This is a genomic window from Methylobacterium sp. Leaf100, from assembly GCF_001422845.1.
GTDB lineage: Bacteria > Pseudomonadota > Alphaproteobacteria > Rhizobiales > Beijerinckiaceae > Methylobacterium.
Genome location: NZ_LMMW01000007.1, coordinates 1 through 56,440, shown reverse-complemented (window position 1 = coordinate 56,440; position 56,440 = coordinate 1). Strand labels below are relative to the sequence as shown.

At 70.3% G+C, this 56,440-nt stretch carries 50 protein-coding genes, 1 tRNA gene and 3 pseudogenes (1 of these 54 cut by a window edge); 32 read left to right on the top strand and 22 right to left on the bottom strand.

Features of this window, described 5'->3' with window-relative positions; all coding sequences use genetic code 11:
• Together ada and ASF25_RS06430 are read left to right on the top strand one after the other, a co-directional pair.
• On the top strand, positions 1–396 hold the 3' portion of the coding sequence (ada, locus tag ASF25_RS06435; protein ID WP_082502517.1) for a bifunctional DNA-binding transcriptional regulator/O6-methylguanine-DNA methyltransferase Ada. 774 nt of this gene lie to the left of the window's left edge; the window shows 396 of its 1,170 coding nt (coding positions 775–1,170); its start codon lies beyond the left edge, outside the window; its stop codon occupies positions 394–396.
• 86 nt (positions 397–482) lie between these two features.
• The gene (locus ASF25_RS06430) at positions 483–1,409 is read left to right on the top strand and encodes a DMT family transporter (protein WP_244472924.1); all 927 of its coding nucleotides are present in this window, start codon (positions 483–485) and stop codon (positions 1,407–1,409) included.
• 13 nt (positions 1,410–1,422) lie between these two features.
• Here ASF25_RS06430 and ASF25_RS06425 read toward each other — a convergent pair whose 3' ends face one another.
• Complete coding sequence (locus tag ASF25_RS06425; RefSeq protein WP_244472923.1) at positions 1,423–2,364, bottom strand: trypsin-like peptidase domain-containing protein; 942 nt, start codon at positions 2,362–2,364, stop codon at positions 1,423–1,425.
• A gap of 354 nt (positions 2,365–2,718) precedes the next feature.
• Here ASF25_RS06425 and ASF25_RS06420 point away from each other — a divergent pair, with 354 nt between their 5' ends.
• From ASF25_RS06420 to ASF25_RS06355, 14 genes are all read left to right on the top strand, one after another.
• The gene (locus ASF25_RS06420) at positions 2,719–4,602 is read left to right on the top strand and encodes a methanol/ethanol family PQQ-dependent dehydrogenase (protein WP_056168914.1); all 1,884 of its coding nucleotides are present in this window, start codon (positions 2,719–2,721) and stop codon (positions 4,600–4,602) included.
• Positions 4,603–4,764: 162 nt separating this feature from the next.
• On the top strand, positions 4,765–5,649 hold the full coding sequence (gene moxJ, locus ASF25_RS06415; protein WP_056169055.1) for a methanol oxidation system protein MoxJ: 885 nt from the start codon (positions 4,765–4,767) through the stop codon (positions 5,647–5,649).
• 83 nt (positions 5,650–5,732) lie between these two features.
• Positions 5,733–6,326, top strand: coding sequence for a cytochrome c(L), periplasmic (gene moxG, locus ASF25_RS06410; RefSeq protein ID WP_056262480.1), 594 nt, complete (start codon positions 5,733–5,735; stop codon positions 6,324–6,326).
• Between the two features lie 89 nt (positions 6,327–6,415).
• A complete protein-coding gene (locus ASF25_RS06405) occupies positions 6,416–6,721 on the top strand; it encodes a methanol dehydrogenase [cytochrome c] subunit (RefSeq protein WP_056303966.1) in 306 nt (101 codons plus the stop codon).
• A 205-nt stretch (positions 6,722–6,926) separates the two neighbouring features.
• Positions 6,927–7,958 (top strand): MoxR family ATPase, encoded by a 1,032-nt coding sequence (locus tag ASF25_RS06400; RefSeq protein WP_056303964.1) that lies wholly within the window; start codon positions 6,927–6,929, stop codon positions 7,956–7,958.
• Positions 7,955–8,848 carry a DUF58 domain-containing protein gene (locus ASF25_RS06395; RefSeq protein ID WP_056303962.1) on the top strand — a complete coding sequence of 298 codons (894 nt, stop codon included), beginning with the start codon at positions 7,955–7,957 and terminating at the stop codon, positions 8,846–8,848. The genes ASF25_RS06400 and ASF25_RS06395 overlap by 4 nt, the downstream gene beginning before the upstream one ends.
• Positions 8,848–9,771: a hypothetical protein gene (locus ASF25_RS06390; protein ID WP_056303960.1), complete on the top strand. Its 924-nt coding sequence runs from the start codon at positions 8,848–8,850 to the stop codon at positions 9,769–9,771. The genes ASF25_RS06395 and ASF25_RS06390 overlap by 1 nt, the downstream gene beginning before the upstream one ends.
• On the top strand, positions 9,771–10,835 hold the full coding sequence (locus ASF25_RS06385; RefSeq protein WP_244472922.1) for a vWA domain-containing protein: 1,065 nt from the start codon (positions 9,771–9,773) through the stop codon (positions 10,833–10,835). Before ASF25_RS06390 ends, ASF25_RS06385 begins: the two co-directional genes overlap by 1 nt.
• Before the next feature lie 265 nt (positions 10,836–11,100).
• Entirely contained in the window at positions 11,101–11,721 is a 621-nt protein-coding gene (locus ASF25_RS06380) for a hypothetical protein (protein ID WP_056303957.1), read from the top strand.
• On the top strand, positions 11,718–12,716 hold the full coding sequence (locus tag ASF25_RS06375; protein ID WP_056303956.1) for a vWA domain-containing protein: 999 nt from the start codon (positions 11,718–11,720) through the stop codon (positions 12,714–12,716). Before ASF25_RS06380 ends, ASF25_RS06375 begins: the two co-directional genes overlap by 4 nt.
• Before the next feature lie 5 nt (positions 12,717–12,721).
• Entirely contained in the window at positions 12,722–13,285 is a 564-nt protein-coding gene (locus ASF25_RS06370) for an SRPBCC family protein (protein ID WP_056262470.1), read from the top strand.
• Positions 13,282–14,250, top strand: a complete 969-nt coding sequence (locus ASF25_RS06365) for a YncE family protein (protein ID WP_348271324.1) — start codon at positions 13,282–13,284, stop codon at positions 14,248–14,250. Before ASF25_RS06370 ends, ASF25_RS06365 begins: the two co-directional genes overlap by 4 nt.
• Positions 14,247–14,855 (top strand): hypothetical protein, encoded by a 609-nt coding sequence (locus ASF25_RS06360; RefSeq protein WP_244472921.1) that lies wholly within the window; start codon positions 14,247–14,249, stop codon positions 14,853–14,855. The genes ASF25_RS06365 and ASF25_RS06360 overlap by 4 nt, the downstream gene beginning before the upstream one ends.
• On the top strand, positions 14,852–15,493 hold the full coding sequence (locus tag ASF25_RS06355; RefSeq protein ID WP_056168945.1) for a response regulator transcription factor: 642 nt from the start codon (positions 14,852–14,854) through the stop codon (positions 15,491–15,493). The genes ASF25_RS06360 and ASF25_RS06355 overlap by 4 nt, the downstream gene beginning before the upstream one ends.
• A 24-nt stretch (positions 15,494–15,517) precedes the next feature.
• Here the strand turns inward: ASF25_RS06355 and ASF25_RS06350 are convergent, their stop codons facing one another.
• Together ASF25_RS06350 and ASF25_RS06345 are read right to left on the bottom strand one after the other, a co-directional pair.
• Positions 15,518–16,132 carry a flavin reductase family protein gene (locus ASF25_RS06350; protein ID WP_056262467.1) on the bottom strand — a complete coding sequence of 205 codons (615 nt, stop codon included), beginning with the start codon at positions 16,130–16,132 and terminating at the stop codon, positions 15,518–15,520.
• Between the two features lie 5 nt (positions 16,133–16,137).
• Positions 16,138–16,701: a nitroreductase gene (locus tag ASF25_RS06345; RefSeq protein ID WP_056262464.1), complete on the bottom strand. Its 564-nt coding sequence runs from the start codon at positions 16,699–16,701 to the stop codon at positions 16,138–16,140.
• A 176-nt stretch (positions 16,702–16,877) separates the two neighbouring features.
• On the opposite strand from ASF25_RS06345, the gene ASF25_RS06340 reads away from it, so the two are divergent.
• The 3 genes from ASF25_RS06340 to cysC are packed head-to-tail and all read left to right on the top strand — an operon-like array spanning position 16,878 to position 18,788.
• On the top strand, positions 16,878–17,798 hold the full coding sequence (locus tag ASF25_RS06340; protein ID WP_056303954.1) for a hypothetical protein: 921 nt from the start codon (positions 16,878–16,880) through the stop codon (positions 17,796–17,798).
• Between the two features lie 38 nt (positions 17,799–17,836).
• Positions 17,837–18,226, top strand: coding sequence for a hypothetical protein (locus ASF25_RS06335; RefSeq protein ID WP_056303952.1), 390 nt, complete (start codon positions 17,837–17,839; stop codon positions 18,224–18,226).
• A 28-nt stretch (positions 18,227–18,254) separates the two neighbouring features.
• Positions 18,255–18,788: an adenylyl-sulfate kinase gene (gene cysC, locus ASF25_RS06330; protein WP_244472920.1), complete on the top strand. Its 534-nt coding sequence runs from the start codon at positions 18,255–18,257 to the stop codon at positions 18,786–18,788.
• Positions 18,789–18,800: 12 nt separating this feature from the next.
• On the opposite strand, the gene ASF25_RS23530 is transcribed toward cysC, so the two are convergent.
• The 3 genes from ASF25_RS23530 to thrS form a co-directional block, all read right to left on the bottom strand.
• Positions 18,801–19,406 (bottom strand): hypothetical protein, encoded by a 606-nt coding sequence (locus ASF25_RS23530; RefSeq protein ID WP_056303950.1) that lies wholly within the window; start codon positions 19,404–19,406, stop codon positions 18,801–18,803.
• A complete protein-coding gene (locus ASF25_RS06320) occupies positions 19,403–19,582 on the bottom strand; it encodes a hypothetical protein (protein ID WP_156368878.1) in 180 nt (59 codons plus the stop codon). Before ASF25_RS06320 ends, ASF25_RS23530 begins: the two co-directional genes overlap by 4 nt.
• Before the next feature lie 134 nt (positions 19,583–19,716).
• Positions 19,717–21,729, bottom strand: coding sequence for a threonine--tRNA ligase (thrS, locus tag ASF25_RS06315; RefSeq protein ID WP_056303949.1), 2,013 nt, complete (start codon positions 21,727–21,729; stop codon positions 19,717–19,719).
• 343 nt (positions 21,730–22,072) lie between these two features.
• Here thrS and ASF25_RS06310 point away from each other — a divergent pair, with 343 nt between their 5' ends.
• Complete coding sequence (locus tag ASF25_RS06310) at positions 22,073–23,434, top strand: 2-hydroxycarboxylate transporter family protein (protein ID WP_056303947.1); 1,362 nt, start codon at positions 22,073–22,075, stop codon at positions 23,432–23,434.
• On the opposite strand, the gene yidD is transcribed toward ASF25_RS06310, so the two are convergent.
• Positions 23,385–23,762, bottom strand: coding sequence for a membrane protein insertion efficiency factor YidD (gene yidD, locus ASF25_RS06305; RefSeq protein ID WP_056303945.1), 378 nt, complete (start codon positions 23,760–23,762; stop codon positions 23,385–23,387). The two genes, ASF25_RS06310 and yidD, sit on opposite strands and share 50 nt — an antisense overlap.
• Positions 23,763–23,764: 2 nt before the next feature.
• Complete coding sequence (locus ASF25_RS06300) at positions 23,765–24,241, bottom strand: iron-sulfur cluster assembly scaffold protein (RefSeq protein WP_056303943.1); 477 nt, start codon at positions 24,239–24,241, stop codon at positions 23,765–23,767.
• Between the two features lie 238 nt (positions 24,242–24,479).
• On the opposite strand from ASF25_RS06300, the gene folE reads away from it, so the two are divergent.
• The 3 genes from folE to ASF25_RS06285 are packed head-to-tail and all read left to right on the top strand — an operon-like array spanning position 24,480 to position 26,820.
• Positions 24,480–25,346 carry a GTP cyclohydrolase I FolE gene (folE, locus tag ASF25_RS06295; RefSeq protein WP_056303941.1) on the top strand — a complete coding sequence of 289 codons (867 nt, stop codon included), beginning with the start codon at positions 24,480–24,482 and terminating at the stop codon, positions 25,344–25,346.
• An 8-nt stretch (positions 25,347–25,354) separates the two neighbouring features.
• Positions 25,355–25,774: a phosphoribosyl-AMP cyclohydrolase gene (hisI, locus tag ASF25_RS06290; protein ID WP_056303939.1), complete on the top strand. Its 420-nt coding sequence runs from the start codon at positions 25,355–25,357 to the stop codon at positions 25,772–25,774.
• Between the two features lie 56 nt (positions 25,775–25,830).
• Positions 25,831–26,820, top strand: a complete 990-nt coding sequence (locus ASF25_RS06285) for a patatin-like phospholipase family protein (RefSeq protein WP_056262441.1) — start codon at positions 25,831–25,833, stop codon at positions 26,818–26,820.
• Between the two features lie 43 nt (positions 26,821–26,863).
• Here ASF25_RS06285 and ASF25_RS06280 read toward each other — a convergent pair whose 3' ends face one another.
• Positions 26,864–27,295 carry a CBS domain-containing protein gene (locus ASF25_RS06280; RefSeq protein ID WP_056168992.1) on the bottom strand — a complete coding sequence of 144 codons (432 nt, stop codon included), beginning with the start codon at positions 27,293–27,295 and terminating at the stop codon, positions 26,864–26,866.
• A gap of 238 nt (positions 27,296–27,533) precedes the next feature.
• The gene (locus ASF25_RS06275; RefSeq protein ID WP_056168995.1) at positions 27,534–28,346 is read right to left on the bottom strand and encodes a rhomboid family intramembrane serine protease; all 813 of its coding nucleotides are present in this window, start codon (positions 28,344–28,346) and stop codon (positions 27,534–27,536) included.
• Between the two features lie 260 nt (positions 28,347–28,606).
• On the opposite strand from ASF25_RS06275, the gene ASF25_RS06270 reads away from it, so the two are divergent.
• The 4 genes and pseudogenes from ASF25_RS06270 to ASF25_RS06255 all read left to right on the top strand — a co-directional run bounded on the left by ASF25_RS06270 (position 28,607) and on the right by ASF25_RS06255 (position 31,876).
• Positions 28,607–29,212 carry a PAS domain-containing protein gene (locus ASF25_RS06270; RefSeq protein WP_056169067.1) on the top strand — a complete coding sequence of 202 codons (606 nt, stop codon included), beginning with the start codon at positions 28,607–28,609 and terminating at the stop codon, positions 29,210–29,212.
• Between the two features lie 360 nt (positions 29,213–29,572).
• Positions 29,573–30,199: a PilZ domain-containing protein gene (locus tag ASF25_RS06265; RefSeq protein WP_056168998.1), complete on the top strand. Its 627-nt coding sequence runs from the start codon at positions 29,573–29,575 to the stop codon at positions 30,197–30,199.
• Between the two features lie 233 nt (positions 30,200–30,432).
• Positions 30,433–30,998, top strand: a pseudogene (locus ASF25_RS06260) (transglutaminase-like cysteine peptidase).
• 176 nt (positions 30,999–31,174) lie between these two features.
• Positions 31,175–31,876, top strand: a complete 702-nt coding sequence (locus ASF25_RS06255) for a transglutaminase-like cysteine peptidase (protein ID WP_056303938.1) — start codon at positions 31,175–31,177, stop codon at positions 31,874–31,876.
• 3 nt (positions 31,877–31,879) lie between these two features.
• On the opposite strand, the gene ASF25_RS06250 is transcribed toward ASF25_RS06255, so the two are convergent.
• The 8 genes from ASF25_RS06250 to ASF25_RS06215 form a co-directional block, all read right to left on the bottom strand.
• Entirely contained in the window at positions 31,880–32,209 is a 330-nt protein-coding gene (locus ASF25_RS06250; RefSeq protein WP_056169007.1) for a hypothetical protein, read from the bottom strand.
• Between the two features lie 236 nt (positions 32,210–32,445).
• Positions 32,446–32,658: a DUF3126 family protein gene (locus ASF25_RS06245; protein WP_056096383.1), complete on the bottom strand. Its 213-nt coding sequence runs from the start codon at positions 32,656–32,658 to the stop codon at positions 32,446–32,448.
• 160 nt (positions 32,659–32,818) lie between these two features.
• Positions 32,819–33,676, bottom strand: coding sequence for a serine O-acetyltransferase (gene cysE, locus ASF25_RS06240; RefSeq protein ID WP_056169069.1), 858 nt, complete (start codon positions 33,674–33,676; stop codon positions 32,819–32,821).
• Between the two features lie 271 nt (positions 33,677–33,947).
• On the bottom strand, positions 33,948–34,838 hold the full coding sequence (locus ASF25_RS06235) for a helix-turn-helix transcriptional regulator (RefSeq protein ID WP_056262430.1): 891 nt from the start codon (positions 34,836–34,838) through the stop codon (positions 33,948–33,950).
• A 445-nt stretch (positions 34,839–35,283) separates the two neighbouring features.
• Entirely contained in the window at positions 35,284–36,171 is an 888-nt protein-coding gene (locus tag ASF25_RS06230) for a transglycosylase SLT domain-containing protein (RefSeq protein ID WP_056169013.1), read from the bottom strand.
• 214 nt (positions 36,172–36,385) lie between these two features.
• Complete coding sequence (locus ASF25_RS06225) at positions 36,386–37,210, bottom strand: Cof-type HAD-IIB family hydrolase (protein WP_056303936.1); 825 nt, start codon at positions 37,208–37,210, stop codon at positions 36,386–36,388.
• A 7-nt stretch (positions 37,211–37,217) separates the two neighbouring features.
• Positions 37,218–37,772 (bottom strand): gluconokinase, encoded by a 555-nt coding sequence (locus ASF25_RS06220; RefSeq protein WP_056303934.1) that lies wholly within the window; start codon positions 37,770–37,772, stop codon positions 37,218–37,220.
• Positions 37,773–37,946: 174 nt separating this feature from the next.
• Complete coding sequence (locus tag ASF25_RS06215) at positions 37,947–39,251, bottom strand: hypothetical protein (RefSeq protein WP_056303932.1); 1,305 nt, start codon at positions 39,249–39,251, stop codon at positions 37,947–37,949.
• A 262-nt stretch (positions 39,252–39,513) separates the two neighbouring features.
• Between ASF25_RS06215 and ASF25_RS23525 the strand changes: the two are divergent.
• Positions 39,514–39,672: pseudogene (locus tag ASF25_RS23525) on the top strand (sugar transporter); the annotation flags it as partial.
• 1 nt (position 39,673) lies between these two features.
• A pseudogene (locus tag ASF25_RS06210) lies at positions 39,674–40,714 on the top strand (polysaccharide biosynthesis/export family protein); the annotation flags it as partial.
• 248 nt (positions 40,715–40,962) lie between these two features.
• On the opposite strand, the gene ASF25_RS06205 reads toward ASF25_RS06210, so the two are convergent.
• From ASF25_RS06205 to ASF25_RS06190, 4 genes are all read right to left on the bottom strand, one after another.
• Positions 40,963–42,339, bottom strand: a complete 1,377-nt coding sequence (locus ASF25_RS06205; protein ID WP_056175632.1) for an aminotransferase class I/II-fold pyridoxal phosphate-dependent enzyme — start codon at positions 42,337–42,339, stop codon at positions 40,963–40,965.
• Entirely contained in the window at positions 42,336–49,748 is a 7,413-nt protein-coding gene (locus ASF25_RS06200; protein WP_156368877.1) for a type I polyketide synthase, read from the bottom strand. The genes ASF25_RS06205 and ASF25_RS06200 overlap by 4 nt, the downstream gene beginning before the upstream one ends.
• A gap of 678 nt (positions 49,749–50,426) precedes the next feature.
• A complete protein-coding gene (locus tag ASF25_RS06195; RefSeq protein ID WP_056304004.1) occupies positions 50,427–52,562 on the bottom strand; it encodes a glycosyltransferase family 2 protein in 2,136 nt (711 codons plus the stop codon).
• A gap of 38 nt (positions 52,563–52,600) precedes the next feature.
• Positions 52,601–53,647, bottom strand: coding sequence for a hypothetical protein (locus ASF25_RS06190; protein WP_056303928.1), 1,047 nt, complete (start codon positions 53,645–53,647; stop codon positions 52,601–52,603).
• A 267-nt stretch (positions 53,648–53,914) separates the two neighbouring features.
• On the opposite strand from ASF25_RS06190, the gene ASF25_RS06185 reads away from it, so the two are divergent.
• The 3 genes from ASF25_RS06185 (at position 53,915) to ASF25_RS06175 (ending at position 56,276) form a co-directional block, all read left to right on the top strand.
• A tRNA-Val gene (locus ASF25_RS06185) sits at positions 53,915–53,989 on the top strand.
• Between the two features lie 353 nt (positions 53,990–54,342).
• A complete protein-coding gene (locus tag ASF25_RS06180; RefSeq protein WP_056175623.1) occupies positions 54,343–55,137 on the top strand; it encodes an ABC transporter permease in 795 nt (264 codons plus the stop codon).
• Between the two features lie 851 nt (positions 55,138–55,988).
• Positions 55,989–56,276, top strand: coding sequence for a hypothetical protein (locus ASF25_RS06175; protein ID WP_056303926.1), 288 nt, complete (start codon positions 55,989–55,991; stop codon positions 56,274–56,276).
• Positions 56,277–56,440 lie beyond the last annotated feature (164 nt).

Sequence of the window (56,440 nt, the reverse complement as noted above, 5' to 3'; positions counted from 1 at the left end):
TGGCTCGCCGCGATCGTGGCTTTCGTGGCGGCCCCGCAGGGCGGCCTCCCCCTGCCGCTGGACATCGGCGGCACGGCTTTCCAGCAGCGGGTGTGGGCGGCCCTGCGCGCGATCCCGCCGGGGCGCACGGCGACCTACGCGGACATCGCCCGAGCCATCGGCCGGCCCGCCGCCGTGCGGGCCGTGGCGCTGGCCTGCGCCGCCAACGCCCACGCCGTGGCGATCCCCTGCCATCGGGTTTTGCGCACCGACGGCGCGCTCTCCGGCTACCGCTGGGGCGTGGCGCGCAAGGCCGCGCTTCTGGCTCGAGAGGGTGCGGGATCGGACCCGGCGGGACTGGACCCGCCGGGATCGGACCCGGCGGGATTGGACCCGGCGGGATTGGACCCGGAGTGACCGGCCCCGCCATGCGTGCGCCACCCTTGTCCGCGCGGCCGGAGCGGGGGAAGAGGGGGCCGGCCAATGGAGACACCCCCGGTTCCGTGAGCGTGACACCCCCCGCCTCCCCTGCCCCGCACCGTCCGGCGCCCCTTTCCGCCTACCCGCTCCTCGTCGGCACCATGCTGCTGTGGGGCGGCAACGTGGTGGCGGGCAAATGGGCGGTGGGCGAGGTTTCGCCGCAGGTGCTCACCTGCCTGCGCTGGGCCATCGTCTGCGTCGTCCTGGCGCTGCCGGCCCGGCCCGGGCTCGTCGCCGAATGGGGGCGGCTCAAGCCCCACTGGGCCTACGTGCTGCTCATGGGGGCGTGCGGCTACACCCTCTACGCGAGCCTGTTCTACGCCGCCGGCGGGTTCACCACGGGGATCAACATCGCCCTGTTCCAGGGGGCGATCCCCGTGCTCGTCATCCTCATCAACTACGCCGTCCACCGGGTGGCCGTGACCGGGGCGCAGGCGCTCGGCGTCGCCGTGACCCTCGCCGGGGCGATGGTGGCCGCCACCCACGGCGACTGGCGCGTCCTCACCCATTTCGGGTTCAACCGCGGCGACGTGCTCATGCTCGGCGCCTGCCTGTTCTATGCCGGCTACACCGTCGCGCTCTCCGCGCGCCCGAAGGTCTCGGGCCTGACCTTCTTCACCGCCATGGCGCTCGCCGCCTTCCTCACCGCCCTGCCTCCGCTCGCCGCCGAATGGGCGCTCGGCCACACGGTCTGGCCGACGCCGACGGGCTGGCTCATCGTCGCGTTCGTGGCGCTTGGCCCGAGCCTCGTCGCCCAGCTCGCCTTCATGCGCGGGGTCGAGCTCATCGGCCCGAACCGGGCCGGCCTGTTCGTCAACCTCGTGCCGATCTTCGGCGCGGGCCTCGCCATCCTCCTCGTCGGCGAGCCCTTCCGCTGGAACGACGCCCTGGCGCTGGCCCTCGTCATCGGCGGCATCGCCATCGCCGAGCGCCTCGGCCGGCGGCGCTGAGGGCGCAGGACCGTCAGGGGGCCGCCACCGCCTTGCGCAGGGCGGCGAGAAGCTCGCCCTCGAAGGCCAGGGCCGAGCCGTAGTGGAACTCGATGTCGAACGGCTTGCGGGCGTTCATGGACAGGGAGGCGCTCTGCATGGCCACGAGGCGCCCGGCCTCGTCGAACAGGCCCGAGCCCGAGCCGCCGAAGCCGTCGTTGCAATCGTGGCGCAGGCGCCGGATGCCGCCCTCGCTCGGCGGATCCACCTGCCGGACGGCGCAGGCTTCGAGGCTCGCCGGCCCGCGGTAATTCTCGTGTCCGCCGGGCGAGACCATGACGATGGGCAGCCGCATCGGCCCCTCCCCCAAGTCCGGCGCCGCCGGCATCGGCTGGGGCCGCACGCCCTCGGCGGGCCGGACCAGGCGCAGGATCGCCCAGTCGTCGGTGATGTGGAGCGCCTGCGAGGCCGGCACAGCCCCGAGCTGGATGCTGCCCGGCACGAAATCGTAGTTGCGGCCGCCGATCTGGAAGAAGCAATCGGCCACCTCCCGCGTGGTCTCGAGGCGGCGGTTGCGGAAGTTGTGGGCGTTGAGCACCACCACGGAGGGGTCTCCGATGAGCCAGGCGGCGGCGGCCTTGCGGGGAATGCCGTCCGGCCCGTGGCAGAACAGCACGCCCGCCCCGGGATAGCGGTCGATGTCCGCGCCCGTGAGGTCCCGGCGCCCGTCCCGGGGATAGAGGGCGGCGAGGTCCTGGGCCTCCACCCGCAAGACACCAGGCAAGACACCGGGCAAGGCACCGAGCAGCAGCACCGCCCAGGGCATCAGCGCGGCGATGCGGCGGGCCGCCCCGACCGGAGCACCCGCGATCCCGCGTCTCCGTGCAGCCCAGAGGCGCCACGTCCGGATGCGCCACGTCCAGGCCCGCCACGTCCAGGTCCGCCACGTCCAGGTCCGCCAAGCCCTCGGCGCCATCGGCCCTCGCCCCCCTGATCGGCCCGTTCGCCCGGGCCGTTGCGACAGTCGTGCGATGCGCCAGGGGGACGGTCAAGCGTCGGGACGCCGCTGCGCGATCCTCATGCTGAACTTGCCGAAGTTGCCCGGCTAGAAATGTCGGATCGTCTAGAGACTTTGCTGCATGAAGATGGCTAGAAATAAGGGCTGAAGGAACAGTAATAAGCTTCTTATAAGACTTAGATAGTCTGATAAAAGCTTAAGAGGGCAGCGGTTCTTCTAAGAGCGGCGGCGCCAATGTTCCGAAACGGCGGGAGAAACAGCCACGCGCGACCGCAGGGTCGATAGACGGGGCGGCAGCTGAGGAGACGCACGATGATGAGGTACTTGAGTTCCGTGTCGGTGCTGGCCGTGATGGCCCTGGCGCCCATCGGGATGGCCACCAGCGCGGCCGCCAACGACAAGCTCGTCGAGATGTCGAAGAGCGACGAAAACTGGATCATGCCGGGCAAGAACTACGACTCGGACAACTACAGCAAGCTCAAGCAGATCAACCGCGACAACGTCAAGCAGTTGAAGCCGGCGTGGACGTTCTCCACCGGCCTGCTCAACGGTCACGAGGGCGCGCCCCTGGTCGTCGACGGCAAGATGTACATCCACACGTCTTTCCCGAACAACACCTTCGCCCTCGGCCTCGACGATCCGGGCCTGATCCTCTGGCAGGACAAGCCGAAGCAGAACCCGGCCGCCCGTGCGGTCGCGTGCTGCGATCTCGTGAACCGCGGCCTCGCCTACTGGCCGGGTGACGGCAAGGTGCCGTCCCTCATCCTGAAGACGCAGCTCGACGGCAACGTCGCCGCCTTGAACGCCGAGACCGGCGAGACGGTGTGGAAGGTCGAGAACTCCGACATCAAGATGGGCTCGACCCTGACCATCGCCCCCTACGTGGTGAAGGACAAGGTGATCATCGGGTCGTCCGGCGCCGAGCTCGGCGTGCGCGGCTACCTCACCGCCTACGACGTGAAGACCGGTGCCCAGGTGTGGCGCGCCTACGCCACGGGTCCCGACAAGGACCTGCTGCTTGGGCCCGACTTCAACGTGAAGAACGCCCATTACGGCCAGAAGGGTCTGGGCACCTCCACCTGGGAGGGCGATGCCTGGAAGATCGGCGGCGGCACCAACTGGGGCTGGTACGCCTACGATCCCGGCACCAACCTGATCTACTTCGGCACCGGCAACCCGGCGCCGTGGAACGAGACCATGCGTCCCGGCGACAACAAGTGGACGATGACCATCTTCGGCCGCGACGCCGATACGGGTGAAGCCAAGTTCGGCTACCAGAAGACCCCGCACGACGAGTGGGATTACGCCGGCGTCAACGTGATGATGCTGTCGAACCAGAAGGACAAGGACGGCAAGGATCGCAAGCTCCTCACCCATCCGGACCGCAACGGCATCGTCTATACCCTCGACCGGACCGACGGTTCGCTCGTCTCGGCCAACAAGATCGACGACACCGTCAACGTCTTCAAGTCCGTCGACCTGAAGACCGGCCAGCCGGTGCGCGATCCCGAGTACGGCACCCGGATGGACCACCTCGCCAAGGACGTCTGCCCCTCGGCGATGGGCTATCACAACCAGGGCCACGATTCCTATGATCCGGAGCGCAAGCTCTTCTACATGGGCATCAACCACATCTGCATGGACTGGGAGCCCTTCATGCTTCCGTACCGCGCAGGTCAGTTCTTCGTCGGTGCGACGCTGAACATGTACCCCGGCCCGAAGGGTGACCGTCAGAACTACGAGGGTCTCGGCCAGATCAAGGCCTACAACGCCATCACGGGCGAGTATAAGTGGGACAAGATGGAGCGTTTCGCCGTGTGGGGCGGAACGATGGCCACCGCCGGCGACCTCGTGTTCTACGGAACCCTGGACGGCTACATCAAGGCGCGCAACGCCGACAACGGCGACCTTCTGTGGAAGTTCAAGCTGCCGTCGGGCGCCATCGGTTACCCGATGACCTACAGCCACAAGGGCGATCAGTTCGTCGCCATCTACTACGGCGTCGGCGGATGGCCGGGCGTCGGCCTGGTGTTCGACCTGCAGGATCCGACCGCCGGCCTCGGCGCGGTGGGCGCCTTCAAGAAGCTCGCCAACTACACCCAGATGGGTGGCGGCGTGATGGTGTTCTCCCTGAACGGCAAGGGTCCGTACGACGATCCGAACGTCGGCGAGTACCAGACCGCCGCCAAGAAGTAAGTCTCTAGACCAACAGAGGACTCCGCCGGCCTCCGGGCCGGCGGGGTTCGCCCCGCCCTGAGATTTCGCGCGCGAAGGCCAACGGGAGGACACGCCATGTCCTGACCCGAGATATGCCGCCGTCGCGCAGCCCAGAAAACAACCGAACAACGGATGTCCCCCATGTCGCTCGTCACCGGACGTCGCCGCGCGGCGCTGGCCGCCTCGCTCTCGGCCGGCGCGCTCCTGGCGCTGGGTTTCGTGTCCTCCGTTCATGCGGCCGAGGACGTGAAAGCCTCGGCCCCCGCCGACGACAAGACCCTTCGCGTCTGCGCGGCGGTGCAGCCGCCCCTCTCCATGAAGGACGGATCGGGCCTCGAGAACCGGATCGCGAGCGCCGTGGCCGAAGCCATGGACCGCAAGGTCCAGTTCGTCTGGTCCGAGAAGCCGGCGATCTACCTCGTCCGCGACGGGCTCGACAAGAAGCTCTGCGACGTGGTGGTCGGCCTCGACAGCGACGACCCGCGCGTCCTCGTCTCCAAGCCGTACTATCGCAGCGGCTACGTCTTCATCACCCGCGCCGACCGCGACCTCGACATCAAGTCCTGGGCCGACCCGCGCCTGAAGAGCGTCGACCACATGGTGGTCGGCTTCGGCACCCCCGGCGAGGCGATGCTGAAGGATATCGGCCGCTACGAGGAGGACATGGCCTACCTCTACTCGCTGGTGAATTTTCGCGCCCCGCGCAACCAGTATACGCAGATCGACCCGGCCCGGATGATCAGCGAAGTCGCCGGCGGCAAGGCCGACGTCGCCGTGGCCTTCGGGCCCGATGTGGCCCGCTACGTCAAGGATTCGAGCACGCCGCTCCGGGTGACGCCGGTGCCCGACGACACCGTGCGCAGCGACGGCCAGAAGATGCCCCAGAGCTTCGACCAGTCCATGGGCGTGCGCCGGGACGACACCGCCCTGAAGGCCGCCCTCGATGCCGGGATCGCGAAGGCGAAGCCCCAGATCGACGCGATCCTGAAGCAGGAAGGGGTGCCCCTCTCCGTCGCTTCGAACTGATCCGCGCCAGCCCCGGGCCGCTCGCAGGGGCGGCCCGCCCAGAACCCGACCGGTCGGTCGGAGAACCCCATCAGAGCGATTTCATGCGTCATCTCAAAGGCCTTCTGGCCGGATTCGTCGGCCTCGGCTTCGCGGCCGCCGGGCTGTCCGCCCTCGCGCAGCCGGCCTCCGGCCCGCAGAGCGGGTTCGTGTTCCGCAACACCGTGACGGGCGAGCAGCTCGACGTCTCCCAGGGCAAGGAGGGCGGCCGCGACACGCCGGCCGTGAAGGAGTTCTTCCAGACCGGCAAGAACCTCTACATCGACGACAAGTCCTGCCTGCGCAACGGCGAGTCCCTGTTCGCCACCTCGTGCTCGGGCTGTCACGGGCATCTGGCCGAGGGCAAGCTCGGGCCCGGCCTGAACGACAATTACTGGACCTACCCGTCCAACACCGAGGATACCGGCCTGTTCGCCACCATCTTCGGCGGCGCCAACGGCATGATGGGTCCGCACAACGAGAACCTCACCCCCGACGAGATGCTGCAGACCATCGCCTGGATCCGCCATCTCTATACCGGCCCGGTGAAGGATGCGGTCTGGCTCAGTGCGGACCAGAAGAAGACTTACACCCCCTACAAGCAGGGTGAGACCTTCCCCACGGACGTGAAGGGCCAGTGCAAGCCGCTGGAGAACTAGCGTCCCTGGGAAGCCACGCCGCGCCTCGACCGCGCGGTGAACGATGAGCGGCCCACGCGCCGCGCCAACCATAAACGGAGGAGACGAACATGCGGACGTTCATTTTTGCGGTGGCGCTGGGGACTGGCGCGGTTTTGGCCGGCGCGGTGCTCGCTGCCCCGGCGATGGCCTACGACGGCACCAAGTGCAAGGCCGCCGGCAATTGCTGGGAGCCCAAGCCCGGCTTCCCCGAGAAGATCGCCGGCTCGAAGTACGATCCCAAGCACGATCCGAAGGAACTCAACAAGCAGTCCGAGTCGATCAAGGGCATGGAAGAGCGCAACGCCCGTCGCATCGAGGCCGCGAAGAAGTCCGGCAAGTTCGAATACGACGTCACCAAGCTGTCGGCGAACTGAAGCCACGACGCGCCCTTGCCTATCCGCGACTGGCGCGCCGACCCCTCTCCCCGCTTGCGGGGAGAGGACCGCAGACACCCTGTCGTGTCTGCGGTGAGCGAGAGGCGAAGCCGAAGCGAGGGGGGCGCTCGTAGACCCCGTCGAGGTTCCACCCCTTGGATGCCGTGCACCCGCTTCTCATAAAGTAAACCAAGGCCCCCGCGTGATGAACGAGACCCGCCCCGGCGACGCGATGCTCACCGATTGGCGCGAGGCCGCCGGCCGGTTCGAGCGGGCCGTGGGCGGCGCCGTGGTCGGCCAGGCGCGGGCGATCCGCCTCCTCACCATCGCGATCTTCGCCCGCGGCCACGTTCTGCTGGAGGGCGATGTCGGCGTCGGCAAGACCACCCTGCTGCGGGCCGTCGCCCGGGCGCTGGGCGGCGCCTACGAGCGCGTCGAGGGCACCGTCGACATGATGCCCACCGACCTGATCTACCACACCTACCTCGCCGAGGACGGGCGCCCCCGCGTCGAGCCCGGGCCGGTGCTGCGCCGGGCCGAGGACCTGTCGATCTTCTTCTTCAACGAGATCAACCGCGCCCGGCCCCAGGTGCATGCCCTGCTCCTGCGCCTCATGGCCGAGCGCAGCCTGAACGCGTTCAACCGCGAGTACCATTTCCCCAACCTGCAGGTCTTCGCCGACCGCAACCGCGTCGAGCGCGAGGAGACCTTCGAGCTGCCGGCCGCCGCCCGCGACCGCTTCCTCATGGAGATCGGGATGGAGGCCCCGCGCGACGCCGAGAGCCGCCGCGCCCTGGTGTTCGATCCGCGCTTCCACGACACCGACACCCTCATCGCGGGCATCGATGCCGACGTTCTCGATCACGCGGCGATCCCCGGCATCGCCCGCGCGATCCAGCACGGCATCCAGGCGAGCCCGTCCATCGAGACCTACGTCGTCGGCCTGTGGGAGGCCCTGGTGCGGCCGGGCTCCGCCGGCATCCGGCTCCCCGGCATCGACATGGAGGCCCTGGTGCAGGGCGGGGCCTCGCCGCGCGGCGTCGCCTTCCTCGTGCGCGCCGCCAAGGTCCGCGCCTGGCTGGAGGGCCGGGAATGGCTGGTGCCCGAGGACATCCGCGCCGTGTTCCCCGAGGTGATGGCCCACCGCGTCTTCCTCGAACCGGTCTACGAGATGCGCCGCGCCACCCTCGTGCCCGAGCTCTGCCGCGCCGTGTTCGACACGGTGCCGGCCCCATGACGGTGCTGGATGCGGCGCCGGCCGATGCCGCGCCGGCCGATGCCGGCCCGGAGGCCGACATCGTCTACCGGCCGCGCGGGCGGGTGCCCGGGACGGCGGTGGGTGCCCATCGCGGCCGCGACGCCGGGGGGCTCGGCACCTTCCGCGATCAGGTGCCGTTCCTGCGCATGCCGGATGCCCGCCGCATCGACGTGCGCGCCACCCTGCGGGATCCGTTCGAGGGCACCCATGTGCGCCGCTTCGAGAGCCGAACGGCCATCGAAGTCTGGGCCCTCGTCGATCTCTCCGCCTCCATGCGCTACCGCGGCGCGGCCGACCGGATGGCGCTCGCCGCCGCCCTGTGCGGGGGGCTCGCGGCGTCGGCCACCCGCATCGGCGACGGCTTCGGCCTCATGGGCTGCGACGGGACCCTGCGGGAGGACGTGTCGATGCCCGTCACCCGCCGGCGCGGGATCGGCGCCTCCGTCCGGGCCCGCCTGGTCGCGGCGCGCTGCACCGGCGCGCGGGCCGACGGCATGCGCGAAGCCGCCCGCCGCCTCGTCGGACGCCCCAAGATCGTGTTCGTGGTCTCGGATTTCCGCTGGCCCGAAGCGCTCATCGTGGAGGTCTTCGCCTCCCTCGCCCGCCACGACATCGTGCCCGTGGTGCTGGCCGACGCCTCCGAGGACGAGGATCTGCCCGCCTGGGGCCTGATGGAACTCGACGACCTCGAGGGCGCCGGGCGCCGCACGGTGTTCATGCGCCCGGCGCTCCGCCGGCGCTGGCTCGCCCACGAGCGGGCCCGCGCCGACACCCTGCGCCGCATCGCCATGACCTACGGCCGCCCGCCGTTCCGCCTCGAAGGGCGCTTCGAGGCCGACGCCCTCACCCGCCACCTCATCGGGACGTGATGCGCGGTCTTATCCCTGTTCTGGTGGTCCTCCTCGCCGTGTCGGGCGCGGCCGAGGCTCAGGTGCGCACCGTCGAGGTTCGCGCGCCGCGCGCCTTCGGCTACGTCCTCGGCGACCTCGTGCGGGCGCAGGCCGACATCGTCGTGGATGCGGGCTTCACCCTCCAGAGGGCGTCCCTGCCGCAAGCCGGCCCCCTGGCCTACTGGCTCGACCTGCGCGACCTGCGCGTCGAGGACTCCGTCGCGGGCGATGCCCGGCGGGTGCGGATCTTCCTGACCTACCAGAGCTTCTATGCCGCCCTCGACGCCCGCGCCCTGGAGATCCCGGGCTTTGCCGTGACCTTCGAGAGCGCCAGCGCGCATGGCGCCACCACCACGACGGCGCAGGTTCCAGCCTGGCAGTTCACCATCTCACCCCTACGGGAGGTGGTGCCGCCCGCCCGCGAGAACCCGGCCGACTATATGCGGCCGGACGGGCGCGTCGCCGCCGTCGATGTACAGCCCCTGTGGTGGCGGGCCGGAGGCGTCGCGGCCCTCGCCCTCCTGGCCTTCGGGGCGCTCGCCCGCGACCGGGCCTGGGGGCCGTTCCGGGCCCGGCGCGGGCGCCCGTTCGGCGCCGCCCTGGCCAGTCTGCGCCGCCTCGCGCGCCGCCCCGACGCGGACGCCGCCTACGGGGACGCCCTGCGCGCGCTCCATCGCGGCCTCGATGCCACCGACGGCCGCCGGGTGCTGGCCGACGACCTGCCGGGCTTCCTCGCCCGCCACCCCGCCTGCCGCCCGGACGCGGCGGGTTTGCGCGACCTGCTCGCCGCCTCGCGCCTCGCCTTCTTCGGTCCCGGCCCCGCCGCCGCCCGCGCCGCCCTGCCCTGGCCCCAGCTCGAAGCCCTGGCCCGGCGCCTCGCCGCCGCCGAGCGGGCGGCGTGATGGGCGGCGCCACCCCGATGGAAGCCCTGTCCCGGTTCGCCGTCGACACCCCCCAGGTCCTGTGGCTGCTGCCGCTGGCCCTGTTGCCGTTCCGGGCGTCGGCCCAGCGCGTGGTGCCGGTGGCGGCCCTCGACGCCGGCCCGGCCGACCCGCTCTCGCGCGCCATCGGCTGGGCCCTGCGGTTCGCCGGATTCCTGGCGCTCGCCGGCCTCGTCGTCGGCATCGCCGGCCCGTATCACCGGGGCGAGACGGTGACCCGCACCGGGATCGGCGCCCAGGTGTCGATCCTGGTCGACCGCTCGGGCAGCATGAACGAGACCTTCGCGGGGCGTCAGCCGTCCGGCGCCGAGGAATCGAAGGCCGCCGCCTCCCGCCGGCTGCTCGGCGACTTCGTCGGCAGCCGCGCCCACGACCAGTTCGCCGTGACCGCCTTCTCCACCGCCCCCATGCTGGTGGTGCCGATGACCGACCGGCACGAGGCCGTGCGCGCCGCCATCCGGGCCATCGACCGGCCGGGCCTCGACTACACCAACGTGGCCCGTGGCCTCGCCATGAGCCTGTCCCAGTTCGGGGCCCAGGGCGGGACCGTCTCGCGGGCGCTGCTCATCGTCTCCGACGGTGCGGCGGTGATCGATCCGCGCGTCCAGGGCACCCTGCGGGCCGAGTTCGCGAAGATCCGGCCCAACCTCTACTGGCTGTTCCTGCGCACCAAGGGCTCGCCCTCCATCGCCGACAAGCCCGCCGGGGAGGACACGCCCCAGGCGGCGCCCGAGCGCCACCTCGACCTGTTCTTCAAGAGCCTCGGCACGCCCTACCGCGCCTTCGAGGCGGAGGGCCCCGAGGCGGTGGCCGCCGCCATCCGACAGATCGAGGCCCTGGAGCGCGACCCCATCCCCTACACCGAGCAGCGCCCGCGCCGCGACCTGTCGTGGGTGGCCTTCGGGGTGGCGCTGCTCGGGCTCCTCGTCCTCGTGGCGGGCAAGCTCGCGGAGGCGGATGTGCGGCGGGGGCGTAGGGGCATTCCGCAGGCGGCCGAAGCTCCATCCGAAAGGATCGCCGCATGAACCCGGCTCCGCATCGTTTCACGACGCTCGTGAGCATCCCCCTCGCCCCGCTTGCGGGGAGAGGGTTTCGGACCCCTTGCCGGGGCCGAAACGAGGCGGCAGCCGAAGGTGAGGAGGCCGCTCCGCCCGAGGCTCATCCGGCGAGACCCCCTCACCGTCGCTTCGGCTTCGCCTTCGCTCACCGCAGGCACGACGGGGTGCCTGCGGTCCTCTCCCCGCCTGTCGGGGAGAGGGGGACGCGCCCTATCGCCTTGGAGGCCACCCGATGACGGCGCTCGCCTTCCCCACCGAACGCGCAGGCCCCCTCCTCCGCACCCGCATCGTCAACACCCTCCGGCGTGCCCGGCCGCGCCTGCTCCTCGCCCTGCCGGTGCTGCTCGGCCTCGCGGCCCTCGGGTTCGGCGTCGCGGCGTGGCGGGTGGCGCGCGACAACGCCGCGATCGGTGCCCTGCAGGCCGGGCGCGACGTGCCCGTGGGGACGGACGCCTCCGCCCCCCTGCTGCTCGCCCGGGTCCAGCACCTCGCCCGGCGCGGCCTGCCCGAGGGGATCGAGCCCCTCGTCGAGGCGCTCGCGCGGGCCGGCGACACCGACCGGGTGGCGCGCGCCCGCTACGCGCTGGCCAACACCCGCCTGCGGCAGGCCTTCTCCCATCTGGAGCGCGGCGACCTCGACCCGGCCGGGCCCCTCATCACCCTGGCGCGCCAGGATTACCGGCGCGCCCTGCAGAACGCGCCCGACCTCTGGGACGCCAAGTTCAACCTCGACGTCGCCTCGCGCCTCCTGCGCGACTTTCCCGAATTCGACCGCAAGACCGGCGACGAGCTGAAGGCCGAGCCGAAGCAGATCTGGACCGAGGTCCCGGGCCTCCCCAGGGGGGCACCATGAGGGTGCATCTCGCCCGCAACCTGCGCGACGGCCGGTTCCAGGCCCTGGCCGGGGCGGCTTTCCTCGTCGTCCTCGCCCTCGTCCTGCCGGCCGTGCCGCTGACCCGGACCGGGGTCTCGGTGCTGGCCGTGGTCGACATCACCGGCAGCATGAACGTGCGCGACTACGCGAGCGCCGACGGCAAGCCGGCGAGCCGCCTCGACACGGCGCGGGGGGCCCTGCGCGACCTCGTCACCGCCCTGCCCTGCGGCTCGCAGGTGGCGCTGGGCCTGTTCACCGAGCGCCGGCCGTTCCTCCTGTTCACGCCCATCGAGGTCTGCGCCGATTTCGCGCCGCTGGACGGAGCCCTGGCGGCCCTCGACTGGCGCATGGCCTGGGAGGGCGACAGCCGCATCTCCGCCGGCCTGTTCCGCGCCGTGGAGATGGCGGCCAGCCTCGATACCGACCTCCTCTTCGTCACGGACGGGCAGGAGGCGCCGCCCCTGCCCAGCACGGGCGGGCCGCGCTTCGAGGGCAAGCCCGGCGCCGTGCGCGGGCTCATCGTGGGGGCCGGCGCCTACGCCCTGTCGCCGATCCCGCGCTACAACGACCGCGGCCGCGAGATCGGCTTCTACGGGTCGGGCGACGTCCAGCAGGAGAACCGCTTCGGCCCGCCCCCGGCCGATGCCGAGAGCCGCGAGGGTTACAACCCGCGCAACGCCCCCTTCGGCGGCATCGCCGCCACGGGCAACGAGCACCTCTCCTCCGTGCGCGAGCCCTACCTGAAGACCCTCGCGGGCGAGACCGGCCTCACCTACGCCCATCTCGACGGGCCCGGCGGCCTGGCGGCTCCGCTCCGTGCCGCCGCGACCCCGCGCCCCCTGCCCGGCCGCCTCGACCTGCGCCCCTTCCTCGGCGGGGCCGCCCTGGCGCTCGTCCTCGCCGCCTTCCTGTTTCCCATGGTGCGCGCCCTCCCCTCGGGTCGCGCACGCGCCCTCACCCTGAAAAAGGCCTGATCCGTATGCGCCTCGTCGCCCCGACCGTGTTCCTCGCCCTGTTCGCCCTCGCCGCCCCGGTCACCGCCGTCTCGGTCACCCCCGTTTTGGCCCACGGCCCGACGCCGCAGAAGGTCGACCAGTCCGTCACCATCGCGGCCAAGCCCGAGGCGGTGTGGAAGGTGGTCGGCACCTTCGCGGCCATCGACACCTGGCACCCCGACGTCGCCAGGAGCGAGGCCGTCGACGGCAACGCCGCCGGGGGACGGCGCAAGGTCACCCTCAAGAACGGCGGCACCCTCGACGAGGGCCTCGACGAGATGAACGACAAGACCTTCACCTACTCGTACCGCCTGTCGGATGCCGACCTGAAGGCCCTGCCGGTCTCGTCCTACTCGGCCACCCTGACGGTGACGCCCGACGGCGACGGCTCCAAGGTCGAGTGGCTCGGCCGGTTCTACCGGGGCGACACCGGCAACGAGCCGCCCGAGGACCTGAGCGACGCCGCCGGCAAGGCGGCGATGAACGCCTATTTCGGCAACGGCCTGAAGGGTTTGAAGGCCAAGGTCGAGGGTGGCAAGGCCAAGTGATCGGGCGGGTCGCCACGCTCGCCCTCGCGGCCCTCCTCGCCGGCGCGGTCTCCGGCCCGGCCTTGGCGGAGAAAAGCTCGGCTGAGAAGGGCTTGGCCCAAACCGTCTACGCGGTGAGCCAGGAGGGCGGCACCCTGACGCCGGTGGCGCCGTCGGGGGCGGCGATCCCCGTGGGCAAGGGGCCGGCGCAGGTGGCGGCGGGGCCGGACGGGCGGCTCTACCTCGCCCATTCGGACACCCATACGGTGTCGGTGGTCGACGGGCCGAGCGGCGCGGTGCTGGCCCGCCTGCCCTTCGCGGGCCAGCCCTTCGGCGTCGCCGTGGCCCCGGATGGCCGGAGCCTGTTCGTCGGCGACTGGTCGGGGGCCCGCGTGGTGCGACTCTCCACCGCCACGGGTGCGGTGGAGGGCAGCGTCGGCGTCGGGCGCGATCCGGCGGGTCTCGTCCTCGACACGCGCGGCCGCCTCTACGTCGCCGACCGCGAGAGCCGTCAGGTCAGCGTGGTCGACACCGCGACCATGACCCGGATCGCCACCGTGCCCGTCGGCGAGGGACCGTTCGCCCTGGCGCTGAACCCGGCGCAGGACCGGCTCTACGTCGCATGCGTGCGCAGCGGCGACCTCCACGCCATCGACACCGCCACCCTGACGATCGTCGGGCGCGCGGCCCTCGGCGGCATGCCGTACGGCGTCGCGGTGAGCGGCGACGGCGCGCGCATCCTGGTCACCAACCAGCAGGCCGGCACCCTCGTGGTCCTCGACGCGGCCCTGACGCCCGTCGCGACGATTCCCGTGGGCCGCTATCCCGAGGGCGTGGCGGTCTCGGGGGACACGGCCTACGTGGCGAACTGGTTCTCGGATTCCGTCTCGGTGATCGACCTTCCCACCCTCGCGGAGACGGCGCGGCTGCCCGTCGGCGAGGGACCGCGCGGCCTCGCCGTTCTGATGTCGAAGGAGATCCCATGACGGAGCGGCGGCGGCCTGCGCCCTTCCGGCGGCTCGCTCTTTGCCTCGTGCTCGGGCTCTCGGCCTGCGACAAGCCGGAGGAGCCCGCGGAGGCGTCGCGCGCGCCGGAGGAGCAGACGGTGGTGGCGACGAGATCGGATGCGGACATCCCGCCCTGGCTCTCGCCGACGGATGCCATGGAGCCGGCCCGCTGGCTCGCCAGCCGCGAACTCGGCCGCCCGGTGCCCGAGGTCGGATCAGGGGTCGATCACCTGCGCCACAGCCTCGCCCGCGCCAAGGACGCGTTCATCGAGGATCCCCGCATGGTGGCCAACCGCACGGTGCAGCTCGGGCAGATGCTGGTCGAGGCGGGCACGCCCGAGCCCTATGCCGACCTCCTCGACGGCCTGGAGGCCGTGGCGGCGGTGACCACGCGCAAGCAGCTCTACGGCGAGATGTGCCAGCAATACTACAACACCCGCCGGCAGGGCGCCGACCGGGCCACCGCCCTGGCCCGCCTCACGGAGCGCTACGCCGCGCAAGGAAGCGGGGACGACAGGGGGGGCGGGGATCACGACGGGAACGACAGATCAGGCCCGACCCCCGCTCCCGGGGCGGCGCGATGACGAGCGTCCTCATCGTGGACGACCATCCGGTGATCCTGCGGGGCTTCCGCCGCATCATGGAGGACGCCGGGGTCGAGACCGTCCACGAGGCCACCGACATCGTCGGCGGCTACCGCCTGTTCCACCGCCTGCGGCCCGGCATGGTGGTGGCCGACCTCACCTTCCGCACGGGGGCGCTGGCGGGCCTGTCGCTGATCCGTCAGATCCGCGCCCTGGAGCGCGACACCCGCATCCTCGCTTTCAGCATGCACGACGATCCCGTGATCGTGTCGCGTGCCCTGGAGAGCGGGGCCACGGGCTACGTGTTGAAGGACGTGCCGGCGGCGCAGTTCCACGCGGCGTTCGAGACCGTGCGGGCCGGGCGGAGCTACCTCGACCACGACCTCGCCACCCGCGTCGCGGTGCTGGGCCTCGCCGGGCAGCGGGCGCCGCTCGCCGACCTCACGGCCCGCGAACTCCAGATCCTGTCCCTGCTCGGCCGGGGCCAGTCCTACCAGACCATCGCGGACGGCCTCGCCGTGAGCTACCGCACGGTGATCGGCGCCTGCGCCAGCCTGCGGCACAAGCTCGGCGTGCGGACGCTCGCCGAACTCATCCACGTGGCCGTCTCGCAGGGCGAGGGCGGCCTGACGCGGTGAGGCGCCTCCTCTGACGGGGGCGAGTTACCGGCCCCCGCCGCCCGCCGGCCGCTCGAGGGAGAAGCGCGTCTCCGGCTCGGCGGTGAAGTAGTCGAAGGCGCCCGCGCGCAGGATCGGCCGCATCGCTCCGGTGTCGACGACGCCGTCCACGATGAAGGCGTCGTCGATGTAGATCGACACCACCTGCCCGATCACCAGGAAGTGGTTCGCGTCCCCGCCGCCGAGCGGCGTCAGCGGCACCGTCTGCACCCACTTGCACTCGATGGCGGCGGGCGATTCCCCCACCCGTGGCGGCCGCACATTTCGCGATGGGACTGGCGTGAGACCCGCGAAATCGAACTCGCTCTGCCCGCGCGGCAGCGGGGCCGAGGTGGCGTTCACTGCCTCCCGCAGGGCGTAGGTGGCGAAGTTGCACACGAACTCGCCGCCCTCCTCCGCGAAGGTCATGGCGTCCTTGCGGCCCGAGGACGAGAACATCACCATGTCGGGGCCCGAGGCCACGGCGTTGAAGTACGAATAGGGCGCCAGATTGACCTCACCGGCCCGGTTCATCGCGCTGATCCAGCCGATGGGACGGGGCGCGACGAGGGCCTTCAGGGGATTGTGCGGCAGACCCTTGGTCTCGGAATCGTAATGCATGGGGCTCAGATCCGGGTGACGATGTCGGACAGCACCGGCCGGGGCCGGTCGCCCGGAACCTCCTGGGGATGGCCGATGTGGATGAAGCCCGCGAGCTTCTCGCTCGGGGCGAGCCCGAGGGCGTCGAGGACGCGCCGGTCGTAGGCGTACCATTCCGTCAGCCAGGACGTGGCGTAGCCCGCCGCGTTGGCGGCGACCACGAGGTTCATGCACACGGCGCCCGCCGACAGCACCTGCTCCCATTCGGGGATCTTCACGTGCGGCCCGGCGCGGGACACCACCACCACCACCACGGGGGCGTGGGCGAGGCGGGCCCGCTCCAGATCGAGCCGGCCGGAATCCGCCTCCGGATGGTCGGCCGCGTAGGTGTCGGCGATGACGGTGCCGATTCGCACCCGCGCCTCGCCCGCGATGACGAGGAAGCGCCAGGGCGCGAGCTTGCCGTGGTCAGGCACCCGGGCGGCCAGCGTGAGGAGCGCGTCGAGTTCGGCCGGCGCCGGGCCGGGGCCGTCGAGGCGCATCGGGGGCACGGAGCGGCGGGTGCGCAGGAGATCGAGGGTGGCGTTCATCGAGACCTTTTGCGAGAACTTTTGGGAGGGATGAGGCGGAGTCCGTTGGAGTCTTGCGGTGCTGCGCGTGATCTAGCATGGATCTCGGGCCGAGAACGCCGGTCATGCCGTCGCCACGCTCTGGTTCCAGAGCATGCGGATCGGACGCGCGAAGGATGCGCGAAGGGAGAGGTCGCATGACGAGGGGCCCGATGCTCGGCGCCGCACTGTCGGTCGCACTGTCGGCCCTGCTGGCGACGCCCGGCGGCGCCCAGGAGAGCGGCTTCCACAACCGGATCGGGCCGAACCTGCCGACCCCCTCCGTCACCGGGCCGGAGCTGCCGCCGCCCGTGGCCCAGGCCGACGCCGCCCTGAGCCTCAAGGCGGTGTTCGCCGGCAGCGACAAGCCCATGCGCTCGGGGCTGGCCTGGCGCATCTACGAGGACCGCGCCGACGGCGTGCGGCCGGGCATCGTCGCGCGCTCGGAGGCGGCCGAGCCGACCTTCACCCTGGCGCCCGGCGCCTACGTGGCCACGGTCACGTACGGTTTCGCCAGCGCCTCGAAGCGTCTCACCATGGCGGGGGTGCCGGTCTCCGACGGGCTCAGGGTCAATGCCGGAGCCCTCAAGCTCTCGGGGGCCATCGGCGACGTGAAGATCCCGCCCGCCGAGGTGGCGTTCTCGGTGTTCGTGCCCATCGGCACCAATTCCGAGGGGCGCCTGGTGCGCAGCGGCGTCAAGGCCGGCGAGCTGCTGCGCCTGCCCGAGGGCACCTACCACGTGGTCTCGACCTACGGGGAATCGAACGCCATCCAGCGGGCCGACCTCAAGGTCGAGAACGGCAAGGTCACCGACGCGACCCTCAGCCACCACGCCGCCACCGTCACCCTCAAGCTCGTGGCCGCCGCCGGGGCCGAGGCCTTCGCGGGTACCGCCTTCAGCGTCCTGACGCCGGGCGGCGACACCATCCGGGAGGCCATCGGCGCGTTCCCCCAGGTGGTCCTGGCGGAGGGCGACTACGTGCTCATCGCCCGCCACGACGGGCAGGTCTACACCCGCGAGTTCAAGGTCGAGAGCGGGCTGGACCGGGACATCGAGGTGGTCGCCAAGGCGACGTGACCCTCGCCCTGATCGCTCCGTCGCCGCGAGACCGCCCCATGATCCTTCACCGCTGGATTTCCGTCGGCCTGACCCTCGTCACGCTCGTCGCCCCGGCCGCGCACGCCCAGCCCCTCCCGGAGGCCTCCGCGCTTCCGCCGGAGATCGCGCAGGCCGCCGTCGCGCTCCTCGGCCGGGGCCTGAAGGCGCCCGAGACCGCGCGCTTCGACCGGCTCCGCATGGGCCGGGCCGGGGCCGTCTGCGGCCAGGTGGACACCACGAACCGGATGGGCCAACACGTCGGGCCGCGCGGCTTCGTCGCCGATCTGGAGGCGGGCTTCGCGGCCCTCGTCCCGGACGGGGCGGAGCTGCGCAACCCGGCGAGCCCGGCGCATTACGCGGCGATGCAGAGGGCGCTGGCGCTGTTTGCCGCCAACTGCGCGGCCTGATAGGCCGCCCGGCATGAAGGAGTCGCCCATGACACCCGCCCTTACGAAGCCCGCCATCGTCTGGCTCACGGGCCTGTCCGGCGCGGGCAAATCGGCCACGGCCGAAGCGCTGCAGGACCTGCTCGCCGCGCAGGGACACCAGGCCACGATCCTCGACGGCGACGAACTGCGCCAGGGCCTCAGCCGCGACCTCGGCTTCGGCGACGCCGCCCGCATCGAGAACATCCGCCGGGCGGCCGAGGTGGCGCGCATCCTGGCGCGCTCCGGCATCGTCACCATCGTCTCGCTGATCTCGCCGTTCCGCAAGGAGCGCGCCCAGGCCCGCGCCATCGCGGGGGAGATCCCGTTCCTCGAAGTCTACGTCGATGCGCCGCTGGCCGTGTGCGAGAAGCGCGACCCCAAGGGCCTCTATCGCCGCGCCCGTGCCGGCCTGATCCCGAACTTCACAGGCATCGACTCCGCCTACGAGGCGCCGGCCGAGCCGGACCTCCACCTGCACACGGATGCGGGCACGCCGCAGGACGGCGCCGCGCGCGTGGCCGTGGCGTTGGGCAAGCTCTGAAGGGCTGAGGGCCTATCGGATGGGAAGCGGCAGAAACAGGCCCAGGATACACCGGGGGTTGCGGACGGCGATCTGCGTGTGGCTTCGCCGCATGTATCCCGCGCCCGGGTAGAGCTCACCGCCCTCCGTGAACATCCCCCTCACGGTATCGTAGGGTTCCAGTTCGGGGACCCCCTTCCCCGCACTGTCGATCATGCTGTGAAGATGTTTGATCACGGCCCGGTCCAGGAACCGCAACAGACGATCGGAATTCGGGTCGCCCTTGACGTTTCGGTTTTCCGGGAGCGGCAGGCCCGCCATCGTCTGCGTTGCCACGAAGGAATCGTAAGCCAACCGAACGATCCCGAGATCCTCGCGATTGGTCAGATCGAGGCAATGTCTCAAATCGATGACCGCACCCACGACGAAGGGCTTTGCCGTCGTTGAGGTCGCGAACTTCGCTTCGGCCCATTCCCAGGCGCGTTTCGGATCGGACTCCCAGAAATACGCCCCGGGCCCGAGCCAGTCGTAGTCCTTGTCGCTCTGAATGAGTGCGGTATCGCCACGGATTGCCTCGCGCCCGATGGCTTCGTCGCATCCGTGGTAACCCAGGACGAAGGAAGTCGCGAGACGGCTCAAGCGGCGCGTGTCGCCTTCTCGTCCGGACCACCGAAAGTCGCGCGAAGCTCGCCGTCCTTCGTATAGATGCCCTCCTCGATGAGGGCCGCCCGCGCGGCAGCGGGACTTGCCGTATTCGCGGCGGTACGCTTGGCGATCAGAACCTTGATGGCCGCACGACGCTTTTCATCCGTCATGATCCCGGCACCTCCGACGTCGATCGCGCATGGCAGCGCGCCGTTGATCCCCAATCATAGGAAGAAACGCGGCGGACGTGCAACCGGCTCCCGAAAGCCCCTTCCGATCGTTGGATCGAAAGGGGCGCAGTCCCTCAAGGCGTCGGCGCTTCCTCGTTCTGGCCGTCGAGGGTGACCTCCGCGCTCGGCACGCTCGCCGCGATGCTGTCGGCGCGGATGCGGTCGGGGGAGGTCGCTTCCTCCACCAGGGCCGCGAGGGTCTCGTCGAGGCCGCCCGTGCGGGTGTGCTGGCTGCCCAGCCGCCGGACCGAGACCGTGCGCTCCTCGCCCTCCTTGCGGCCCACCACGAGCATCACCGGCACCTTCGCCAGCGAATGCTCGCGGACCTTGTAGTTGATCTTTTCGTTTCTCAAATCGGCTTCCACCCGGAGGCCGAGGCGGTCGGCGGCCGCCACCACTTCCCGTGCGTAGGGGTCGGCGTCCCCCGTGATGGTCGCCACGACGATCTGCACGGGCGCGAGCCACAGCGGGAAATGCCCGGCGAAATGCTCGATGAGGATGCCCGTGAACCGCTCCAGGGAACCGCAGATGGCGCGGTGGACCATGACCGGCGGCTTCTTCCCGCTGTCGGCATCGACGTAGAACGCGCCGAAGCGCTCGGGCAGGTTGAAGTCCACCTGGGTGGTGCCGCACTGCCAGTCGCGGCCGATGGCGTCGCGCAGCACGTACTCGAATTTCGGCCCGTAGAAGGCGCCCTCGCCCGGGTTGATCGCCGTCTTGATCCGGCCGCCCGACTGCTCCTCGATCTGGGCGAGCACGCGGGTCATCACTTCCTCGGCGTGGTCCCACAGGGCGTCCGACCCGACCCGCTTCTCGGGCCGCGTCGAGAGCTTCACCACGATGTCGCCGAAGCCGAAATCGGCGTAGGTCGACAGGATGAGGTCGTTGATCTTGAGGCACTCGGCGGCGAGCTGGTCCTCGGTGCAGAACACGTGCGCGTCGTCCTGCGTGAAGGCCCGCACCCGCATGAGCCCGTGCAGCGCGCCGGACGGCTCGTAGCGCGAGACCGCGCCGAACTCCGCCATGCGCAGGGGCAGGTCGCGGTAGGATTTCAGGCCGTGCTTGAAGATGAGCACGTGGCCGGGGCAGTTCATCGGCTTGATGGCGAAGACGCGCTCGTCCTCGGTCTTCGTGACGAACATGTTGTCCCGGTACCACTCCCAGTGGCCGGAGGTCTCCCAAAGGGCCTTGTCGAGGATCTGGGGGGCGTTGACCTCCTGATAATCGCCCTTCAGGCGCCGGCGCATGTAGGCGATGAGCTCCTGGAACACCGTCCAGCCCTTGGCGTGCCAGAACACCACGCCCGGCCCCTCCTCCTGGAAGTGGAACAGGTCCATCTCGCGCCCCAGGCGGCGGTGGTCGCGGCGCTCGGCCTCCTCCAGGCGGTGCAGGTAGGCGTCGAGGTCCTCCTTGGTGGCCCAGGCGGTGCCGTAGATGCGGGTCAGCATCGGGTTGTTGGAGTCACCGCGCCAATAGGCGCCCGCCACCTTCATGAGCTTGAAGGCGGTGCCGACCTTGCCCGTCGAAGTCATGTGCGGGCCGCGGCACAGGTCGAACCAGTCGCCCTGCCGGTAGATGTTGAGGTCTTCGCCGGGGGGAATCGCGTCGACGAGTTCGACCTTGTAGGCCTCGCCCTTCTCCGAGAAGATTTTTCGGATATCGTCGCGCTTCCAGACTTCCTTGGTGAAGGCGGCGTCACGCGCGATGATTTCGCGCATTTTCGCTTCGATCGTCGGAAAATCGTCGGGGGTGAACGGCTGGTCGCGGGAAAAGTCGTAGTAGAACCCGTTCTCGATGACGGGCCCGATGGTGACCTGCGTCTCCGGCCACAGGGCCTGCACGGCTTCGGCGAGCACGTGGGCGCAATCGTGCCGGATCAGCTCGAGGCTGCGCGGATCGGCCCGGTCGAGGAACTCGATGCGGGCATCGTGCTCGATGAGGTCGGAGAGGTCGCGGACCCGGCCGTCCAGCGCCATGGCGACGGTGCGCTTGGCGAGCGACTTGGCGATGCCCTCGACGACGGCGCGGCCGGTGACGGCATCCTCGAAGCTGCGGGTGTTGCCGTCGGGGAAGGTCAGGATGGGCATCGGGATCACTCTCGCGGTGGCTCACTCCTGCGAACGCAGCAGGTAAGCCGGGTGGTGTGGGATCGGGCGCGACACGCGCCGTGCCCGGCCGTTTAGACCGTTTCGCGGAGGGAAGGAATCCGCCTCGCGTCCGGGACCCGTCCGACGCGCGGCGGATGGCGTTCAGCTACGATCCGGCGCGGTTGATACAAGCTGACGTTGACAACCCGCCGCTCCGAACAGCCCATCGTCCGCATACGGACCCGGGCGGGGCGTCGGCCAGCACATGCCAGGACACGCGCCGCCACGAGGTTCGAACAGGCGAGCCGGCCCCATGGGGCGACGGGCTCACGGGAGAACACCCATGTCGAATCCCCTCTCCGTCTCCCCGGCGGAGACCCACGGCGCGGTCGGGGCGCCCGCGAAGAAATTCTGGCCGCAGGGCTGGTGGCGGATCGTCGACATCAAGATCGGCATCATCCCGCTCCCGGTCTACGCGATCCTCGTCGTCCTGCTGGCGATCCTGACCCAGGAGGGCGAGATCAAATCGGACGCGCCGACGATGATCGCCGTGCTGGTGCTCGGGGGCTTCACCTGCGCCGAGATCGGCAAGCGGCTGCCGGTGCTGCGCAGCATCGGCGCGGGGGCGATCTTCGCGACCTTCATCCCCTCGGCCCTGGTGTTCTACGGGTGGATCCCGCCGCAGATCTTCAAGGCGATCGTGGATTTCACCAAGTTCACCAACTTCCTCTACCTCTACATCGCCACCATCATCGTCGGCAGCATCTTAGGCATGGACCGCGACGTCCTGATCAAGGGCTTCCTCAAGATCTTCGTGCCCCTGGCTGCGGGCTCCGTGGCGGCCGGGATCGTCGGTACCCTGGTGGGCACCCTGCTGGGGCTGGGCGCCTACAACACCTTCTTCTTCCTCGTGGTGCCGATCATGGCCGGCGGCGTCGGCGAGGGCGCGATCCCGCTCTCCATCGGCTACGCGGCGATCCTCGGTCAGGGCCAGGGCGACGTGTTTGCCCAGGTGCTGCCGCCGGTGATGCTCGGCAGCCTCACGGCCATCGTCCTGGCCGGCACCCTCAATGCCGTCGGCAAGCGCCTGCCCCACCTCACCGGCGAGGGCCGGCTGCAGCCCGACCGGGAGAACGACGTCGCCGCCGTGAAGGCGGAGGACATCCCCGTCGACGCCGCCACCGTGGGCGCGGCGGCGCTGACGGCGGTGACGCTCTACCTGCTCGGCGTGATGATGCACCACCTCACCGGCCTGCCCGCCCCCGTGGCGATGCTGTTCCTCGCGGTGATGGCGAAGCTCGCCAGCGCCGTGTCGCCGCGGCTCCAGGCCGGCGGCTTCGTCGCCTACAAGTTCGTGCAGGTCAGCATGACCTACCCGCTGCTCTTTGCCGTCGGCGTGTCGCTGACCCCCTGGGACAAGCTCGTCGCGGCCTTCACGATCCCGAACCTCATCACCATCGTGTCCACCGTGGTGACTCTCATGGCGACGGGCTTCGTGGTGGGGCGCCGGCTCGGCCTGTACCCCATCGAGACCGCCATCGTGAACGCCTGCCACAGCGGCCAGGGCGGCACCGGCGACGTCGCCATCCTGACGGCGGCCAACCGCATGAGCCTGATGCCGTTCGCCCAGATCGCGACGCGCATCGGCGGGGCGCTCACGGTGACGGGGACGCTGGTGGTGATGCGGTGGGTGAGTGGGGGGTGAGCGGGGCGGGACGCGCTTCGACCGCCTCGCACGCGAATGGCGAGGCCGGGGCGTTCACGCCGCGCCAGCGGCCGAAGCGCCACGGCACGAACCACCGGGCACGGGGCGGCAGCGCCTCCGGCACGAGGTCGATGCCATGGGTTCCGAAGGGGCCGCAGCGGCAGATTCGCGACAGGCCGATCCAGCCGCCGGCCCAGAGCCCGTGTCGCCCGATCGCTTCGTCCGTGTAGGCGGAGCACGACGGCCAGTGCCGGCACTGGCGGCCGATCAGGCCCGACAGGGTGAGCTGGTAGGCGCGGATCGCCCCATGGGCGGCGCGCCGGACCATGCTCAGGCGGCCGCCTGTGGGCCTGCGGCGGCCTGCGGATTGCCGACGGGCGTGCCGGCGGCGATCTGATCCAGGGCGTTCACTACGGCGTCGAAGGTGAGCAGCGTCGAGGCGTGGCGGGCCTTGAAGTCGCGCACGGGCTCCAGCACGGCGAAGTCCGCCCACGGGCCCTGGGGGCCGGGGCCGTTCTCCTTCAGCATCGCCCGCATGGCCGCGCGCGCGCGCCGCAACTCGTCGGCCGTGGCCCCGACCACGTGGCGGGCCATCAGGGAGGACGACGCCTGGCCCAGGGCGCAGGCCTTCACCTCGTGGGCGAAATCCGTGACGACCCCGTCGGCGACGCACAGGTCCACCGTGACGGTGGAGCCGCAGAGCTTCGAGTGGGCGGTGGCGCTGGCGTCGGGCGTGGGCAGGCGCCCGAGGCGGGGAATGTCGGCGGCGAGTTCGAGGATGCGACGGTTGTAGATGTCGTCGAGCATAGGCGGCGTCCTCTCGGCAGGATCCCTGCAGCAGCCTCGTTCGAGGCCGGCGTCCGGTCCCGGTTGTCTGATCCGCGCGCCCCGCATTGCGCGGCGACGCGATAACGACGATATAGGCGCCAACGCACCGTTTCGCGAGGAGGCGGATCGTCGATCCGGGCTGCGCCCACGGCCAGGGTCGCGCCTGCGGCCAGGGCGTCCCCGCCGGCCGATGCCCCAGACGGCCAGTGGTTCGACGATGTACGCCAAGCCCGACAGCAACACGATGACGACCCGGATCGCTCGGGCGGAAGATGCCATGGATGCTGCGCTCAAATCCCTGTCCTACCGCCTGACCGAGACGGAGGATTCGCGGATGGCTCCCAAAACCCCGGATACGGCGCGTCCGAACGGGTCCGCTCCGGCGGCGTCCCTCAACGGCATGCGCAACGACAACGCCCCGGTGCCTGCTGCGGAGATCGCTCCCGAGATCGCTCCCGAGATCGCTCCCTTGCCGGCCTCCGCCAAGCGCGTGCCCGAGGCTATCGCCACCGGGCGCCCGAGTCGCGAGGAGGCCGAGGCCGCCGTGCGGACCCTCCTGCGCTGGGCCGGCGACGATCCGAACCGCGAGGGCCTGCGCGACACCCCCGCCCGCGTCGCCAAGGCCTACGGCCAGCTCTTCGGCGGCTACGAGCAGGATGCCGACAAGCTCCTCGAGCGGGTGTTCGAGGAGGTCGAAGGGTATTCCGACATCGTCCTCGTGCGCGACATCCCGTTCTACTCCCATTGCGAGCACCACATGGTGCCGTTCATGGGCCTCGCCCACATCGCCTATTATCCGACCAAGGGCGTGGTCGGCCTGTCGAAGCTCGCCCGCGTGGTCGATACCTTCGCGCGCCGGCTGCAGACCCAGGAGACCATGACGGCGCAGATCGCCGACGTGATCGAGAGCATCCTCAAGCCCCGTGGCATCGCCGTGATGCTCGAGGCCGAGCACCTGTGCATGGCCATGCGCGGGGTGCAGAAGGCCGGCGTCTCGACCATCACCACCCAGTTCCGCGGCGCGTTCCGGAACGACGCCAACGAGCAGGTCCGCTTCCTGACCCTCGTGCGCAACAAGCCCTGAGCGTCGCGATGACGATCGCCTTCGCCGCACCCGGTACGAAGGCCGCGGTCGAGGAGGGGACGGTCTTCACCCCCCGCTTCGACGCCAACGGCCTCATCGCCTGCATCGCCGTCGACGCCACCGACGGGCAGGTGCTCATGCTCGCCCACATGAACGCCGAATCCCTCGCCCACACCCTGGAGACGGGGGAGGCCTGGTACTGGTCGCGCTCGCGCGGGGAGCTCTGGCACAAGGGCGCCACCTCCGGTCAGATCCAGCGCGTCGTCGAGATGCGGGTCGATTGCGACCAGGACGCGGTCCTCATCCGCGTCGCCGTCGGCGGCGACGGCGGCTGCTGCCACACGGGGCGGCGCGACTGCTTCTATCGCGCGGTCGAACTCGGATCCCCGGACGGTCCCGTGCGCCTGCACGCCGGCGCGGCACCATGATTCCCGCGGCGACGATCCTCCCGCCATGACCTGTCTCTCGCCATGACCTGTGCGCCATGACCTGGGACGGGTCGGGCGGCGAGCGCGGGCGCTTCGGCGCCGATGCCGTCGAGCCCGTCGCGGCCCCTGCCCCGCGCAGCCCCCGCATCGGCCTGGCGCTCGGTGGCGGCTCCGCCCGGGGCTGGTCGCATATCGGCGCCATCGAGGTGCTGGAGGAGTCCGGAATCCATCCGGGCGTGGTGACGGGCTGCTCCATCGGCGCCGTCGTCGGCGGCTGTTATGCGGCGGGCCAACTCGGCCTGCTCAAGACCTTCGCCCTTTCCCTGACCAAGCGCCGCGTCGTCGGCCTCCTCGATCTGCGCCTCGGCTCCGGCCTCATCGCGGGGGCTCGCCTGCGCCAGCGCTTGGAGCGGGACCTCGCCGACCGCCGCGTCGAGCATCTCGCCGTCCGGTTCGCCAGCGTGGCCACCGATCTCGGCAGCGGCGAGGAGGTCTGGCTGACGCGCGGCAACCTCGTGGAGGCGCTTCGCGCCTCCTACGCCCTGCCGGGGGTGTTTCCGCCCGTGCGGCTCGGCGGCCGTCTCCTCATGGACGGGACCCTGGTCAACCCGGTCCCCGTCGGCCTCGCCCGCGCCCTCGGGGCGGACGTGGTGATCTGCATCAATCTCAACGGCGACCCGCGCGAGGCCGGCGGACCGGTGGTCCTCGACCCGGACGAGCGCGCGGACGAGGCGCGGCCGGCTCCGGCCCCGCGCCGCCGCCGGTCCTGGGCCCTGTTCCGACGCGGCCGGCGCGCACCGCCGGAGACGCCGAGCCCCGGCATGGCCCGGGTGATGCTCGATGCCTTCAACATCACCCAGGACAAGATCTCGCGGGCGCGCCTGGCCGGAGATCCGCCCGACGTCACCATCTCGCCGCGCCTCGCCGAGATGGGATTGTTCGAGTTCCACCGCGCGGCGGAGGGGATCGAACTCGGCCGCCAGGCCGCCCGTGCCGCCCTGCCGGCCATCCGCGCGACCCTCGCGTCGGCGGCCGCTAGGGTCTGATCGCCCCGTCCCTCGATCGGGGCGAGGGCGCGGCGCCGAGGGGTCACGCCATGGTGATGTAGTCGCGCATGGCCTGATGCTCCGCCTCCACGGCTGCGATCCGGCGCTTGACCACGTCGCCGATGGAGATGAGGCCGGCGAGGCGCCCCTCCTCCAGAACGGGAACGTGGCGGAAGCGGCCGTCGGTCATGAGGTGCATCACGTCCTCGACGCTGGTGTCGCGGGCGCAGGTGACGACGGTGGCGGTCATGTGCTCCGAGACCAGGGCATCGAGCGCCCCGGCCCCCTGGCGGGCGAGCGCCCGCATGATGTCGCGCTCGGACAGGATGCCCAGCACCGTGCCCGCGGCATCGCTGACGACGACGGCGCCGATGCGCTTCTCGGCGAGCAGATGGATCGCTTCGTCGAGGGTGCGCTGCGGCTCCACGGTGACGACGGAGCGGCCTTTCTCGGCGAGAATGCGGGCGACGGTCATGGGTCTTTCCTTCCTGGTGGGGGCACACGGCCTTGCGGCCGGGTTTGCCCCTGGCTCGCGGTTCTTGGTCGATCGGCTCCGGCGTCCCGGTCTCGGACGCGGGGAGGCTCTGTGGCGATTGTGTGGCCCGCGTCGCGTTCTGGCAAGCGGCAGCGCGCGTGCGAACGCCGGGCGCGCGTTTCCCGACGGACCGGGTGGGCGTCGCGCCCGTCCGGCGAAGGCAGCGATGGCCGGTTCGTCAGCCCGGATGACGGTCGATCAGCGGCAGCAGGAAGAATCCGACGAGGAAGCCGCCGAGATGCGCGTCCCAGGCGACCGCCGTCGCCTCGGCGCCGAGCGGCAGAGCGATGATGCCGAACAGGAAGTTGGTCGCGAGCCAGATCACCAGGAACACCACCGCCGTGCGGTTGCGCATGAGTTCCGGGATCGTCTGCAGGCGCTGGCGCGGCGCCAGGTGCCACGGCTGGGCCGGCGTGAAGGCGGGGGGCGGCTGGAACACGAAGCGCGCGGCGGCGGCCATCAGGGCCGAAACGCCCGCCGAGGCGCCGATGAGGGGCGCCGTGCTCAAGGGATCGAGCACCACGTGCAGGGCCCCCCCGGCGACCGCGCCCACGAGGGCGACGAGTCCGAAGCGCCAGGCGCCGTAGCGGCGCGCCACGGGCGAGCCGAAGGCGGCGAGCCAGACGGTGTTGAAGATCACGTGCGTCCACGAGCCGTGCAGGAGGGCGTAGGTCGCGAAGGTCCAGGGGCTCGCGTCCGGTTCGGCCGCGATGTAGCGGGCGAAGGCCTGGCGGGCATCCATCACCTCCGGGTCGCCGGCGGCGGAGGCCGCCGTCAGCAGGTCCGCGATGCGCGACGGGTCGATGGCCACGCTCCACCGCCCCGGGATCAGGGCGAGGTGGATGAGGGCCCAGATGTCCCAGGCATCGGGGAGGATGAATTCGCGCAGGGCGTGGATGCCCAGCAGCACAGCGATGGAGGCCGTGACCACGTCCGGCATGTTGAAGATCGGAACGCGGTTCTGGCGCGGCAGGTCGGGCATGGCATCCATGGCGCCACCATGTTCGGGCTTTCGCGGACGCGGCAACCCCCGGATTCGCGAAACTTGCAGGGGAAACCTGCCGCGGCGGATGGACGGAACCCTTAACCTTAAGGATATTAACCTTACACAAGAGTTAAGCGCGCGCGTCCCGAAGGGCCGGCATAGGGTGTGCGCAGGGATGAAGAATTCCTTCACGGCACGGTTTCCCGTGTCCCGAAATGGAACTCATCCCGAAGATGCCCCCACGGGCCGTGCCACCGCAGGACACCATGAAGCATCCGACCAGTCGCCTGCTCCACAGTTACTGGGATGGTCTGCGCCGGGAGCGGGCCGCCCCCGAGCGCAGCGAAATCGAACCCGGTGCGATTCGCAACCTCCTCGCCGACAGCCTGATCCTCGAGGTCGACGTGCCGGGCAGCGCCGCGTCGGTGCGCCTGGCCGGCACCCGCGTCTGCGCCCTGTTCGGCCGCGAGCTGCGCGCCGACGCGTTCTCGGACCTGTGGGGCGCGCCCGACGCCGACCCGTGGCGCCTCGTCGAGACCGTCGCGGTGGACACCCTCGGCATGGTGGCCGGGCTCACCGGCACGACGGTGCGCAACGAGACCATCGACCTCGAACTCATCCTCCTCCCCCTGCGCCATCGGGGCCAGACCCAGACGCGTATCCTCGGCGCCCTCAGCCCGCATTGCGTGCCGCACTGGCTCGGCCTGCGTCCGGTCACGCGCCTGCGCACCACCTCCCTGCGCGTGCTGGAGCCCGCCCCGCGGCGCATGGACGACGCCGAGGCGGCCCTGCGCAACCTGCCGACGCCCGCCAACGACTCGCTGCCCTTCCGCCGCGGGCACCTGCTGGTCCATCCGGGCGGCCGGGGCTGAGCGCTCCGTCGCCGATGTCGGTGCCGACTTAGGCGAGACGGCCGGGCGACGATCAGGGATTTCGAAGGCTGAAACGATCCAACAGGGTTGGTCCGGGCTCGAATTCGCGGGCCGCCGTGATCAAATCATCGAGATCGTTCACGTAGAGGCCAAGTCGTCATGGCCGGAGAGGCGTGGTTTCGGCCACGCTCTGCAAGCGACCATAGGCCTGCCGGCTCCGCGACGCCTCTGTTCCTGGGGCGGATCGTGTCGATGGCGAACTACACGTAGGGCGTGATTTCGGCCGGGTTGCTGAAGGGTTTCGTAACCAAGGGTCGTCTAGGGTTCGTTACCGTTACGAAACCGAGACCTTGGTCCATCATGCTTGAGGCCCTCGTACGCCCCGAGGCGAAACTGACACGCGGCATCCGCGCATCGGACCTTCGCCGCCATCAGCGGGTCAAGGTCGCCCTGCTCGGCCGCTACATGCTCACCGACCGCCGGGAATTTCCGTGCCAGACCGTGGACATGTCCCCGGGCGGCGTGCGCCTCACCTGCGTCGAGCCGGGTCTGCTCGACGAGCGCGTGGTGCTGTATCTGGAGGAGATCGGCCGCCTCGAAGGCACCATCGCCCGCCTGATGCCCGAGGGCTTCGCCGTGCGCCTCAGCGCGACCCCGCGCAAGCGCGAGAAGATCGCCTCCCAGCTGACCTGGCTCGCCAACCGCGAGAACCTCGGGCTGCCCGAGGGCCGAACCCACGAGCGCCTCAAGCCCGTCAACCTCGCCACGACCCTGCGCTTCGACACCGGCCGCGAGATTCCGGTGCGGATCGTCGACGTCTCGATGTCCGGCGTCGCCCTCAGCACCGGCATCGTACCGGCCCTCGGCAGCAGCGTCGTGGTCGGACGGACCCCCGGGCGGGTGGTGCGTCACTTCGAGGGGGGCATCGGCGTGAACTTCCTGCTGCCGATCTCGCCGGATCTGTTCCACGAAGGCCTTCGGCTCTGACGGGAATGCACGCGCGCCGGCCCGCACCGGATCGCGGGCCGGCCCGATGGTTTCCGGACCGTGAATCCGGCGCCGCACTTCCTAACGATGGCGGAAGCGGCGGGTTGGTCCTGTCGCGCGGGAGCTGACGCCACCGGGCCGAATCGATAAAATTGCGCGGATCGGCTTCAGCGCGGGGCAGCCGCCGCCACCGCATCGTGACCTCGTTGACGACGGGGGTTGCGATGCGCGGGATGAAGACGATCGCTCTGGGAGCCTTGGCGGTGCTGGCCACGGCCCTGGGTTCGACCGCCCCCCGCGCCCAGACCACCCTCGCGGCCCTGCCGGCCCCCGCCACCCTCGCGGCCCCCGTCGGGGCCGCCCGTCCCATCGCCGCGTGGGTCGCCTTCTGCGAGCGCTACGCCGCCGAATGCGCCATCGACGCGAACGAGCCGGCGCGGATCGCCCTGACCCCGGCGGCCTGGACCACCATCGCGACGGTGAACCGCCGGATCAACGCCCAGATCCGCCCCGTGACCGACCTCGACCACTGGGGCACCCCCGACCGCTGGGATCTGGCGGAGCCGGCCTGCCGCGCCGGGCCATGCGGATGACCGTGGTCATCGACGAGAAGGGCGAGGGCCACGCGGTGCTCACCCTGATCACCGACCGGGGCGACTTCGTCCTCGACAACAAGACCAGTGCCGTCCTGCCCTGGCACCGCACCGGGTACGTCTTCATCAAGCGCGAGGGCACCGAGGCGGTGGCCTGGGTTTCGCTGGGCGGCGTGACCTCGCCCACCACCACCGCGAATCGCTGACGCCGGCCCGCCCGCAGCGATCGCCCCGATCGCGATGCGGGCGCGGATGCCGCCCACGCGGCGAATTGGAACCGGACGCGCCCGGGGCGGTTAACAGGGGTTTAACTTTACGATTGAGCGCCGGGCTCGGCCGTGCCAACTTTGCCGTATCAGCAATGGACGGCAGGGCGACCCGGATGCGGCACGCGATTCTGCACAGCCTCGGCGAACCGACGACGAGCCAGGGGGGCGCCCTTCGCGAGCGTCTCGGCCGCTTGGCCCGCTGCTCCCTCGTCGGCTCGATCCTGCTCCTCGGCGGTGCCGGGACGCAGGCCCGGCCCGCCCAGGACCGCGCCCTCGCCGCCCTCCCGGATGCGCCCGCCCTCGGTGCCGGCACCGATGCGCGCCCGGTGGCGGCCTGGAACGCGTTCTGCGGACGCCACCCCGGCGAATGCGCCGTCGACCTTGCGGAGCCGACCCGCATCACCCTGACCCCGGCGGTCCGGTCGACCCTCGACGGCGTCAACCGCCGGGTCAACGCACGCATCCGCCCCCTCACCGACATGGCCCATTGGGGCGTCGTCGACCGCTGGGATTTTCCCGACGACGGCGTGGGCGATTGCGAGGATTTCCAGCTGTTGAAGCGGCGTATGCTGGTGGAACGCGGCCTGCCCCGGCGCGCCCTGCGGATGACCGTGGTCATCGACGACATCGGCGAGGGCCATGCGGTCCTCATGGTGCGGACCGACCGGGGCGACCTCATCCTCGACAACAAGACCAACGCGATCCTGTCCGGACCGCGTACGGGCTACACCTTCATCAAGCGCGAGGGCCAGGACGGGCCGGCCTGGGTCACCCTCAACGGCGGCGCCTCGCCCGTCGCCACGGCCAACCGGTAGGCGTCAGGCGCCGACGATCAGGTGGGCGAGATCGAGGGCGACCCGGCCCGACATCAGGCTCCAGCCGCAGGCGATCATCGTGGCGATCATCACGAAGGGGATCGGCCGGCGCTCGAAGCGCCGGCCCCGCACGGTGTTGCGCAGGATGATGAAGGGGGCGCCGAAGGCCAGCATCGGCAGGGCCGCCACGGCGGTGACGCCGCCGCGCTCCAGCAGGCTGAAGCTCGCGCGGCGCTCCGTGAACAGTTCGAAGGCGCTGGCGAGCAGACCCGACAGGGCGAGGCCGACGCACAGCGTCTGGAGGGAGTCGAGGGCCGAGGGGCTGAGGGTCATCACGCAAACGCTCCACGCTTAACGAACCGTGAAGCCCACTCTGCCCTGCCGTTTACGAAACGTTAAGACTTTCTTCGTCTCAGGGTTAAGCCCGCGCACAGGCCATCGGCCGATGGCCCGTCGCGCCGGAGACCCTTGGAGCGTCGACCCGAAAGGTGGACGCCGGATTTCGGAAAAGCCGACGCAAAAACAAGGCACTAGAGCTTCGTCCTGGATACGATATCCAGGACGAAGCTCTAGTCTTCCAGGTCGATGTCGAGGATCGCCATGGCGAAGTTGAACGAGCGGTCGCCGTCCTCGTCGTCCACGGAGACCACGCCCAGGAACTCCTCGCCGATATAGACCTCGGCCGAATCGTCCTTCTTCGGGCGGGGCACGAGGCGGATGTTGGCGTTGGCGAAGGTCCGGCGGAGGAAGTCCTGTACCTTGGTGATGTCGGTCTTGGTCACGCTGATCGCCTCTCGCGTTCGGGGTCGGATCGGCCCGCACCCGGTGGGCGGGTTCGTCCGGGACCGCTTGCCACGCCGCCGGGGCCCGGGCAAGCACGGGGCAGATTCTTCCCCGGACGGCGTCGGACCGATGCCCGCGCGCGTCCGATTCCGAAAGCGCTCAGATTCCGTCGGCGATGTGGATGAACGCGTCGAAGCCGAGCAGCTGGTCCATGGCGCGGGACGGTTCGGCGCAGCCGGCGGTGCCAACGACGCGGGCCGGCACCCCCACCACCGTGGTGTGCGGCGGAACGGCGCGCAGCACCACCGAGCCGGCCGCGACCCGGGCGCATTCCCCGACCTCGATGTTGCCGAGGATCTTGGCGCCGGCGCCGATCATCACCCCGCGGCGGATCTTCGGATGGCGGTCGCCGCCCTGTTTGCCCGTGCCGCCGAGCGTCACCGCGTGCAGGATCGAGACGTCGTCGTCGATCACCGCCGTGGAGCCGACGACGAGGCCGGTGGCGTGGTCGAGGAACACCCCGCGCCCGATCTGCGCCGCCGGGTGGATGTCCGTCTGGAACACCTCCGACGAGCGGCTCTGCAGGTAGAGGGCAAGGTCGCGCCGGTTGTGGGTCCAGTACCAGTGCGCGAGGCGGTGGGCCTGGAGGGCGTGGAAGCCCTTGAAGTACAGCACCGGCTCGATGGCCCGGGTGGTGGCCGGGTCGCGGTCGAGGACCGCCCCGATATCGGCGCGGAAGATCTCGCCGAGACGCGGATCGTCGGCGATGGCCTCGTGGAAGCCGTGGGCCACGAGTTCGGCCGGCAGGGATTGATGGCCGAGGCGCGCCGCGACCCGATGGGCGATCGCCGCTTCGAGGGTCGAGTGGTTGAGCAGCGTCGCGACGATGAAGGAGGCGAGCTGGGGCTCCTCGCGCACGAGGGCCTCCGCCTCCGCGCGCACGCGGGTCCAGATCGGATCGAAGCTCGCGACCGTCTCCCGGTCTGCGGGTCTGGTCAGGGAAGAACGGACGGACATGGGCTCCTCCTCGAAACAGGCCTCTGAAACGGAATCGGGTTCACCGGGATCCCGGTCCATGGAGACCTGGTTCGTCGAAAAATCGGTTCGGCCGCCACGAGGGCGGTACACTACGCGGAATCACTGCCGAAGGTGAGGGGCCGCGTGCGGCGAGCCCTACGGAGAACGTTTGCCCCGGTGCGGTGCGGCACGAGGCCCGTCCTTAGCGTGTGGTGCGAGGCCATGCCGATCAAGGGCGCCGGGTGGACGCAGCCTCCGCGCGACGGACGTTTCAGGCGCGGTGGGTCTGGCCCAGGTTGCCGAAGCGAGCTTCGATGGCGGCCGCGAGGCGGTCGACCATCGTCTCCACGGGAACGTCGGAGGTGTCGACCACGGAGGGGGCCCGCGCGTAGAGCGGCTCGCGGCTGGCGAGGACCGCCCGTAGCTCCTGCATGGCCGAAGGGTGGTCGCCCGTGGTGGCGAGGTCGCCCTGCTCGCGCACGCGCTGCATGTGCTCCTCGGGCCGGGCCCGCAGCCACACCGTGAAGAACGCCTGCAGCAGGAGGTCGTAGGTCAGGGGCTCGGCGACGATGCCGCCGCTGGTGGCGAGGATGAGGGGGCCGGGATGCTCGGTGAGGCGGCGCAGGGCCGCCTGCTCCAGGCGGCGGTAGCCCTCCTGGCCGTAGATCGCGAAGATCTCCTTCACCGACAGGGCGTTCTCGCGCTCGATCTCGGCGTTCAGCTCGACGAAGGTCCAGCCGAGGCGCTCGGCGACCCGGCGCCCGAGGGTCGATTTCCCCGCCCCGCGCAGGCCGACCACGGCCACCCGCGGCTGGGGCGTCTCGCCCCCGGCGGGGGCTTGGCCGGACAGAATGCCCTTGGCCAGGGCGATCTGCTCGCTCGACGCGTTGCCGAGGAGGTCGCGGACCACGTGCCAGTCGGCCGCGTTGTCCTGATCGGCGATGAGGTCGTCGAGGCGCACGCCCATGGCGTTGGCGACCCGGCGCAGGAGGATGATCGAGACGTTGCCCTGGCCGCTCTCGAGTTGCGCGATGTAGCGCTCCGACAGGCCGGACGTGTGGGACAGGAGCTTGCGCGAGAGTCCCCGGAGGGTCCGGGCGTGGCGGACGCGCCGGCCGAGTTCCGTCAGGAAGAGCGATTCTTGTTCTGCAGCGCCGGCCATGCCGTCGTTCGTCTTCCTAATGCGCTGGCAGGCCCGACGCCTGCGCAACTACTGAATCTCAACTGACCATCACCCATTATCAACCCACGACGACAGCATCGTGAGAATTCGGGTGGAGGATGGATGACGCCGTCGGAACAAACACCGAATATCAGGTCGTGCCAGCCGCCTCGTATGCAGATCGTATCGCTCGAGGCCGCGACGGCTTTCGGAAAGCCACTTGGCGGCGGAGTTCCTGTGCAGCGCAGCATGTGAGGCTGCGGGTGCAGGAGCGCAAGCGCTTCCCGGAGGCGGATTAGGAAAAAACACGGTGTCGTCCGCCTGCCCGGCACTGGCCCCGAAAAACGTCAGACCGACGAAAAGTCGGGAAAACGGGGCTGCCCGACGCGGGATCGAACCAGCCGGACCCGCGATTGATCGAAATTCGAGCGCGAGACGGGTCGTCTCACTGGTCGGCAGGCAGGGCCGTAGCTTCGAGGACCATCGCGCCGCCGGTCTTTCTCGCGACAATTTGCCGCCCCGAGACGGCGAGGAGCACCGCGGAGGGACGGCGTGGGGGCAGCGGAACTTCCACCAGGTCGCTCGGGGCGGCGTCGACGGCATGGGGGGCCGTCATGGACATCGGAGTGGTCGGCGCCGGTGCGTTGGGCGCGATGGCGACGGGGGCCGGGTCGAGGCTCGCCATGGCCGTGGGTGCGCCCGCGAGCGAGGCCGGCCGGCGCGGCGGCAGGGGAACCTCGACGCGTTCCGTCGGGACGCCGTTGGCCGTCGGGCTCGGCGCATAGGCCAGGGCGGTGTTGGCGGCGGCGAGGTTGGGATCGAGGGCCGCCGTGCGATCGAAGGCGCTGGTGAAGGCGGCGCCGGATTTCGCCCCGGAGGCGACAATGGTCACGCCCTCGGGGACATCCGCCGGGATGCCGAGGCGCTTGGCGGCGTAGTAGTAGCCGCGGTTGTAGTAGCCGTAGGCCCGGGCGAGGTCGCCCTTGGCGGTCTTGTAGGCGCCGGCGAGGTAGGCGACGCCGTAGCGCAGGTTCACCGCCGGATCGAACAGGCCGGCCGCGTCGCCCTGGTAGCCGAGGCCGCGCGCCGTGGCGGGCTTGATCTGCATGAGGCCGAGCGCGCTGCCGCCCTTGGCGTTCGGATTGTAGTTGCTCTCGCGCTTGACCACCGCGTGGACGAAGCTCGCAGGCACGCCGGCCGCGCGGGCCTGCTCCTCGATCAGCGCGTCGATGTTGTCCCGTGCGGTCTTGCCCTGGGCGCAAGCCGGCGTGGACAGGATCTGGGTCGGGACGACCAGCGCGGCGACGGCGAGGAGCAGGAGGCGCTGGTTCATGCGGTGACCCGGATCGTCCTTGTTCTGAGCGGCCAAGGTCGGGGTCAAATAAGGCTGGAAAGCGACCCGGTGCCCCAATTGCGGCGACCCGGCCGGGCTTTCCCCACGTGCTGTGGCGCACATGATACACACTCGGATAACGTGGACGGCGGTCCCGCGGCGGATTTTCCCTGTCCGCGCAACGGCCTGGCCCAACCCAGGCGCGCCACGGGGTTCAGGCCGACGGGCGGTGCAAAACGAATTCTTCGATGGCGCGGGAAAACCCCTCGCTGTCGTTGTCGGCCGTGACGGCCCCGGCCGCCGCCTTCACGTCCGGGCCCGCGTTGCCCATGGCGATGGACAGGCCGCTGCGGGCGAACATCGGCACGTCGTTGCCCGCGTCGCCCAGGGTGGCGATCCGGCTGCGGTCGATTCCGAGGCGCCGGCTCAAGGCGTCGACGAAGCCGCCCTTGCCGGCGCCGGCCGGTGTCACGTCGAGGTAGTACGCCTGGGAGCGGTGGACGTCGGCCCCCTCCCCCAGGGCGGCGGCCAGGGCCGTCTCGCAGGCGGCGAGGTGGTGGGCGTCGGCGCCGACGCCGACGATCTTGGCCGCGTGGTCGAGGAGCGGGTCGAGATCGGCCACGACGTTCGGCTCGGCCCCGAGGGTCCGCCGTTCGAGGTCTGTGTAGGGCGCGCGCGGATCGCGCAGGTTCCAGGCCCCGTGGGCGAACACCCAGATGTCGAGGCCGTCCCGGGCGAGCCGATCGACGGCCTCCCGCGCGACGGCGGCCGGGATCAGGGTCTCGGAGAGCACGGTGAGATCGGGTGCCACCAGGGTGCTGCCGTTGAACGCACCGAGCGGCAGGCGCAGGTCGAGCGCCGCCACCAGACTTCCGAGCCCCATCGGCGGGCGGCTCGACGCGACGGTGAAGCCGATGCCGGCCTGGCCGAGGCGCCTCACCGCCGCCCGGGTGGCCGGCGTCAGGCGCTTGTCCGAAGTCACCAGGGTGCCGTCCACATCGGAGATGACGAGGGCGATGGGCGGGGCGGAGGCGTCCATGGGCGGCCTATGTCTCGTTCCGGTTCTTCTCCAATCCCAGGCGGGCCGCGATCGTTGCGGCGACATCCACCGCGGGCGCGTCGATGCCGACCACGACGGCGTTCTCCTCGGGCGCCGGCGGCTCCAGGATGGCGAACTGGGTGTCGAGGAGGGAGGACGGCATGAAGTGTCCCCTGCGCTGGGCGAGCCGCCCTTCGATGAGGGCGCGGTCCCCCGCCAGGTAGGCGATCCGGACCTCGGGACGCCCGCGCACGAGGGCGTCGCGATAGGCCCGCCGCAGGGCCGAGCAGACCACCACGCCGGGCTCGCGGGTCTGGAGCCGGGTGTCGATCCAGGCCGCGATGGCCGCGAGCCAGGGCGCGCGATCATCGTCGTCCAGGGGATGGCCCGCGTGCATCTTGGCCACGTGCGCGGCGCTGTGGAAATCGTCCCCATCGACGAAAGCCCAGCCGAGGTGCTCCGCCAGGCACGCCGCCACGGTGCTCTTGCCCGAGCCCGAGACGCCCATCACCACGATCACGCCGGGACCGCCATCGAGGGACGCGAGATGGCCTGCCTGCATGCTGTACCCCGGTCCGTCAGGTGGGCCGTGTCGCCTGCCCCGAAGGCGCGGGTCAAGGGGGGAAGGGGCACGGGAAAAGGGGCACGGGAAAAGGGGCACGGAGCCGTGCCCGATGCGGCAGGATCGAACCACATTCCGAAGTCCCTGTCCCAGGACCCCGGGGCGGACCGGCCTTCACTTCGTCGCGAGAGCCGCCTCGCCCGCGCGCCCGGTCGGTTCGGCGCTGGGCATCGGCGCGGGATCGAACACCCGTGCGCGCACGCGCTGGGGCCCGAGGGTCATGGCGAAGAAATCGTAGGCGCCGGGCCGGTCGTTCGCCATGAGGAACTGGAAGTGCATGCGGAACGGCCGCCACCGGACCCTGCGGTAGGTCTCCGGGCCGATGATCTCCCGGAACCGCGCGGAGCGCACGAGGGGATTGGCGATCGGCCGGTCCCCGAGGGCCAGAGGCAGATCGCGCACGGGATTGAAGCCCGGAAAGTTCATCCAGTCCTGCGGCGCCTGATAATCGACCCAGACGAGGCGCGGACTGGTGCAGAGATCGGCGATCTCGGCGCGCAGGCCGTGCGCCCGCGGCTGGATCGCCACCAGGGGCAGGCCCGACCCGAGGGTGACGAGGGCGAGACTGGTGCTCCCCGTGCCGAGGTCCGGGTCGCGCGCCAGCAGTCGTGCGGCGACCTCGACCGCCGTCAGGGCGCCGGAGGAATGGCCGAGCAGGATCACCTCGTCGATGGGGGTCCCCGCTTCCGCGAAGGCGGCGAGGCGGGCGATCACATGGTCGGTGAAGGCGGCGAGGCGGGCCTCGTAATCCGGGCGCCAGCCCTGCCCGTGCTGCCAGTTGAACACCCAGTCGTTCAGGAGCTGCCAGAAGAAGATCCGGTTGAGCATGGCCTCGATGGCCTTCACCCAGCCGAGCCCAGCGAGGAGACCGAGGGGCACCGTCGCCCAGAGCGGCCAGCCCAGGCTGTGCCCGAATCCGTCGCCGAGATGCGCATGGACGAAGCCCGCGATGGCGAGGGTGGCCAGGACGAGGCCGACGAGGAGGACGAACGGATAGAGGATGACGTTGCCGTACTTCCAGTTGAGCCGGTAGAACCGCAGCATCTGTCCGCCGAGCACGGCGTGAAGGGTGCCGAGGACGAGGAGCCCCGCGCTGATGAGGCGCCAGCGGCGAAAGTCCCGGACCACGAGGTCGTCCCACAGCAGAACGTCGTAATGGGTCCGCGCGCTTCCCGTGGCCGGCTCGTCGGCGACGGTCCAGCTCTGGACCAGGCCGTCCGCCTCCAGGGTGGCGGGGCCGATCCTGGGCTTGGGCTGCCCGAAGCGCTTGGCGTAGCGGGTGAGTTCGCGCACGAACAGCAGCCGGTAGCGGGTGCGCCCCTCCGGGTCGTAGCCCGGGACATAGAAGATCTGGCGCCGCCGGACGGCACCCGGCATCGCCTCTGGCAGGGCCGGTGGGGTGTAGTCGAACGAGAGCATGGCGCATCGGTTTTCATGGCTTCGGGAGGTCGAAGCCTGCACGGTCAGAGACAAGGGGCACGGCGCTGAGGTTCCGGCAAGCGCCGAGACAAGGTTGTGGCAAGTATCGCGCCCCGGCGGATCGACGGCCCGTCCGGCCGGTGTACAGCGGGGATGGCGCGGGCGCTCGGCCGCTCACGGGGGGACTGTGACCCCCCCGCCACGGACAGGGCGGTGGCGATGGTCTAGGCAGCAGGTGAGAGAAACCGACAGGCGATCCTGCATGCGCGTTCTGCCCCTGGCCCTCTGCACCGCCCTGGCGGTGTCGGGCTGCTCCTCGATTCTACCCGGTGCGGGCCCGACGACGGGCGCCATCGTGGACGGGGCCGACGTGTCGACGAGCGAGGGCACGTTCGCGCGCTACGAACTCGTGGATCTGACCNCTACCCGGTGCGGGCCCGACGACGGGCGCCATCGTGGACGGGGCCGACGTGTCGACGAGCGAGGGCACGTTCGCGCGCTACGAACTCGTGGATCTGACCGCCGCCACCATCGAGGCCCTGCGCGGGCGGCCGCTGGACAGCCTGCTGGCCTCGTTCGGCGATCACCGCCCGTCCCTCGAGCCCGTCATCGGGGTGGGCGATTTCGTCGCCGTCTCCGTATGGGAGGCCGGCTCCGGCGGCCTGTTCTCCGGGCCGCTCGCCTCCGACCGCTTCTCCGCCGGCTCCAAGGCCGCCACCATTCCCGAGCARGTGGTCGCGCGCGACGGCGCCATCTCGGTGCCGTATGCCGGGCGCATCCCCGTCGCCGGACGCCGGCCCCAGGACGTGCAGGCCCTCATCGAGACCGAGCTCGCCGGCAAGGCGATCCAGCCCCAGGTTCTCGTCTCGGTGACGAAGGCGGTCTCGCAATCCGTCACCGTCTCGGGCGAGGCCGTCACCGGCGCCCGCGTGCCCCTGTCGGGCAAGGGCGACCGCCTCCTCGACGTCGTCGCCACCGCGGGCGGCGTGAAGGTGCCCGTCAACGAGACCTTCGTGCGGCTCTCGCGCGGCAACCTCACCGCCACGGTGCCGCTCACCACCGTGGTCTCCAACCCGCGCGAGAACATCTTCCTGCGCCCCAGCGACGTCCTGACCCTGGTGCGCGATCCCCAGACCTTCCTGGCGGTGGGCGCGCTCGGCAACTCCACCGAGATCCCGTTCCAGGCCGAAGGCATCACYCTCGCYCAGGCGCTGGCCAAGGCGCGCGGCCTGTCCGACTTCCAGGCGGACCCGGCCGGCACCTTCATCTTCCGGTTCGAGCCGGCCGCCGTGGTGCGCCGGCTCAAGCCCGGCAGCCCGCTGCTCGGCACGCCGCTGGTACCCGTGGTCTACCGGATCAACATGCGCGACCCCAACAGCCTGTTCCTCACCCAGGCCTTCCGCATGCGCAACCGCGACCTCGTCTACGTCTCCAACGCCCCCTTCACCGAGGTTCAGAAGGTCCGCGACCCCAACAGCCTGTTCCTCACCCAGGCCTTCCGCATGCGCAACCGCGACCTCGTCTACGTCTCCAACGCCCCCTTCACCGAGGTTCAGAAGGTGCTGTCGGTGTTCTCCACCGTCACCGCGCCCGTCGCCGCCGGTGCCTCCCTCTACGCCACCGCCCGCTGAACGGCGGACCGCCGGGTACAAAAAAACGGACCCTCACGGGTCCGTTTCTCGTTCTGGTGTGACGGTTCGAGCGGCGAGGCCTACGGCTTGCCGCGCTTCGACATCAGCTGCTCGATGAGCGAGCCGCCCTTCTCGATCTCGTGCAGTTCCTCGGCCACGGCGTCCACGGTCTCGCGGATCTGCTCCGGGGTATGCTCGGAGGTGATGAAGAAGCGCAGGCGCGAGGCCCGCTCGGGCACGGCCGGGTGGATGATCGGCTGCACGTTGATGCCGCGCTTGAACAGGCGGTCCGACAGGGTCACGGATTTCAGCGAATCGCCGACGATGACGGGAATCACCGCGAGGCCCAGGCTCGTGCCGGTGTCGAGGCCGTGCTTCTTGGCGCAGGCGAGGAACAGATTACCGTTCTGGCGCAGGCGCTCCACCCGGTGGGGCTCGGCATGCATGATCGCCAGCGCCGTCTCGGCGGCGGCGGCCAGCGGCGGGGACAGGCCGACGCTGTAGATGAAGCCGCCGGCCGTGCACTTGAGATATTCGATGAGTGCCGCCGGGCCGGCGATGTAGCCGCCGCAGGTGGAGAGCGTCTTCGACAGGGTTCCCATCCAGATGTCGACCCCATGCGGATCAACGTCGCAATGCTCGGCGAGGCCGATGCCGGTGCGGCCGAGGACCCCGAGGCCATGGGCGTCGTCGACCATCAGCCACGCATCGTAGCGCTGCTTCAGGGCGATGAGGGCGGCGAGATCCGGCGCGTCGCCGTCCATGCTGTAGAGACCCTCGACGACGATGAGCGCCCGGCGGTGCTCGTGCCGGGTGGCGCCCAGCAGGGTCTCGAGGGCATCGAGGTCGTTGTGCGCGAACGAGCGGCGCTGCGCGCCCGAAAGCTGCGCCCCGGTGACGATGCTGTTGTGGCTCAGGGAATCGTGGAAGATCACGTCGCCCGGCTCCATCAGGGCGCCGAGGGTGGTGACGTTGGTGGCGTGCCCGCTCACCATCACCACACAGGCTTCCGTGTCGTAATGGTCGGCCAGCGCTTTCTCCAGGGAGAGGTGCCCCGGGCGCTCGCCCGCGACGATGCGGCTCGCCGAGGCCGACGTGCCGAAATCCTCGATCGCCTTGGCGGCGGCGGCGTTCACGTCCGGGTGCCCGTTGAGGCCGAGGTAGTCGTAGGACGAGAAGTTGATGAACGACTTGCCGGCGATGCGGGTGCTGGCACCGGCCCGGGTCTCGTGGACCCGGAAGAACGGATTGCCGAGCCCGATGAGGTCGGCGGCCGAGCGCTGCAGGCGCAGTTCCCGGTAACCCGGCAGGGTCTCGAAGTTCTGCACCGAGGGATCCCCCGCCGGGCGCGCGGGCGCCCGCACGGGAGCGGGCCGGTTGGCGTTGCGGCCGAGGCGGTTCGTCACGAAGCCCGCGAGCGCCGCGCGCCCGCCGTCCGGTCTGGCGGGTTTGGTCACGGCAGGATTTCCTTGATGACGAGGCTGTTCTCTTCGACCAGCGCGTGGAAGGGTTCGAGGGTGCGGACGTCCACGCCCTCGCTGGCATGGCGCTGGGCGAGACTCATCACGGCGGCCGCCGCCTCGTCCACGGGGGCCGAGATCGACTGGATCAGGGTCTCGGTCAGCTCGTTGACCGTGAGCCCGGACGAGATGCCGGAGGGCGGCGCGTCGAGGGCGAAGCGCTCCTGCAGGCTGGCGCCGAGTTCGACGCCCATGAGCGAATCGAGGCCGATCTCCGAGAGGTGACGCACGCGGCTGATGTCGTCCTTCGGCAGGCGCAGGATGCGGGCGATGTCCTCGACGATGGCGTCGGCCACCGTCTTGCGCACCGTGTCGATGTCCTGGGTCTTGAGCAGCGTCCCGATGTTGATGGCCGCCACGGTGCCGGCTTCCATCTGCTGGTCCGAGCCGAGTTCGGCGTAGCTCGGGCTCTTCATGGTGGCGAGGCGCTCGCGCGCCTTGCCCCAATGCATGGAGGCGATGGCCACCACGGCGTCGTCGCTGCTGCGGCCCTGGCCCTGCAGCGCATCGGCCATGAGGTCGAGACAGTGGCGGGCATCCATCGGCGTGACGCCGACGCGGCCCGCCAGGGTCTCCATCACCGCGCGGTTGCGGGCGAGCACGCCGACATCGCCGATGGCGCCCCAGGCGACGGCGAGCGCCGGCAGCCCGGCCTTCCGCCGGCGGCGGGCGAGGCCTTCCATGAAGCCGTTGGCGGCCACATAGGAGCCTTGGCCCGGATTGCCGATGAAGGTCGTGGCCGAAGAGAACAGCACGAAGTAGTCGAGCTTTCGCGCGCGCGTGGCCGCGTCGAGGTGCTCGGCCCCGATCACCTTCGGGCGGATGACCGCGTCGAGGGCCGCCGCGTCGATGTTGGCGATGAGCCCGTCCTGCAGCACCATGGCGCCGTGGATCACGCCGGCGAGTTTCCTGCCCCCGCGCTCCACGTCCGCCAGCAGGGCATCCACCGCCTTGCGGCTGGTGATGTCGCAGGCCTTGGCCTGGACCTCGACGCCACGGGCGGTCAATTCGGCCACGAGGGCCTTGGCGTCCTCGCTCTCGGCGCCCTTGCGGCCGACCAGCACGATGCGCCTGGCGCCGCGGTCGGCGAGCCAGCGCGCGGCCTCCAAGCCGAAGCCGCCAAGGCCGCCGGTGACGAGGTGGACGCCGTCCGGCGCGATGGTGAAATCGGAGGTCGGGGCCATCATCACGCTGCCGGCCTTCGGCGGCGCGATGACGATCTTACCGACGTGCCCCGATTGCTGCATCAGCCGGAACGCGTCGGAGACCTCGTCGGAGGTGAAAGGCTGATACGGCAGCGGCTTGAGGCCGCCTTCGTTGAACAGGGCCATGACCTCGCGGAACAGCCGCGCCCCGTCCTCGCCCTGATGCTGCAGCACCTGATCGAGGTCGACGCCGAAGTAGGACAGGTTCCGGCGGAACGGACGCAGGCCGATATGGGTGTTGGCGACGTAGTCGCGCTTGCCCAATTCGATGAAGCGGCCGAACGGCTTGAGGCAGTTGAGGCTGCGCTCCATGGCCTCGCCGAACAGGCTGTTGAGGACCACGCCGACGCCGTCGCCGGTGATGCGGCGGACATCGTCCACGAAGGCGAGCGAGCGCGAATCGAGGACATGCTCGGCGCCCAGGGCCTTCACCAGGGCGCGCTTCTCGCGCGATCCGGCGGTGGCGATGACGCGGGCGCCCTTGAGCTTGGCGATCTGCAGGGCCGCGAGGCCGACGCCACCGGCGCCACCATGGACGAGGACCCACTCGCCACGCCGCAGGCGGGCGCAGCTCACGAGGCCGTAATAGGCCGTCAGGAAGGCGACCGGAACCGTGGCGGCGGCCTGCGCGTCGAGTCCGGGAGGGCTCGGCGCCACCACGAGCTCGGGCACGACGATGTGGGTCGAGAAGCCCGACTGCGCGAAGGCGACGACGCGGTCGCCGACCTTGAAGGCGCTGACGCCGCTGCCGACGGACAGGACCCGGCCGGCGACTTCGAGGCCGAGGCGCGGACCCGCGAACCCGTCCTCGAGGATCTCCTCGGGCAGCATCGACAGCGCCCAGAGCACATCGCGGAAGTTGAGGCCGGTGGCCTCGACGGCGATCTCGACCTCGCCGCGTCCGGGGGCCCGGCGCTCGGCCGGGCCCCAGGCCATTTCGTTGAGGCCGCCGGTGTTGCTGCGCTCCAGGCGGGCGGCGGGAGCCGGCACCGCGTCGGCGGCGGGCCGGCGCGCGATCTGGCCCGGCGCGAACCGGATCACCCGGGTCTGGTCGGCGTCGAGGATGATCTCGGTCTCGGTCGTTCCCGACAGGATGAGGTCGCGCAGGCGTTCTGCCGCGAGCTTGGTCGAGAGGGCGTCGGTGACGTCGATGCGGCGCACGTCGAGGTTGGCGACCTCGTTGGCGAGAGTCCGAGTAAAGGCCCAGACGCCGGCCTCGACGGAGCCGTCGACATCGCCGTCGTCGCGTGTGGCACCGGGACAGACCACCCACAACCGGGTCTGGCGGCTGCCGAGATGCTCGACGCAACGCTTCAGGCTGAGGCAGCGGTCGCGCAGGCGGTCGGAGGCCGCTCCCTCGGTGTTGAAGGCACCGGCGAGGAACACCACCGTGTCGGGCGTTTCGCGCTCGAGTTCGAGGAGCGACTGCTCGGAATCGAGGATGATGGAGACGTGGACGCCGCCGGCCACCAGCAGGGTCGCCAGCGACGAGGCGGTTTCGGCCGCGTAGCCGTCGTGCGAGCCGATAACGAACGCGAAAGTCTGGCCGGCGGCCGGCCGGGCGCGCACGGGTGCCTCGGCGATGAACAGAAGGTCGTCGCCATTGTCGGAGACCGCACGATCGACGGCGATCCGGACGAGGCCGGTGTCGCTGAGCGACCGCTGCCAGCCGGTGATGTCGTCGAGGCGCCCCATGGGCATGTCGCCGGCGACGTCGAACCAGTCCGGCGTCAGGCCGAACACGAGGTCGCGGAACAGGGACGCACCGGGCTCGACGGCGATGAGGAAGCCGCCTGTGGCCAGCGCATCGGCGACGAGCTGAAGGACGCCACGCTCGGCGCGGTGAAGCACGTCGCTCGCGAGGATCGCGTCGAACCCGCCGGGGGTGAGTTCGGCGGCGTCCTCGATGACCGTGACGCCGCGCGGCAGGGCGAGGCGGGCACGCTCGGCCAGGCGACGGTCTGCCTCGAACACCGAAAGCTGTGCCTCGATCCCGTCCGCGAAGGCCGCGGCCTGGGCCGACAGGGGGCCGAAGCCGACCTGGAGCACCCGCAGGGCACGGTCGCGCGGCAGGGTGGCGGCACCCTGCTCGACGATTCGCGCGATGACATCAGCCGAAGCGCGGGCGGTGGCGCTGCGCAGGATGAAGGCGTCGAGGGCGTTCTGCGACAGGGTCGGGGCGTGGACGAGGTCGCCGGCGAGAAGACGGCCGACGACGGCGCCGATATCGGCGGTCAGCACGAGTTCGGCCGAGAGGTCGGGGTGATCGGCGGCGATCCAGCGCATGATCTCGTCGGGCGCTGGCAGGGTCACGTCCTTGCGCAGGGTCCAACGCTCGCCGTCGAGGGTGGCGAGACCGCTGCTCTCCAGGGCGAACAGGGCGTTCAGCAGCCAGGGGCGCATGGCCTCGGGCACGCGCTCGTCGATGGCGACGGTGCCCGAACGCTGCAGGCCTTCCGCGAGGCGGTAGGCCATGGAGGTGGCCCAGCCTTCGAGGAGCAGGTGGCCGGGGGCGAGGGGCGCCTCGGGCGCGGCGAAGGCCGCCTTGGCCTGGGGCCGCACGGCATCGGCGATGCGCTGGCGCCGGTCGAGGGGGATCGCCGTCGGTTCGGTGGCGAGCTCCGGGCGCTGCGCGATGGCGTAGGCCGCGAGTTCGTTGGTGTTCTTGGTGCGCAGGGCCTGGAAGCGGCCCTCGCGCAGGGTGGCGATGACCTCGCCCGTCGCGTCCACCAGGGTGAAGTCGGCCAGGATGCTGCGCTCGTTGGCGCGGCGTGTCCGGATCATTGCCCGGGCGATGACGGCACCCGGCCGGACGAGGCGGATCTCGCCGAAGCGCACCGGCACGTAGGCCTTGGTCGAGCCCTCGCCCATGAGGCCGGCGAACAGCAGGATCAGGCCGTGGAAGCACGAATCGAGGCGCGCCGGCACGAGGCCGAAGCGGTCGTCGGCTTGCGCCGGCACGAGATCGGAGACGATGGTGGTCTCGTCGAGGCGCGCAGACAGGGCGACCTGACGGAAGCTCGGGCCGAAGCCGAGGCCGGAGGCGGCGGCGATGCGGTAGAGGGCCTCGCCGTCGACGGCCTGCTCGCCCGGCTCGGGGATGTCCTGGCGGGCGGGCGGCTGGAACGTGCCGTCGACGATCTTCGCCGCGGCGTGGAGCTGCCAGGCGGCCTGGGTCAGGCGCGGCCGGCTCAGGATCTGGATGCCGTTGCCCGAGCCCGCGACCCGGACCATGACCTCGCGCAGGGATTCCTCCCCGAACACCATCGGCGACTGGATCTCGAACTCGGCCAGCACGACGGTGTCGCTGCGCATGACCTCGCGGGCGACGCCGAGCGCCATTTCGATGAAGGCCGCACCGGGCAGGATCGCCTGTCCGTCGATGCGGTGATCGTCGAGTTCCGGCACCGTGGCGATGTCGACGTGGCCGTGCCATTCGAGGCCGTCGACGGTGACGCGCGAGCCGTAGAGCGGGTGGTAGGCGCGCGGCGTGGTGGCGCCGACGCCTTCGGTGGTCTCGGCGAGGCGGAAGGAGCGGCGCTGCCACGGATAGAGTGGCAGGGACACGTCGCCCTTCGGGTTCTGGCCGAACACCGTGGTCTCGTCCACGGCCGCACCCTGCACGAGGGCGGCGGCCACGGTCCGGGCGATGGGGTCGCCGCCGGCCTGCTTGCGGTGGAGGACGCCGATGGTGGCGTTCTCGATGCCGAGCGGCTCGATGGCGTCGCCGATATGCGACAGCAGGGTGGCGCGGGGGCCGACCTCGACGAAGACGCGCGCCCCCTGGCGGGTGGCTTCCTGTACGGCCTGGGCGAAGCGCACGGGCTCGCGGATGTTGCGCCACCAGTAGCCGGCCCCGAACTCGGAGCCCGCCAGCACCGTGCCGGTCACGGTGGAGACCATGGCGGTGGCGCCCGCATGGGGCTTGAGGCCGGCGAGATCGCGCAGGAGCGGCTTCTCGGTCGGATTCATCAACCGGCCGTGGAAGGGATATTCGAGATCGAGCTTGCGCCCGCGGCGGCGCTTGCGCGCGAGCGCCTTCATGGCGGCGTCGATGTCGGCCACCGGGCCCGCGACCGTGATGGCCTTGGGGCTGTTGTAGGCGGCGATGTCGAGGCTCGGGTAATCCTTCAGGAACAGCTCGATCTCGTCGGCGGGCGCGAGCAGCACCGCCATGGTGCCGAGGCCGCGCGTCGATTCCTGATGCTGGCTGCGGAAGAAGATCACCTTCACGGCCTGCTCGAGGGTGAGGATGCCGGCGGCTTCCGCCGCAGCGATCTCGCCGACGCTGTGGCCGAGCACGTATTTCGGGTTGAGGCCGCGCGCCCGCAGTGCCGTGGTCGAGGCGCTGGAGATGGCGAAGATCAGGGGCTGGGAAACGCGGGTGAGCACGAGGCGCGCGTCGAGGTCCTCGGCGAACAGGGCCTCCTTGAGGGACCAGTCCGAGAGCTTGAGGAACAGGGTGTCGATGCGGTCGAAGGCGGCGCGGAAGACCGCGTTCTCCTCGTAGGCCTCGCGGCCCATGCCGGCCCACTGGCTGCCGTTGCCGGAATAGACGAAGGCGACCTCGGCCGAGCGGTCGACGGCGGTGCCGATGAGGGCGGCGTCCGTATCCTCGGACTCGCCGACGGCACGCAGGACCGTCGGCAGGTCGGCGTCGAGGGCGATGGCGAGGCGCGACGAAAGGCGCTCGCGGCGATGCGCGGCGGCGGCGGCGATGCGGGCGACCTCGGCCGGCGCGGCACCGTCGAAACGCTCGGCGTAGTCGAGGGCGAGCTCGTTGAGGGCCGCGCGGCTCTGGGCCGACAGCAGCAGGACCTCGGGCGCCCGGGTGGTCTCGGCCTTGGCGGCGACCCGCGCGCCGTCGGTGAGGACGATGTGCGCGTTGGTGCCGCCGAAACCGAAGGAGTTGACGCCGGCGAAGCGCTCGGCCGTTCCGCGCGGGATCGCGAGTGGCTTGTTCAGCACCTGCAGGTTCAGGTCGGTGAACGGGATGTCGGGGTTGAGTTCGGCCGCGTGCAGAGAGGCCGGCACGAAGTCGTGCTCGAGGGCGAGACTGGCCTTGAGCAGGCCGGCGAGGCCCGAGACCGGCTCGGTGTGGCCGATGTTGCTCTTGATGGAGCCGATGGGCAGGGGCTCGCGCCGGGGCTTGCCGAGCTTACCGCCGATGGCGCCGGCCTCGATGGGGTCGCCCACGGGGGTGCCGGTGCCGTGCGCCTCGACGAAGACGACCTTGTCGAGGTCGATCTCGGCCTCGCGGTAGACCTGCTCCAGAAGCGCGCCCTGCGCATAGCCCGAGGGAAGCGAGATGCCGGTGGTGCGGCCGTCGGAATTGACGCCGCTCGCCGCGATGACGCCCCGCACGGTGTTGCCGTCGCGGGCCGCGGCTTTGGCCGATTGCAGCACGAGGACCACGCCGCCCTCGGAGCGGACGTAGCCGTCGGCCTGGGCCGAGAACGCGCTGCACAGGCCGCGGCGCGACAGCATCTGGGCGTTGGAGAAGCAGATGAAGTTGAATGGGCTCGCCAGCAGGTTGACGCCGGCCACCACGGCCGTGTCGATCCGGCCGCTGGCGATGGCGGCCACCGCCGCGTCGAGGGCGACGAGGGACGACGAGCAGGCGGTGTCGACGGTGAAGCTCGGGCCCTTGAGGTCGTAGATGTACGAGATGCGGTTCGACAGGATCGAGAGGGTGTTGCCGGTGGCCGCGTAGGCGTCACCCGAGGCGGTGTCGAGGATTCGCAGGTTGCCGTAATCCAGCGACGAGGCGCCCACGAACACGCCGATGGGGGTGCCGGCCACGGCGGAGGGACGCAGGCCCGCATCCTCCAGGGCTTCCCAGGTCAGTTCGAGCAGGAGCCGCTGCTGCGGGTCCATCTGCTCGGCCTCGCGCGGCGAGATGCCGAACACGCCCGGATCGAACGACCAGATCTCGTCGAGGATGCCCGCCGACCAGGTGTAGCTCTTGCCGCGCTCCTGGGCGCGGGGATGGCCGAACCGGCTGAGCGACCAGCGATCCTCGGGGATCTGGCCCACGGCGCAGCGGGCTTCCGTCAGGAGCTGCCACAGACCCTCGACGTTCGAGGCTCCCGGGAGGCGGCAGGCACGACCGATGATCGCGATGTCTGTACGTTGAGTCACGTTCGATTCGCACACGCTCTTGAACGGGGAACGAGACCGGCCTCGAAAAGAGGCCGGGCAATCCGTCCGATCCTTAGTATGGCACCAGGGCGGTGTCCAACACGGGGAAGAAGGGACGGGCGAGGCTTGGCGCGACGAAAGAACATCCTGTCGCGCATCATGATGCGTGGCCCGCCTGCTCCGAACGGAGACCGGTGGCGGGACCGGAAATCGAACGGATCAGGCGTCGCGGATCAGCGGTCGCGACCCTGGCGGCCCCGACAAGAGAGCTTCGCCCCCCCTCATCGCGGTGCCCTGCATGCGGTCCGGAATCGACTGACGAGGATGGGCCATGGGGTTCCCGGCTGCCTTCGTGGATCGGATCGGGGACGCGTGATCCTTATGCCCGTGATCCTCGATCCCGACGGGCGGGACACAGGACTTTCGGGCGGTGCCGCTTTCACGGTTGCGGGCGTGCTTATCATCCCGACTTCGAGCAATTCCAAGGCAATCGTGTCACCGGGAGGACACACACCAGCGGGATCACGGCCTCCGTCGGGGATCCGGGATGGTGCAGCGCGCCAGTTCGCGTCGAATTGTCACCGCAGCGCAACATCGCCCTTGGCGTGTGGCTTTGGCGCCTGACCTCGTGTGACCTGGCGCCGGGCGGCACCGGGGCCCGGACGCATCGGTCCGGTCTCACAGGCGGAAATGCGCCGCCGTGCGGGACAGGTTGGGATTGTAGTACGGGTCGGCCCGAAGCTGCGGCTCCCAGCGCGCCTGCATCACCCGCATCTCGGCCTCGAACCGGGTGCGCTTCTCCGGCGTGTCCTCGGGTCCCCGGCTCTTCGATTCGTGGTGGACGAGGCGGGCGTACGGCGTCCACAGGTTGCGGTAGCCGGCCTCGCGCAGGCGCAGGCACAGGTCGACGTCGTTGAAGGCGACGGCCAAGTGCGCGGCATCGAAGCCGCCGACCCGCGCGAACGCCTCGGCCCGCACGGCGAGGCACGCCCCGGTGACGGCGGAGACCTCCTGGGTCAGGACCATGCGGGCGAAGTAGCCCGGCTCCTCCCCCGGCAGGCCGGGATGGCTGTGCCCGGCGACCCCGCCGATGCCGAGCACGATGCCGCCGTGCTGCAGGGTGCCGTCCGGATAGAGCAGCTTGGCGCCGACCGCGCCGACGCTCGGATCGAGGGCGAGGGAGACCATCTCGGCGAGCCAGCCGGGCTCGACGATCTCGACGTCGTTGTTGAGGAACAGCAGCACCGCGCCGGTCGCGGCCGCGGCCCCCCGGTTCGACAGGTCGGAGAAGTTGAACGGGCCCGGCACGGGCAGGATTCGCAGGCGCGCCTCCTCCGCATAGGACGCGAACAGGGCATCCGTCGCCGGCTCGCTGCTGTCGTTGTCCACGACCACCACCTCGATGTCCGGGTAGTCGGTCGCACCGAACAGGCCGCGCAGGACCGTCCCCAGGAGCTCGGCCCGGTCGCGGGTGGGGATGATGATGGAGACGCGCGGAGCCGGGTGGGGCAGGGGCCGCACGAGCCGGTTGAAACCCAGCGGCCCGCGTTCGGCACGGGCGCCGAAGGGCGCGGCCACCTCCGCGAGCGCGCGCAGACGGGCGGTCTCGGCCTGCGCCAGGGCACGGTCGGAGAAGGTGCCGGAGCCCCCGGCGGCGCGCCAGTGATAGAGCACCTTCGGGATGTGACGTACGCGCGCGGGCGCGAGCCCCTGCGTCAGGCGCAGGAGCAGGTCATGGTCCTGGCTGCCCTCGAAGCCCGGACGCAGGCCGCCGAGCGCCCGCACCGCGGCGGTGCGCACCACCGCGAGGTGATTGATGTAGTTCTGCCCGTAGAGCAGCTCACGGTCGAAGCCGGACTTGAAGTGCGGCTCGAACCGGCGCCCGCGTCCGTCGATCTTGTCCTCATCGCTGTAGATCAGCACGAGATCGGGGTCGGCGCGGATGGCCGCCCCCACATGGAACAGGGCGGTCTCGGCGAGCACGTCGTCGTGGTCGAGGAAGGCCACGTAGGCGCCGCGCGCCAGGGCGAGGGCCTCGTTGGTGGCCCGCGCGATATGGCCGTTCACGGCCCGCCGCGTCACGCGGATGCGGGAATCGGCGGCGGCGTGGGCCGCGAGGATCCGGACGATCGCCGGATCGGTGGAGGCATCGTCGGCGACGCAGAGTTCCCAATGGGGCGAGAGCTGTGCCCGGACCGAGCGCAGGGCCGCTTCCAGCACCGCGGGCGCGGGATCGTGAACCGGCATCAGGACGGAGATCAGGGGCGGGTCGACCCAGGCGGCGGCCTCGGCGCGCAGGCGGGCCCGCTCGGGGGCGGTCAGGGTGTCGAAGCGGCGGATCCAGGCGGCGTACCCGGTGCCGCGGCGCTGTCCGAGGGCGGCGGAGAGCAGGCCGCGCCCGCGCACCTTGAGGCCGAGGGCGCGCCAATAGACGGCACGAACGGTGAGGCGGGGCGCCCGCAGCACGGCATGGGCCACAAGGGCGAGGCGCCCGCGCCGGTGGATCGCCACATCCACGAGGGCGAAGGGTCGGCCCGGCGCCAGGGGGGAGAGGACGAGGGCGCGGAGTGCCTCGGGCAGGCGTCCGGTCCAGGCGAACCGGTCGCCGCCCAAGGCCTCCTCCTGCAGGACCGCGCCGTGTCGGCCTTCGCACAGGACGGTCACGAGCAGGCGAGCAATCCCGCCGCTGCCGGCATCGCGGAACCGGATCGTCACCCAGGCGCCGTCGAGGTCGGCCCCGGCGAGGTCGAGGTGCAAGCCGCCGCCCTCGGCCGTGAAGGCACGGATTCCGCCCGGCAGGCGGGCCGACGGCATCGCGCCCGGATGATCGCGCCCCGGGTCCCGGCCCATGCTCAGACGGTCCAGCCCTTGGCCACGGCGTCGCGCACGGCGTCCGCCATGGCGACGTCGAACACGAGCATGTCCTGGGCCGCCCGCAGGCCGCGCAGGCGTGCCGCCAGTGCCAGGACGGTCTCTGGGATCGGCTCGGGCTCGGGCACGACGGCCTCGACCCCGAGGCGATCGAACACCGTGGTGGCGAAGGCCTCGTAGAATTCGCGGTGGCCGACGACGTTGACGCGGGCCAGGATCTCGATGGCGACGATGGAATTGCCCGGGGTCATCCGATCGTTGGGCAGCTTGGTGCCGAACTGGCGAGCCAGGGGATTGTACAGCAGGTGATACGCCCCCTCGGGCATCATCTTGAAGAAGCGCTTGAGGCTCTTCGGGTCGTCGAAGTCGTAATCGCCCGTGAAATCCGCCGCCTCGGCGAGACCGCCGAGGCGCCAGGCCTGGGCCGGATCGGCCGCGACGGCGGCCCGCGCCTTCAGCCACAGCATCCGCGTCGCCATCTCGGTGTAGGGATCGTGGATCAGGGCGGTGGTGATGAAATCGTCGCTGGCGAAGAAGCCCTCGTAGCGCGGGACGATGATGGCGCCGGACACGAAGGACGAGGCCAGCCAGGGGCTCTCGAACAGCACCCGCAGCACTTCGTCGGACAGGCGCCCGACTCCGAGGTAGCTCTGCTGGAATCGGTCGAACAGAGCCGCGGGGATGCGGGTCTCCGGCACGATGCTGGTGTCGACGAGCAGGACCTTGCCCGTCCGGAGCCCATCCTGGCGGATGCGCCGGTAGATCAGGACGTTGGTGTCGGTGTCGTAGATCTCGACGCGCCGCGCCTCGGCCAGCCCTGGCACCTCCTCGGGGGTGAGCCGGAAGACGCAGTGCCCGGTGGAGTGCCAGCCGTTGGCCCGGATGCCGTCATCCGTGATCGTGGCCGGGATCTCGGCGACGCGCCGGCCCTCCACGGCGACGAAGACGCGGCTGATGGCCAGGGGGTTGTCCGGGACCACCCAGAACCTGATCTCGGCACCCAGGTCGTGATCGACGTAGAACCGCATTCCTCACCGTTGCTCGATGGCCCGGAGCCGTGCCCGATCCGCTCGGATCGCGCCTCCGGCTCCTTGTCCCTACCGTGGCACTCGCCGCTCGCCCGACGCCGCCTCCCTCGAGGAGGCCGCCGAACGGGCCGGCTCCGGCCCTTAGCGTACTTTGAGGATCGGCGCAGGAAAATGGATCATGGTCCATGATCGGAGCGCGCCTTTGCGCTTGCGCCCCCCAAAACCAGAAGCTATAGCCCCCTCACCGGCGGCGAACGCAGCCGGTGAGGGCGCTTAGCTCAGCGGTAGAGCACTACCTTGACATGGTAGGGGTCACAGGTTCGAACCCTGTAGTGCCCACCATCTCACCTCCTGGCGACACGGGGATTTCCCTGGCCAAAGGCGAGTTGGTGATCAGTGATCGCAGGTTCAGCGAACCTGCCTGCGGGGAAGACCGGACATGGACCGGTTTCTCACCTGAACCCATCCCACGACGACATCGAAGTCTTTGGATTTGCGGCCGTATCGAGCCGGCCTGCGGCCGCGGCCGCGTCGGCCATTGCCACGCCCGCCATCTGGCAGAAGCACGAAACGCGCTGCTCCCTATGCACCTTCGCACACCGACCGCGCCGAAGCGTCGGGGGAGCGCGACTGCGCATTTTTGACCAGATCTCCCGCTAGGCGCGACGCACGCCACACCGCCCGAGACCCACCCCATGGTCACCTTCAAAGCAAAGACGCATGTCGCGCGAAGCGATTGGGAGGTCTACGCACACGTCATTCATGCACTGATGCTCCGCGACATGCGGACCCGGTTCGGCGCCTCGTATTGGGGCTACGTCGTCGTCATCCTGTGGCCCGTCGCGCACATCTTCCTGATCGTCGGCCTCATGGCCTTTCGCGGCATGCCGTCGCCTCTGGGCGACAGCGTGATCCTGTTCATCGCAACCGGTGCCGTTCCGGCCCTGGTGTTTCAATACACGTCCCGCGAGGCGATGAAGGCGATCGTCTCCAGCAAACCCCTGACCTATTATCCGCAGGTAAAGCTCTTCGATCTGATCGTCGCGCGATTCATCGTCGAGGCGGTCAAAGGATTCACCGGCCTCATCCTGATTTTCTTCATCCTGGTTTGCTTCGGCGTGGATCCGATCCCGGACGAACCGATCATGGCGGTCGGCGGATACTGTGCCGCCCTACTCCTCGGTCTCGGCATCGGGGCGATCAATGTCGGAATCCTGTCGTTCTTTCCCGGATGGCAGATCGGATACATCCTCGTCACGATCACGTTCTACCTGACGTCCGGTGTTTATTTCCTGCCGCAATTCATGCCGCCACAGATCTACGAGATCATGAAATGGAACCCGATGGTGCAGATCATCGAGTGGGTCCGCCTCGGGTACTATACGCAACTCGGCGTGAACGTTGATTACCTCTACGTTCTGGGGATGGGATTCGGAACGTTGACCCTCGGACTCATCATGGAGCGAACGCTGGTTCGCCGCTTGGCGTAAGGCAACGGCCCTCCTCCCTTCCCGCGTACGGGCAACGCAGCCCCCGGCGCCTTTCTGGCCCGGGGCCTTCTCGCAGGAGCACCCCTTCACCTTTCCGCCGCTCCGGCTCGGCCCGACCGGGCGTCACTGTGGAGCGAGGGCGGGGCCGCTCCGCGACGCCGCGAGCAAGGGCCGGTCCTGATCCTGCGGTCGTTCGACGGCCACCGGCGTCGGACCACAGGAAGGGAAGCCAGCGCAAGGCCCGGCCAACCCCGCGCCCACCGCCTGCTGCAGCCGAATCTCCGACGATGGGGGAGATCCCTTGCTCTGCGAAGCCCGATACGTCGAAGCCGGGTCCCGTCGCTTAGCCGGTGCCGTCCAACCCGAAGCCAGCGCCCACACGAGTTTATACTAACATACATTAGCTCATCATTCGAATACGAAGGTTTCCTTTGCGCTATACAGTATCAGTTGACACTAAATCCAGCATATCAATGTAGTTCTCGGCAATCGAGATCGATTTCCGCAGCGATTCTCGCGCAAGGGCCCATGTTCTACAACTAAATCTGAAGCTGTTTGTCGAGGCTTTTGATAACCAAATATTCCTCCACCGCAAAGAGAGAAAAATACCGCGATCAAGCCATAGGATCGATCCATTGAATTCAATTAAATTCTGACATCGAGAATTTCATCGTCGGATGCGCCACGGAACCAAGTAACCGATGGGAATTCGTAAAAAATTCCTTGCCAAATCATCCGCACGACGCTTACAAAGCATTGCCAACCGCCAAGTCTCCATCCCTTTGGGCTGAAAGACATTCGCCAGCCCTCTCGGTCCAGGGGTGACAATGCTCGCGTCGCACGAACTGGGAATGCTTTCCAACGAGCCGAATGCTGGTCCTTCGCCGGACAGCAGATCGGACCAGGGCGTCGAGAGGCAGATCGAACAGCGCGGCTCCGTATCGCAGCCCCGCCCCTCGGCCGGGCGGGCCTACCGGGCCATCTTGCTGGCGGCCGACGGACGGATCGCGAGGCTCTCCCGGCTCGACGCCCAGGACGATGCGGAAGCCCTCGTCCGGGCGGCCGGGATGGTCGATGGACATGCCGTCGAGTTGTGGGACGGCAGCCGCTTCATCGCGCATTTCCCGTCGGTGGATTAGAGCCGTGTCCGGTTGGGTTGAATCATGGGGTATCGGGCGGGCTGCGGATCTGATTCGATGTCGGGCTTTTCAAGGAGAGCGGGATGCCGTCAGCCTTATCGGTGGATCTGCCCTGTGGATCTACCATAAGCCGCGCGGTCTGGTGACGACGGCACGCGATCCGG

Coding starts and splice junctions, on each gene's coding strand:
- ASF25_RS06425 (WP_244472923.1), bottom strand. CDS start 2,364: ATGGCGCCGAGGGCTTGGCGGACCTGGACGTGGCGGACCTGGACGTGG.
- ASF25_RS06420 (WP_056168914.1), top strand. CDS start 2,719: ATGATGAGGTACTTGAGTTCCGTGTCGGTGCTGGCCGTGATGGCCCTG.
- moxJ (WP_056169055.1), top strand. CDS start 4,765: ATGTCGCTCGTCACCGGACGTCGCCGCGCGGCGCTGGCCGCCTCGCTC.
- moxG (WP_056262480.1), top strand. CDS start 5,733: ATGCGTCATCTCAAAGGCCTTCTGGCCGGATTCGTCGGCCTCGGCTTC.
- ASF25_RS06405 (WP_056303966.1), top strand. CDS start 6,416: ATGCGGACGTTCATTTTTGCGGTGGCGCTGGGGACTGGCGCGGTTTTG.
- ASF25_RS06400 (WP_056303964.1), top strand. CDS start 6,927: ATGAACGAGACCCGCCCCGGCGACGCGATGCTCACCGATTGGCGCGAG.
- ASF25_RS06395 (WP_056303962.1), top strand. CDS start 7,955: ATGACGGTGCTGGATGCGGCGCCGGCCGATGCCGCGCCGGCCGATGCC.
- ASF25_RS06390 (WP_056303960.1), top strand. CDS start 8,848: ATGCGCGGTCTTATCCCTGTTCTGGTGGTCCTCCTCGCCGTGTCGGGC.
- ASF25_RS06385 (WP_244472922.1), top strand. CDS start 9,771: ATGGGCGGCGCCACCCCGATGGAAGCCCTGTCCCGGTTCGCCGTCGAC.
- ASF25_RS06380 (WP_056303957.1), top strand. CDS start 11,101: ATGACGGCGCTCGCCTTCCCCACCGAACGCGCAGGCCCCCTCCTCCGC.
- ASF25_RS06375 (WP_056303956.1), top strand. CDS start 11,718: ATGAGGGTGCATCTCGCCCGCAACCTGCGCGACGGCCGGTTCCAGGCC.
- ASF25_RS06370 (WP_056262470.1), top strand. CDS start 12,722: ATGCGCCTCGTCGCCCCGACCGTGTTCCTCGCCCTGTTCGCCCTCGCC.
- ASF25_RS06360 (WP_244472921.1), top strand. CDS start 14,247: ATGACGGAGCGGCGGCGGCCTGCGCCCTTCCGGCGGCTCGCTCTTTGC.
- ASF25_RS06355 (WP_056168945.1), top strand. CDS start 14,852: ATGACGAGCGTCCTCATCGTGGACGACCATCCGGTGATCCTGCGGGGC.
- ASF25_RS06350 (WP_056262467.1), bottom strand. CDS start 16,132: ATGCATTACGATTCCGAGACCAAGGGTCTGCCGCACAATCCCCTGAAG.
- ASF25_RS06345 (WP_056262464.1), bottom strand. CDS start 16,701: ATGAACGCCACCCTCGATCTCCTGCGCACCCGCCGCTCCGTGCCCCCG.
- ASF25_RS06340 (WP_056303954.1), top strand. CDS start 16,878: ATGACGAGGGGCCCGATGCTCGGCGCCGCACTGTCGGTCGCACTGTCG.
- ASF25_RS06335 (WP_056303952.1), top strand. CDS start 17,837: ATGATCCTTCACCGCTGGATTTCCGTCGGCCTGACCCTCGTCACGCTC.
- cysC (WP_244472920.1), top strand. CDS start 18,255: ATGACACCCGCCCTTACGAAGCCCGCCATCGTCTGGCTCACGGGCCTG.
- ASF25_RS06320 (WP_156368878.1), bottom strand. CDS start 19,582: ATGACGGATGAAAAGCGTCGTGCGGCCATCAAGGTTCTGATCGCCAAG.
- thrS (WP_056303949.1), bottom strand. CDS start 21,729: ATGCCCATCCTGACCTTCCCCGACGGCAACACCCGCAGCTTCGAGGAT.
- ASF25_RS06310 (WP_056303947.1), top strand. CDS start 22,073: ATGTCGAATCCCCTCTCCGTCTCCCCGGCGGAGACCCACGGCGCGGTC.
- yidD (WP_056303945.1), bottom strand. CDS start 23,762: ATGGTCCGGCGCGCCGCCCATGGGGCGATCCGCGCCTACCAGCTCACC.
- ASF25_RS06300 (WP_056303943.1), bottom strand. CDS start 24,241: ATGCTCGACGACATCTACAACCGTCGCATCCTCGAACTCGCCGCCGAC.
- folE (WP_056303941.1), top strand. CDS start 24,480: ATGTACGCCAAGCCCGACAGCAACACGATGACGACCCGGATCGCTCGG.
- hisI (WP_056303939.1), top strand. CDS start 25,355: ATGACGATCGCCTTCGCCGCACCCGGTACGAAGGCCGCGGTCGAGGAG.
- ASF25_RS06285 (WP_056262441.1), top strand. CDS start 25,831: ATGACCTGGGACGGGTCGGGCGGCGAGCGCGGGCGCTTCGGCGCCGAT.
- ASF25_RS06280 (WP_056168992.1), bottom strand. CDS start 27,295: ATGACCGTCGCCCGCATTCTCGCCGAGAAAGGCCGCTCCGTCGTCACC.
- ASF25_RS06275 (WP_056168995.1), bottom strand. CDS start 28,346: ATGGATGCCATGCCCGACCTGCCGCGCCAGAACCGCGTTCCGATCTTC.
- ASF25_RS06270 (WP_056169067.1), top strand. CDS start 28,607: ATGAAGCATCCGACCAGTCGCCTGCTCCACAGTTACTGGGATGGTCTG.
- ASF25_RS06265 (WP_056168998.1), top strand. CDS start 29,573: ATGCTTGAGGCCCTCGTACGCCCCGAGGCGAAACTGACACGCGGCATC.
- ASF25_RS06255 (WP_056303938.1), top strand. CDS start 31,175: ATGCGGCACGCGATTCTGCACAGCCTCGGCGAACCGACGACGAGCCAG.
- ASF25_RS06250 (WP_056169007.1), bottom strand. CDS start 32,209: ATGACCCTCAGCCCCTCGGCCCTCGACTCCCTCCAGACGCTGTGCGTC.
- cysE (WP_056169069.1), bottom strand. CDS start 33,676: ATGTCCGTCCGTTCTTCCCTGACCAGACCCGCAGACCGGGAGACGGTC.
- ASF25_RS06235 (WP_056262430.1), bottom strand. CDS start 34,838: ATGGCCGGCGCTGCAGAACAAGAATCGCTCTTCCTGACGGAACTCGGC.
- ASF25_RS06230 (WP_056169013.1), bottom strand. CDS start 36,171: ATGAACCAGCGCCTCCTGCTCCTCGCCGTCGCCGCGCTGGTCGTCCCG.
- ASF25_RS06225 (WP_056303936.1), bottom strand. CDS start 37,210: ATGGACGCCTCCGCCCCGCCCATCGCCCTCGTCATCTCCGATGTGGAC.
- ASF25_RS06220 (WP_056303934.1), bottom strand. CDS start 37,772: ATGCAGGCAGGCCATCTCGCGTCCCTCGATGGCGGTCCCGGCGTGATC.
- ASF25_RS06215 (WP_056303932.1), bottom strand. CDS start 39,251: ATGCTCTCGTTCGACTACACCCCACCGGCCCTGCCAGAGGCGATGCCG.
- ASF25_RS06195 (WP_056304004.1), bottom strand. CDS start 52,562: ATGCCGTCGGCCCGCCTGCCGGGCGGAATCCGTGCCTTCACGGCCGAG.
- ASF25_RS06190 (WP_056303928.1), bottom strand. CDS start 53,647: ATGCGGTTCTACGTCGATCACGACCTGGGTGCCGAGATCAGGTTCTGG.
- ASF25_RS06180 (WP_056175623.1), top strand. CDS start 54,343: ATGGTCACCTTCAAAGCAAAGACGCATGTCGCGCGAAGCGATTGGGAG.
- ASF25_RS06175 (WP_056303926.1), top strand. CDS start 55,989: ATGCTTTCCAACGAGCCGAATGCTGGTCCTTCGCCGGACAGCAGATCG.